55 protein-coding genes (1 of these 55 running past the window's edge) are annotated in these 56564 nt (G+C 70.0%); 27 read left to right on the top strand and 28 right to left on the bottom strand.

What is annotated here, in order from left to right:
• From uvrA to D8Y23_RS04180, 10 genes are all read left to right on the top strand, one after another.
• Positions 1-181, top strand: partial view of an excinuclease ABC subunit UvrA gene (uvrA, locus tag D8Y23_RS04225; RefSeq protein ID WP_128216920.1) — the 3' portion only. The gene continues 2759 nt to the left of window position 1, outside the view; the window shows 181 of its 2940 coding nt (coding positions 2760-2940); its start codon lies beyond the left edge, outside the window; it ends in the stop codon at positions 179-181.
• Between the two features lie 3 nt (positions 182-184).
• The gene (gene uvrC / locus D8Y23_RS04220; RefSeq protein ID WP_205796837.1) at positions 185-2128 is read left to right on the top strand and encodes an excinuclease ABC subunit UvrC; all 1944 of its coding nucleotides are present in this window, start codon (positions 185-187) and stop codon (positions 2126-2128) included.
• Positions 2129-2155: 27 nt separating this feature from the next.
• Entirely contained in the window at positions 2156-3034 is an 879-nt protein-coding gene (gene rapZ, locus D8Y23_RS04215) for an RNase adapter RapZ (protein ID WP_128216919.1), read from the top strand.
• An 83-nt stretch (positions 3035-3117) separates the two neighbouring features.
• Positions 3118-4095, top strand: a complete 978-nt coding sequence (whiA, locus tag D8Y23_RS04210) for a DNA-binding protein WhiA (RefSeq protein WP_128216918.1) — start codon at positions 3118-3120, stop codon at positions 4093-4095.
• Positions 4096-4265: 170 nt separating this feature from the next.
• A complete protein-coding gene (locus D8Y23_RS04205) occupies positions 4266-4892 on the top strand; it encodes a superoxide dismutase (RefSeq protein ID WP_076490619.1) in 627 nt (208 codons plus the stop codon).
• 104 nt (positions 4893-4996) lie between these two features.
• Positions 4997-6007, top strand: coding sequence for a type I glyceraldehyde-3-phosphate dehydrogenase (gene gap / locus D8Y23_RS04200; RefSeq protein ID WP_128216917.1), 1011 nt, complete (start codon positions 4997-4999; stop codon positions 6005-6007).
• A 6-nt stretch (positions 6008-6013) separates the two neighbouring features.
• The gene (locus D8Y23_RS04195; protein ID WP_128216916.1) at positions 6014-7228 is read left to right on the top strand and encodes a phosphoglycerate kinase; all 1215 of its coding nucleotides are present in this window, start codon (positions 6014-6016) and stop codon (positions 7226-7228) included.
• Positions 7219-8007, top strand: a complete 789-nt coding sequence (gene tpiA, locus D8Y23_RS04190; protein ID WP_128216915.1) for a triose-phosphate isomerase — start codon at positions 7219-7221, stop codon at positions 8005-8007. The genes D8Y23_RS04195 and tpiA overlap by 10 nt, the downstream gene beginning before the upstream one ends.
• Positions 8008-8120: 113 nt before the next feature.
• Positions 8121-8369 (top strand): preprotein translocase subunit SecG, encoded by a 249-nt coding sequence (gene secG / locus D8Y23_RS04185; RefSeq protein ID WP_128216914.1) that lies wholly within the window; start codon positions 8121-8123, stop codon positions 8367-8369.
• A gap of 1 nt (position 8370) precedes the next feature.
• A complete protein-coding gene (locus tag D8Y23_RS04180) occupies positions 8371-8724 on the top strand; it encodes an RNA polymerase-binding protein RbpA (RefSeq protein ID WP_128216913.1) in 354 nt (117 codons plus the stop codon).
• Positions 8725-8774: 50 nt separating this feature from the next.
• Here D8Y23_RS04180 and D8Y23_RS04175 read toward each other — a convergent pair whose 3' ends face one another.
• The 5 genes from D8Y23_RS04175 to D8Y23_RS04155 are packed head-to-tail and all read right to left on the bottom strand — an operon-like array spanning position 8775 to position 15199.
• A complete protein-coding gene (locus D8Y23_RS04175; protein WP_128216934.1) occupies positions 8775-9518 on the bottom strand; it encodes a hypothetical protein in 744 nt (247 codons plus the stop codon).
• The gene (locus D8Y23_RS04170) at positions 9515-10960 is read right to left on the bottom strand and encodes a polysaccharide deacetylase family protein (protein WP_164878137.1); all 1446 of its coding nucleotides are present in this window, start codon (positions 10958-10960) and stop codon (positions 9515-9517) included. The genes D8Y23_RS04175 and D8Y23_RS04170 overlap by 4 nt, the downstream gene beginning before the upstream one ends.
• A gap of 44 nt (positions 10961-11004) precedes the next feature.
• On the bottom strand, positions 11005-12807 hold the full coding sequence (gene glmS / locus D8Y23_RS04165) for a glutamine--fructose-6-phosphate transaminase (isomerizing) (protein ID WP_128216911.1): 1803 nt from the start codon (positions 12805-12807) through the stop codon (positions 11005-11007).
• Positions 12807-13871 carry an NAD-dependent epimerase/dehydratase family protein gene (locus tag D8Y23_RS04160; protein ID WP_240663769.1) on the bottom strand — a complete coding sequence of 355 codons (1065 nt, stop codon included), beginning with the start codon at positions 13869-13871 and terminating at the stop codon, positions 12807-12809. Before D8Y23_RS04160 ends, glmS begins: the two co-directional genes overlap by 1 nt.
• The gene (locus tag D8Y23_RS04155; protein ID WP_128216910.1) at positions 13868-15199 is read right to left on the bottom strand and encodes a nucleotide sugar dehydrogenase; all 1332 of its coding nucleotides are present in this window, start codon (positions 15197-15199) and stop codon (positions 13868-13870) included. The genes D8Y23_RS04160 and D8Y23_RS04155 overlap by 4 nt, the downstream gene beginning before the upstream one ends.
• A 286-nt stretch (positions 15200-15485) precedes the next feature.
• Between D8Y23_RS04155 and D8Y23_RS04150 the strand changes: the two genes are divergently transcribed.
• Positions 15486-16853, top strand: a complete 1368-nt coding sequence (locus D8Y23_RS04150) for a glycosyltransferase family 2 protein (protein ID WP_164878136.1) — start codon at positions 15486-15488, stop codon at positions 16851-16853.
• Here D8Y23_RS04150 and D8Y23_RS04145 read toward each other — a convergent pair.
• The 7 genes from D8Y23_RS04145 to tkt form a co-directional block, all read right to left on the bottom strand.
• Positions 16806-19334 (bottom strand): helix-turn-helix transcriptional regulator, encoded by a 2529-nt coding sequence (locus tag D8Y23_RS04145; protein ID WP_275087498.1) that lies wholly within the window; start codon positions 19332-19334, stop codon positions 16806-16808. The genes D8Y23_RS04150 and D8Y23_RS04145 overlap by 48 nt on opposite strands.
• A gap of 181 nt (positions 19335-19515) precedes the next feature.
• A complete protein-coding gene (gene pgl / locus D8Y23_RS04140) occupies positions 19516-20307 on the bottom strand; it encodes a 6-phosphogluconolactonase (protein WP_128216907.1) in 792 nt (263 codons plus the stop codon).
• On the bottom strand, positions 20304-21251 hold the full coding sequence (locus D8Y23_RS04135) for a glucose-6-phosphate dehydrogenase assembly protein OpcA (protein WP_128216906.1): 948 nt from the start codon (positions 21249-21251) through the stop codon (positions 20304-20306). The genes pgl and D8Y23_RS04135 overlap by 4 nt, the downstream gene beginning before the upstream one ends.
• A complete protein-coding gene (gene zwf, locus D8Y23_RS04130) occupies positions 21248-22798 on the bottom strand; it encodes a glucose-6-phosphate dehydrogenase (protein WP_128216905.1) in 1551 nt (516 codons plus the stop codon). The genes D8Y23_RS04135 and zwf overlap by 4 nt, the downstream gene beginning before the upstream one ends.
• Before the next feature lie 4 nt (positions 22799-22802).
• Positions 22803-24428 carry a glucose-6-phosphate isomerase gene (locus D8Y23_RS04125; protein WP_128216904.1) on the bottom strand — a complete coding sequence of 542 codons (1626 nt, stop codon included), beginning with the start codon at positions 24426-24428 and terminating at the stop codon, positions 22803-22805.
• Complete coding sequence (gene tal / locus D8Y23_RS04120) at positions 24425-25546, bottom strand: transaldolase (protein ID WP_128216903.1); 1122 nt, start codon at positions 25544-25546, stop codon at positions 24425-24427. Before tal ends, D8Y23_RS04125 begins: the two co-directional genes overlap by 4 nt.
• Before the next feature lie 18 nt (positions 25547-25564).
• Positions 25565-27664: a transketolase gene (gene tkt / locus D8Y23_RS04115; RefSeq protein ID WP_128216932.1), complete on the bottom strand. Its 2100-nt coding sequence runs from the start codon at positions 27662-27664 to the stop codon at positions 25565-25567.
• Between the two features lie 228 nt (positions 27665-27892).
• On the opposite strand from tkt, the gene D8Y23_RS04110 reads away from it, so the two are divergent.
• Positions 27893-28819: a heme o synthase gene (locus D8Y23_RS04110; RefSeq protein WP_128216902.1), complete on the top strand. Its 927-nt coding sequence runs from the start codon at positions 27893-27895 to the stop codon at positions 28817-28819.
• Between the two features lie 79 nt (positions 28820-28898).
• Here D8Y23_RS04110 and D8Y23_RS04105 read toward each other — a convergent pair whose 3' ends face one another.
• Positions 28899-29378: a dinucleotide-utilizing enzyme gene (locus D8Y23_RS04105; protein WP_128216901.1), complete on the bottom strand. Its 480-nt coding sequence runs from the start codon at positions 29376-29378 to the stop codon at positions 28899-28901.
• 112 nt (positions 29379-29490) lie between these two features.
• Positions 29491-30459 carry a COX15/CtaA family protein gene (locus D8Y23_RS04100; protein ID WP_128216900.1) on the bottom strand — a complete coding sequence of 323 codons (969 nt, stop codon included), beginning with the start codon at positions 30457-30459 and terminating at the stop codon, positions 29491-29493.
• Between the two features lie 256 nt (positions 30460-30715).
• Here D8Y23_RS04100 and sufB point away from each other — a divergent pair, with 256 nt between their 5' ends.
• The 7 genes from sufB to D8Y23_RS04065 all read left to right on the top strand — a co-directional run bounded on the left by sufB (position 30716) and on the right by D8Y23_RS04065 (position 37096).
• Entirely contained in the window at positions 30716-32134 is a 1419-nt protein-coding gene (sufB, locus tag D8Y23_RS04095; RefSeq protein WP_128216899.1) for a Fe-S cluster assembly protein SufB, read from the top strand.
• Positions 32135-33328, top strand: coding sequence for a Fe-S cluster assembly protein SufD (sufD, locus tag D8Y23_RS04090; RefSeq protein WP_128216898.1), 1194 nt, complete (start codon positions 32135-32137; stop codon positions 33326-33328).
• Positions 33325-33651, top strand: a complete 327-nt coding sequence (locus tag D8Y23_RS04085) for a non-heme iron oxygenase ferredoxin subunit (protein WP_128216897.1) — start codon at positions 33325-33327, stop codon at positions 33649-33651. The genes sufD and D8Y23_RS04085 overlap by 4 nt, the downstream gene beginning before the upstream one ends.
• A gap of 20 nt (positions 33652-33671) precedes the next feature.
• Positions 33672-34442, top strand: a complete 771-nt coding sequence (gene sufC / locus D8Y23_RS04080; protein ID WP_128216896.1) for a Fe-S cluster assembly ATPase SufC — start codon at positions 33672-33674, stop codon at positions 34440-34442.
• Between the two features lie 9 nt (positions 34443-34451).
• A complete protein-coding gene (locus tag D8Y23_RS04075; RefSeq protein ID WP_013586729.1) occupies positions 34452-34781 on the top strand; it encodes a metal-sulfur cluster assembly factor in 330 nt (109 codons plus the stop codon).
• Positions 34782-34942: 161 nt separating this feature from the next.
• On the top strand, positions 34943-36100 hold the full coding sequence (locus D8Y23_RS04070) for a MalY/PatB family protein (RefSeq protein WP_128216895.1): 1158 nt from the start codon (positions 34943-34945) through the stop codon (positions 36098-36100).
• A gap of 66 nt (positions 36101-36166) precedes the next feature.
• A complete protein-coding gene (locus tag D8Y23_RS04065) occupies positions 36167-37096 on the top strand; it encodes a siderophore-interacting protein (RefSeq protein WP_128216894.1) in 930 nt (309 codons plus the stop codon).
• 56 nt (positions 37097-37152) lie between these two features.
• Here D8Y23_RS04065 and D8Y23_RS04060 read toward each other — a convergent pair whose 3' ends face one another.
• The 4 genes from D8Y23_RS04060 to D8Y23_RS04045 are packed head-to-tail and all read right to left on the bottom strand — an operon-like array spanning position 37153 to position 41132.
• A complete protein-coding gene (locus D8Y23_RS04060) occupies positions 37153-37986 on the bottom strand; it encodes an ABC transporter ATP-binding protein (RefSeq protein ID WP_128216893.1) in 834 nt (277 codons plus the stop codon).
• Positions 37983-39029: a FecCD family ABC transporter permease gene (locus D8Y23_RS04055; RefSeq protein ID WP_128216892.1), complete on the bottom strand. Its 1047-nt coding sequence runs from the start codon at positions 39027-39029 to the stop codon at positions 37983-37985. The genes D8Y23_RS04060 and D8Y23_RS04055 overlap by 4 nt, the downstream gene beginning before the upstream one ends.
• Positions 39026-40072, bottom strand: a complete 1047-nt coding sequence (locus D8Y23_RS04050; RefSeq protein WP_128216891.1) for a FecCD family ABC transporter permease — start codon at positions 40070-40072, stop codon at positions 39026-39028. Before D8Y23_RS04050 ends, D8Y23_RS04055 begins: the two co-directional genes overlap by 4 nt.
• 25 nt (positions 40073-40097) lie before the next feature.
• Positions 40098-41132, bottom strand: coding sequence for an iron-siderophore ABC transporter substrate-binding protein (locus D8Y23_RS04045; protein ID WP_128216890.1), 1035 nt, complete (start codon positions 41130-41132; stop codon positions 40098-40100).
• Positions 41133-41319: 187 nt separating this feature from the next.
• Between D8Y23_RS04045 and D8Y23_RS04040 the strand changes: the two genes are divergently transcribed.
• Positions 41320-42918, top strand: coding sequence for an ABC-F family ATP-binding cassette domain-containing protein (locus D8Y23_RS04040; protein ID WP_128216889.1), 1599 nt, complete (start codon positions 41320-41322; stop codon positions 42916-42918).
• A 54-nt stretch (positions 42919-42972) separates the two neighbouring features.
• Here the strand turns inward: D8Y23_RS04040 and D8Y23_RS04035 are convergent, their stop codons facing one another.
• Genes D8Y23_RS04035 through D8Y23_RS17200 form a run of 4 tightly spaced genes read right to left on the bottom strand, consistent with a single transcriptional unit; the run spans position 42973 to position 45028 of the window.
• Entirely contained in the window at positions 42973-43851 is an 879-nt protein-coding gene (locus D8Y23_RS04035; protein WP_428844463.1) for an SURF1 family cytochrome oxidase biogenesis protein, read from the bottom strand.
• On the bottom strand, positions 43848-44054 hold the full coding sequence (locus D8Y23_RS04030; RefSeq protein WP_128216888.1) for a hypothetical protein: 207 nt from the start codon (positions 44052-44054) through the stop codon (positions 43848-43850). The genes D8Y23_RS04035 and D8Y23_RS04030 overlap by 4 nt, the downstream gene beginning before the upstream one ends.
• Positions 44051-44419 (bottom strand): DUF3099 domain-containing protein, encoded by a 369-nt coding sequence (locus tag D8Y23_RS04025; protein WP_128216887.1) that lies wholly within the window; start codon positions 44417-44419, stop codon positions 44051-44053. The genes D8Y23_RS04030 and D8Y23_RS04025 overlap by 4 nt, the downstream gene beginning before the upstream one ends.
• Positions 44420-44461: 42 nt before the next feature.
• Positions 44462-45028, bottom strand: coding sequence for a DUF4190 domain-containing protein (locus D8Y23_RS17200; protein ID WP_128216886.1), 567 nt, complete (start codon positions 45026-45028; stop codon positions 44462-44464).
• Positions 45029-45170: 142 nt separating this feature from the next.
• Here D8Y23_RS17200 and fabG point away from each other — a divergent pair, with 142 nt between their 5' ends.
• Entirely contained in the window at positions 45171-45881 is a 711-nt protein-coding gene (gene fabG / locus D8Y23_RS04015; RefSeq protein ID WP_128216885.1) for a 3-oxoacyl-ACP reductase FabG, read from the top strand.
• A gap of 18 nt (positions 45882-45899) precedes the next feature.
• On the opposite strand, the gene D8Y23_RS04010 is transcribed toward fabG, so the two are convergent.
• Entirely contained in the window at positions 45900-46571 is a 672-nt protein-coding gene (locus D8Y23_RS04010; RefSeq protein ID WP_128216884.1) for an alpha/beta fold hydrolase, read from the bottom strand.
• A gap of 49 nt (positions 46572-46620) precedes the next feature.
• Positions 46621-47262, bottom strand: a complete 642-nt coding sequence (gene serB, locus D8Y23_RS04005) for a phosphoserine phosphatase SerB (protein ID WP_128216883.1) — start codon at positions 47260-47262, stop codon at positions 46621-46623.
• A 102-nt stretch (positions 47263-47364) separates the two neighbouring features.
• Between serB and D8Y23_RS04000 the strand changes: the two genes are divergently transcribed.
• Entirely contained in the window at positions 47365-47838 is a 474-nt protein-coding gene (locus D8Y23_RS04000; RefSeq protein WP_128216882.1) for an S-ribosylhomocysteine lyase, read from the top strand.
• A gap of 63 nt (positions 47839-47901) precedes the next feature.
• Here D8Y23_RS04000 and glgC read toward each other — a convergent pair whose 3' ends face one another.
• Complete coding sequence (glgC, locus tag D8Y23_RS03995) at positions 47902-49146, bottom strand: glucose-1-phosphate adenylyltransferase (RefSeq protein ID WP_128216881.1); 1245 nt, start codon at positions 49144-49146, stop codon at positions 47902-47904.
• A gap of 76 nt (positions 49147-49222) precedes the next feature.
• Here glgC and glgA point away from each other — a divergent pair, with 76 nt between their 5' ends.
• The 3 genes from glgA to D8Y23_RS03980 all read left to right on the top strand — a co-directional run bounded on the left by glgA (position 49223) and on the right by D8Y23_RS03980 (position 51682).
• Complete coding sequence (glgA, locus tag D8Y23_RS03990; protein ID WP_128216880.1) at positions 49223-50413, top strand: glycogen synthase; 1191 nt, start codon at positions 49223-49225, stop codon at positions 50411-50413.
• Positions 50414-50522: 109 nt separating this feature from the next.
• Positions 50523-51308, top strand: coding sequence for an ABC transporter ATP-binding protein (locus D8Y23_RS03985; RefSeq protein ID WP_128216879.1), 786 nt, complete (start codon positions 50523-50525; stop codon positions 51306-51308).
• Positions 51309-51430: 122 nt separating this feature from the next.
• Positions 51431-51682 carry a type B 50S ribosomal protein L31 gene (locus D8Y23_RS03980; RefSeq protein WP_128216878.1) on the top strand — a complete coding sequence of 84 codons (252 nt, stop codon included), beginning with the start codon at positions 51431-51433 and terminating at the stop codon, positions 51680-51682.
• 273 nt (positions 51683-51955) lie between these two features.
• Here D8Y23_RS03980 and D8Y23_RS03975 read toward each other — a convergent pair whose 3' ends face one another.
• Together D8Y23_RS03975 and D8Y23_RS03970 are read right to left on the bottom strand one after the other, a co-directional pair.
• On the bottom strand, positions 51956-53464 hold the full coding sequence (locus D8Y23_RS03975) for an HNH endonuclease signature motif containing protein (RefSeq protein WP_128216877.1): 1509 nt from the start codon (positions 53462-53464) through the stop codon (positions 51956-51958).
• A gap of 79 nt (positions 53465-53543) precedes the next feature.
• Positions 53544-54278: an exonuclease domain-containing protein gene (locus D8Y23_RS03970; protein WP_128216876.1), complete on the bottom strand. Its 735-nt coding sequence runs from the start codon at positions 54276-54278 to the stop codon at positions 53544-53546.
• 193 nt (positions 54279-54471) lie between these two features.
• On the opposite strand from D8Y23_RS03970, the gene D8Y23_RS03965 reads away from it, so the two are divergent.
• Positions 54472-55356, top strand: a complete 885-nt coding sequence (locus D8Y23_RS03965) for an alpha/beta fold hydrolase (protein ID WP_128216875.1) — start codon at positions 54472-54474, stop codon at positions 55354-55356.
• On the opposite strand, the gene D8Y23_RS03960 is transcribed toward D8Y23_RS03965, so the two are convergent.
• Positions 55353-55913, bottom strand: a complete 561-nt coding sequence (locus D8Y23_RS03960; RefSeq protein ID WP_128216874.1) for a CGNR zinc finger domain-containing protein — start codon at positions 55911-55913, stop codon at positions 55353-55355. The two genes, D8Y23_RS03965 and D8Y23_RS03960, sit on opposite strands and share 4 nt — an antisense overlap.
• A gap of 71 nt (positions 55914-55984) precedes the next feature.
• Here D8Y23_RS03960 and D8Y23_RS03955 point away from each other — a divergent pair.
• On the top strand, positions 55985-56564 hold a 580-nt coding region (locus D8Y23_RS03955), incomplete at its 3' end, for an EamA family transporter (protein WP_164878134.1).

Genomic DNA, 56564 nt, shown 5'->3' with positions numbered 1-56564 from the left:
CGGCCCCGAGGGCGGTGCCGGCGGCGGCACGATCGTCGCGACCGGCACGCCCGAGCAGGTGGCGACGGTCGCCGAGAGCCACACCGGAGCCTTCCTGGCCGAACTCCTCGAGACGGGTCGCACCGGCACGCAGCGCAATACCACCGAGCGCGAGCCGGAACTGGCCCGCGCGGGGGCCTGAGCCGTGGCATCCCGGGAACGGGTGTCGCAGCTGCCGTACCGGCCGAAAGCGGGAGAGATTCCGACCAACCCGGGCGTGTACCGCTTCCGCGACGCGGAGGGGCGGGTGCTGTACGTCGGCAAGGCGAAGAATCTGCGGGCGCGTCTGTCGAACTACTTCGCACCGTTGTACTCGCTCCACGAGCGCACGAGGCGCATGGTCACGACGGCGGCGTCCGTGGAGTGGACCGTGGTGCCCAGCGACGTCGACTCGCTGCAGCTCGAATACATGTGGATCAAGGAGTTCGATCCGCCGTTCAACGTCCGCTATCGCGATGACAAGTCCTACCCGTTCATGGCGATCACGCTCGCCGATGAGGCACCGCGGGTCATCGTCACGCGGAATCCGAAGATCCGCGGGGCGAAGTACTTCGGCCCGTACCCGAAGGTCTGGGCCGTGCACGACACGATCGACCTGATGATCAAGGTCTTCCCGATCCGCACGTGCAGCGACGCGTCGTACAAGAAGGCGATGCAGTCGGGCCGGCCGTGCTTCCCGGGGCAGATCGGACGCTGCGGCGGACCGTGCTCGATGAAGGTGACGATCGAGGAGCACCGCGCGATCGTCGACGATTTCGTGGCGTTCATGTCCGGCGGCGACCAGAGGTTCACCAAAGCGCTCACGGCTCGCATGACGGAGGCCTCGGCCGCCATGGATTACGAAGCCGCGGCACGCTACCGCGACAAGCTGCAGGCGATCGACGCGGTCCTCGGCAAGAGCGCCCTCGTCCTCCCATCCGACACGGATGCCGATCTCTTCGGCATCGCCGAGGACGAGCTCGCCGCGACGGTGCAGCACTTCGTCGTGCGCGGGGGCCGCGTCCGCGGTGTCCGCGCGACCACCATCGAGAAAGAGATCGACATCTCCGGCGCCGACCTCGTGGACCAGGTCCTGCAGCGCACCTACGGCGACGCGACGGCCGCCGACATCCCACGACAGGTACTCGTGCCCGAGCTTCCGGACGACGCCGAGCAGCTCGAGGCGTGGCTGCGGGATCGTCGGAGCAGGCCGGTCTCCCTGCAGGTCGCACAGCGCGGACCGAAGGCCGATCTGCTCAGAACCGCGACGCTGAACGCGCAGCAGGCGCTCATGCTGCACAAGACCCGCCGGACGAGCGACTACGTCGCCCGCTCGCAGGCGCTCACCGATCTGCAGGAGGCCCTGGGCCTCGACGAGGCGCCGCTGCGCATCGAGTGCTACGACGTCTCGCATCTCGCGGGCACGAACGTCGTGGCATCCATGGTCGTCTTCGAGGACGGGCTGCCCCGCAAGGACCAGTACCGCACCTTCGGCGTCGCCGAGACCACCGACGACACCGACTCGATGTACCAGGTGCTCACGCGGCGTCTGGCCTATCTCGACCGACCCGAAGACGACGAACGCGAGACGCTCGGCGGCGCGATCGTCGCGGATGCCGAGAGCCCGGAGGCGACCGCCGACGGGGAGGTCGTGACGACGCGGAAGCGTCCGCGCTTCGCCTACCGCCCGCAGCTGCTGGTCGTCGACGGCGGCCAGCCTCAGGTCGCCGCGGCGGCTCGCGCGCTGGCCGACGCGGGCCACGAGGAGATCGCGCTGTGCGGCATCGCCAAGAGGCTCGAAGAGGTGTGGCTGCCGGGGGAGGACTACCCGGTGATCCTCCCGCGTACGTCCGAGGCGCTGTACCTGCTGCAGCGTCTGCGCGACGAGGCGCACCGTTTCGCGATCACCCACCAGCGCAAACGCCGCAGGCGCGACATCTCGAGCGTGCTCACCGAGGTGCCGGGGCTCGGGGATGCCAGGATCAAGGCCCTGCTCCGGCATTTCGGCTCGGTGACGGCGCTGAAGAACGCATCGCCCGACGAGATCATGGCGCTCCCGGGAATCGGTCCGACGCTCGCCGAGGCGATCCACGCCCGCCTGGCTCGCTAGGCTGGAATCCCGACGAAAGGGCGAATCATGCAGACGGCACGGGATGCGCCCGCCGAGGTGCTGATCGTCACGGGGATGTCGGGCGCCGGTCGATCCACCGTCGCGAACGCGCTGGAGGATCTCGACTGGTACGTGGTCGACAATCTCCCCCCGCGGATGCTGCGCCCTCTGCTCGATCTCACGGAGCGGGCGGGTGGGGCCGTGCCCCGGGTCGCGGTCGTCGTCGACGTCCGCGGGCGTTCGCTCTTCGGCGATCTCCCCGAGGCGATGCGTGCGCTGCAGGCCGACGGCCAGGTGCGCGTGGTGTTCCTGGATGCCTCGGACGCGGTGCTCGTGCGCCGGTTCGAGGCCGTGCGGCGACCGCACCCGCTGCAGGGGGACGGAACGATCCTCGACGGCATCCGACGCGAGCGGGAACGACTGACCCCGCTGCGCGAAGCCGCCGACGTCGTGATCGACACCTCGACCTACAACGTCCACCAGCTCTCGATCCGGACGGTCGAACTGTTCGGCGAGGAGGGGGCGGCACGGCACACCGTCACGCTCATGAGCTTCGGTTTCAAGTACGGCCTGCCCACCGACGTCGACCTCGTGGCCGACATGCGCTTCCTCCCGAATCCGTTCTGGAACGAGGAGCTGAGGTCACTCACCGGAGAAGACCCCACGGTCCGGGAGTACGTGCTCGCGCAGGAGGGCGCACGAGAGTTCCTCGATGCCTACGCGGCCGCCCTGCGGCCGGTCCTCGACGGATACCAGCGCGAGAACAAGCGCCACTCGGTCGTCGCGATCGGCTGCACCGGGGGGAAGCACAGGTCGGTCGTGATGAGCCGCGAGCTGGCCGCGCGCCTCGGCGATGTGCCGGGCGTCGCGGTCCGTGTGACTCACCGTGACCTCGGCCGCGAGTAGGCTGTACCCTCGTCCCCGCCGCCTCGACAGCCTCACCCGCGCCGTCGGGAGCGTTGCCCCATCGTCCTGAACCGAGGAGAACCGTGCCGCTGACCGCCGACGTGAAGGCCGAGCTGATCACCGTACGCGACCCGCGTCCGACGGCGCGCGTCGCCGAGCTCACGGCGATCCTGCGCTTCTCGGGTGGTCTGCACTCGATCGCGAACCGCGTCGCCGTCGAAGCCGAGTTGGACTCCGACGTCCTGGCCCGCCGCGTCGCTCGCGACCTCATGGAGCTCTACGGTGTCCGTCCCGAGCTGCACCACGTCCAGGGCTCCGGAGGTCGCACCGGTGGTCACTTCGCCGTCCGCGTCATCGAGGCGGGGGAGACGCTCGCGCGCCAGACCGGCCTCCTCGACCAGCGCCGTCGTCCCGTCCGCGGCCTTCCCAACAAGCTCACGACGGGTTCGCGTCCCGACCTCAGCGCCATCTGGCGCGGGGCGTTCCTGGCGAGCGGCTCGCTCAGCGACCCGGGTCGTTCGGCGGCACTGGAGATCTCGTGCCCCTCGTCCGAGGCAGCCATGGCTCTCGTGGGTGCCGGACACCGCATCGGCATCCCGGCCAAGGCCCGCGAGGTGCGCGGCGTTCCCCGCGTCGTCGTGCGTGATGGCGAAGCCATCCGCAGCGCGCTGTACGAGATGGGAGCTCGCCGCACCGCGGGGGAGTGGGACCAGATGCGTCAGCGTCGCGAGGTGCGCGCCGGCGTGAACCGCCTGGTCAACTTCGACGATGCGAACCTGCGCCGCTCCGCGCAGGCGGCGGTCGCCGCGTGCGCGCGCGTCGAGCGCGCTCTCGAGATCCTCGGCGACGAGGTGCCCGGCCATCTGCAGGAGGCGGGCGAGTTGCGTCTGGCGCACCGCGACGCGAGCCTCGACGAGCTCGGCCACCACGCCGACCCTCCGCTGACGAAGGACGCCGTCGCCGGTCGCATCCGCCGACTGCTCGCGATGGCCGACAAGAAGGCCGAGGCCGAAGGCATCCCTGGGACCGAGTCCGCGGTGCCGGTCGGCGCCGAAGACTGACCCTCCCACTCGCACACGAACGGATGCCAGGACCTCTGGCATCCGTTTTCGTTAACGGCCGTCATTCCGGGAAGCAACCCCGTGGTCGGTCTGTTGCGGCTCAGTAGGATGAACACGTCACCCTCGCTGCGCCGAGGTCTCGGTGCAGCGCCGATTCGGAAGTAGAGAACATGGCGAAGTACACGCTGCCCGAACTGCCCTACGACTACTCCGCGCTGGAGCCCCACATCAGCGCGACCATCATGGAGCTGCACCACAGCAAGCACCACCAGACGTACGTCAACGGCGCGAACACCACGCTGGACCTCCTCGCCGAGGCGCGCGAGAAGGGCGATTTCGCGAACATCAACCGCCTCCAGAAGGACCTCGCGTTCAACCTGGGCGGTCACACCAACCACTCCATCTTCTGGACGAACCTCTCGCCCAACGGGGGCGACAAGCCGACCGGCGACCTCGAGGCCGCGATCGACGACCAGTTCGGTTCCTTCGACGCCTTCCGCGGACAGTTCACCGCGGCGGCGCTCGGCGTCCAGGGCTCGGGCTGGGCGGGTCTGTTCTGGGACTCGATCGGTCAGAACCTGCTCATCCAGCAGTTCTTCGACCAGCAGGGCCAGATCGTCGCCGGCACGGTGCCGCTGCTCCTCCTCGACGTGTGGGAGCACGCGTACTACCTCGACTACAAGAACGTTCGCGCGGACTACGTGAAGGCGTTCTGGAACATCGCCAACTGGGCCGATGCGCAGGAGCGCTTCGCGGCCGCCCGTGAGAAGACCACGGGTCTGCTGGTACTGTCGTAAACGGCGTGGGCGTCCCGACGGGACACCTCGTCGGGACGCCGTTGTCCGCCAGCGAACACCGCAATCACGCGCTTCCCGCGCACAACTGATTCAGGAGATATTCCGTGACCGTCAAGATCGGAATCAACGGCTTCGGCCGAATCGGACGCAACTACCTCCGCGCGGCGCTCGCGCAGGGTGCCGACCTCGAAATCGTGGCGGTGAACGACCTCACCGACAACAAGACCCTGGCCCACCTCCTCAAGTACGACTCCGTCGGAGGCGTTCTGGCCGAAGAGGTCTCGTACACCGAAGACTCCATCACCGTCGGCGACAAGACCATCAAGGTCTTCGAAGAGCGCGACCCGGCCAACCTCCCGTGGGGCGAGCTCGGCGTGGACATCGTCATCGAGTCCACCGGCCGTTTCACCAAGGCCGAGGACGCCAAGAAGCACGTAGCCGGCGGCGCCAAGAAGGTCCTCATCTCGGCCCCCGCCACGGGTGACGACGCGACCATCGTCATGGGCGTCAACGAAGAGACGTACAACCCCGAGACCGACGTCATCATCTCGAACGCGTCGTGCACCACGAACTGCCTCGCCCCGCTGGCGAAAGTCTTCAACGACGCTTTCGGCATCGAGCGCGGTTTCATGATGACCGCTCACGCGTACACCGCCGACCAGAACCTGCAGGACGGCCCGCACGGCGACCTGCGCCGTGCGCGTGGCGCCGCGATCAACATCGTGCCCGCGTCGACCGGTGCCGCCAAGGCCATCGGCCTGGTCCTTCCGGAGCTCAACGGCAAGCTCAGCGGCTCGTCGTACCGCGTCCCGGTTCCCACCGGCTCGATCGTCGACCTCACGATCGTTACGCCCACCGAGGGTCTGACCGTCGACCAGGTCAACGAGGTCTACAAGAAGGCCGCGGCGGAGGGTCGCCTCAACGGCATCCTCCAGTACACCGAAGACCCGATCGTCTCGAGCGACATCCAGGGCAACCCGCACTCGTCGATCTTCGACGCGGAGCTGACCAATGTCTCGGGCAACCTCGTCAAGGTCTCGTCGTGGTACGACAACGAGTGGGGTTACTCGAACCGCCTCGTCGACCTGACCGAGTACGTCGCCGAGCGTCTCTGACACTCCATGGCTCTGCGTACCCTCGAATCGCTGGGGTCGCTCGCCGGCACGCGCGTCATCGTCCGTTGTGACCTGAACGTCCCCCTGAAGGACGGCGTCATCACGGACGATGGCCGCGTGCGCGCGTCGTTGCCGACTCTCAACGCCCTCATCAACGCCGGCGCCCGCGTCGTCGTGTGCTCGCACCTGGGGCGTCCCGACGGGTCGCCCGACCCGAAGTACTCGCTCGAGCCGGTCGCGCAGCGCCTGACCGAGCTCCTCGGACAGCCGGTCGCGTTCGCTCGCGACACGGTCGGCGAATCCGCGCGCGAGGCTGTCGCCTCGCTCGAGGACGGCGACGTCGCGGTCATCGAGAATCTCCGCTTCAACGCGGGAGAGACCTCGAAGGACGAGACCGAGCGCCAGGCATTCGCGCGAGAGCTCGCCGAGCTCGGCGACTCCCTCGTCTCGGACGGCTTCGGTGTCGTGCACCGGAAGCAGGCGAGCGTCTACGACCTCGCCCAGATCGTGCCGTCCGCGGCGGGTCTGTTGATCCAGAAGGAGCTCGAGGTCCTCGACCGTCTGACCGAGAATCCCGAACGGCCGTACACGGTGGTCCTCGGCGGCTCGAAGGTCAGCGACAAGCTCGGTGTCATCGAGCACCTCCTGCCGCGCGTGGACAAGCTGCTCGTCGGCGGCGGGATGATGTTCACGTTCCTGGCAGCCGCGGGCAGCAAGGTCGGCTCTAGCCTGCTGGAGCAGGACCAGATCGACACCGTGAAGGGCTACCTCGCGACGGCGAAGGAGCGCGGGGTCGAGATCGTCCTCCCCGTGGACGCCGTCGTTGCGGCGTCGTTCTCGGCCGACGCCGAGCACGTCGTGGCAGACGCCGTGGCGCTCGAGGACACCCCGTTCGGCGCCTCGGGTCTGGGTCTGGACATTGGACCGCGGACGGCGGACCTGTTCGCCGAAGCGATCCGCGACTCCCGGACGGTGTTCTGGAACGGCCCGATGGGCGTGTTCGAGATGGCAGCGTTCGCGGCCGGCACCAAGACCGTCGCGAAGGCGCTCACCGAGGTGCACGGGCTGAGCGTCGTCGGCGGGGGCGACTCGGCCGCGGCCGTGCGTCAGCTCGGTTTCACGGACGACCAGTTCGGCCACATCTCCACCGGTGGCGGCGCCAGCCTGGAGTTCCTCGAAGGCAAGAAGCTCCCCGGACTGGAGGTCCTCGGATGGTCCTGAACCGTACCCCCCTCATCGCCGGCAACTGGAAGATGAACCTCGACCACCTGCAGGCGGTCGCGTTCGTTCAGAAGCTGCACTGGACGCTGAAGGAAGCGAAGCACGAGTACGACAGCGTCGAGGTGGCGGTCTTCCCGCCGTTCACCGACCTGCGCACCGTGCAGACACTGCTCGACGCCGACAAGATCGAGTTCGCGCTCGGCGGGCAGGACCTGTCGACGCACGATTCCGGCGCGTACACGGGCGAGATCTCGGGGCAGTTCCTGGCGAAGCTCGACGCGCGTTACGTGATCATCGGGCACTCCGAGCGCCGGCAGTTCCACCACGAGACGGACGAGGTCATCGCGGCCAAGACCCAGGCGGCGCTGCGCCACGGACTCGTTCCCGTCATCTGCGTCGGCGAGACGTCGGAGGATCTCGAGAAATTCGGCGCGAGCGCCGTTCCCGCGGGACAGCTCGAGGTCGCGCTCGAGGGCGTGGCAGCCGATGCCGACATCGTGGTGGCGTACGAGCCGGTCTGGGCCATCGGCTCGGGCCAGGCGGCGACTCCCGACCAGGCGCAGGACGTGTGCGCGAAGCTCCGGTCCGTCATCGCCGACAAGCTCGGTGCCGACGCGGCTGCGCGCACGCGCATCCTCTACGGCGGCTCGGTGAAGTCCGGCAACATCGCCGGCTTCATGCGCGAGCCCGACGTGGACGGTGCTCTCGTGGGTGGTGCGAGCCTCGTCGTGGACGAGTTCGCGGCGATCATCCGCTACCAGAAGCACGTCGGCGTCTGACCGACTTCGGATGCCCGCGGCCCCGCGCCGCGGGCATCCGTGTGTCCGCTACGCCTCCCCGTATACTTGACGCTTGTGCGGTCGGTTCCGACCGCAGCGAAAGGCTTTCGACAGTGCAGATTCTCGAGTTCGTCCTGCAGGTTTTCCTGGGCGTGACCAGCCTCCTGCTGACTCTGCTCATCCTGCTCCACAAGGGGCGTGGTGGCGGCCTGTCCGACATGTTCGGCGGCGGCATGAGCTCGGCACTCGGCTCGTCCGGCCTGGCCGAGCGCAACCTCAACCGATTCACGATCGTGCTGGCGCTGGTGTGGTTCCTCACCATCGTCGGTCTCGGTCTCCTCACCAAGTTCGCGGAGCTCTGACATGGCCACTGGCGGCAACGCCATTCGCGGCACGCGCGTCGGCGCGGGCCCGATGGGGGAACAGGATCACGGATTCCACGCCGACCGCGTCGCGGTGTCGTACTGGGATGCGCTCGGCAATGAGACCGTCCGCTATTTCGCCGCTGGTATCCCCGACGCCGAGATCCCCGAGACCATCGACTCCCCGCACTCGGGCCTTCCCGCCGGTCGCGACAAGAACAACCCGCCGGCTCTCGCGAAGTCCGAGCCCTACAAGACTCACCTGGCCTACGTGAAGGAGCGCCGCACCGACGAGGAAGCGGCGTCCCTCCTCGACGACGCGCTGCAGCAGCTGCGCGAGCGCCGCGGCCAGTAGACCCCCGCACAGAAGAGACCGGATGCCACTGGCATCCGGTCTCTTCCGGTTCACCGTACGGGGCTGGTGGTCACGATCCTGGTCCACGGGCCGTCCGGGACGTCATCGTCGTCGACGAACGCCCAGTCGACGCGGTCGTCTTGGCCGTCGAGGTCGGTGAATCCCAGACAGCCGTTGAGCGCGGGGGAGACGTCCAGGCCCGCCCCGTTGAAGCGGGCGTTGTCCGGACGGCGATCGTCGGAGCCGAAGACGTACGCGGCGTCACGGTACTCGCCGGGACCGGCATCTTGGATCTGTCCGTAGCAGAGGCGAGCTCCTTTGCGCAGGACGACCCACCGGTTCTTCATGAGGCTCACCGTACGGTCGTCGACGTCGGCGGCGTACGGGTGCTCCGCGGCCCAGGGGATCACCTCACCGCGTTCCGCGAAGCCCACGGCATCGTTGACGTCGTCGTACGGCAGATCGAGGTAGAACGGATTCTCTCGCGGCGTCATCGCCGTGGGGAAGTAGTCGTCGGCCGCGGTGCGGGCTTCGGTGCGGCACTCGCCGTTCCGCACAATGCCGTCGCAGCCGCCGTAGGACTCCCACCAGTGGGAATCGTAGGTGGAGATGCGCTGGCTGCCGTCGGCGGCGTTCGGATCGAAGACTTCGCCGACCCAGAAGGTCGTGGCGACGATGTCGGTGTGCCACGGGTATCCGGTCTCGGGGAGCGGGGCGAGCGCGGGCGCGCACCCGGCGGCGACGGCGGCGACGACCAGCCCGAGGGCGCCCGCCACCGCCGTGCGCCGGATCATCCGGTGACGTCGCTCTCGGTCGGTCGGAAGACCTCGACGGGACCCTCGGGGAGGGGAATGGTGTCGGGAGCGACGCGGGTGACGCCGGTGACCGGCGCGAGGGGCGGCGCACCCTCGCTGTCGTAGAGAGCCAGGTCGTCGGTGCGCAGCGTCCCGTCGCCGAAGATCGTCAGGGCGAAGCTGATCCCGTTGTACCCGTCCGGGATGGCCGGGGTCGTCCAGTCCGCTTCCGTCCATTCCGGCGCGGAGGCGTACCAGGGACTCGATGTCCAGTACGACCATGCGCCCGAGGTGGAGCGGAGGTAGACGGCGAACTGGGTCACCCCGCTGGCGAGGTACCACTCGCGCAGCGTGTACGTCCGCCCGGGTGTCACGGTGGGCGAACACTGCCCGAGATCGAATTGGGGGAGGAGCTTGGCATCCCCGTCCCCGTACCCGGTCATCGTGATGCCGCTGGAGATGGCGCCCGTGTGCGCGGGAGAGCCGGTCTCGAACGCCGGGGTGTTCGTGCCCCATCCGCCGCGCATCCAGCAGTCCGGTGCGCCCTGCTCCATGCCGGCGTTCACGATGCCGTTGGTCGCACCGGTGGGGGCGGGCACCGACGGTCCGTCGACGACGGGTTTGGCCGTGCCGCCGACCACGCTGCCGATGGTCTTCACGACGGTCCCGGCGGCTTGTCGCGTCTTGAGCCAGGACAGGAAATCCGCGAAGAGCGCGGGAGAGACCGCGAGGTCGCTGCAGGCGTCGGCGCACACGTCGTGGAAGGTGTATTGCACCCACCCGCCGCCGTTGTTCTCGGCGTTCGTGACCCCCTGCTTCAGGTCGTCGAGCGTCCACGTGGCGTCGACCTGGTCCAGAGCCTTGAGCGCGAACCGGTCGGCGGGCTTGGTCGACTCCGCATAGGCGCATTCCGGGCATCCGAACCGACTGCGGATGTCGCCGAGCAGACGGGCGCTGCTGTAACCGCAGTCGGCGGCGGCCTTCTCGACGTCGGGGGTGCTCGAGGCGAACGGGTAGGCGAAACTGCGTACCGTGAAACCCCACGAGGCGAGGTTCTTGCGATCGATGCAGATCTGACGTTTCGCCTCGTCGACACTCACCTGGGCGAGGTCCGGATGGTTCACGGTGTGCCCGCCGATCTCGTGACCGGCTTTCGCGAGCGCGGTGAGGTCGGTCCGGGTCATGTGTCCCGCCGCTCCGATGAACCCGGACGGGATGTAGAAGGTCGCCTTCATGCCGTTGGCCTTCAGCGCCGGGAGCGCTGCGAGCTGGTTGGCGTTCGCGTCGTCGAACGTGAGGCTCACGACGGTGCGCGTGGCGGCTTCTGCGGGGGTGGACGGGAGGGCGAGACCGGCGACGGTGATCGCGCCCGCGGCGAGAGCGGCGACCACGCCGAGGAGGCGACGCCGTCGCCTCCGGGGACGGGGGAGCACGGGATTCATGGGCAGGACCTTTCTCGGGCGTGACGGGCGCGCCGCCGGTTCGGTCATGCGACGGTCACCGACTTGGCGAGGTTGCGCGGCTTGTCGACGTTGCGCTCGAGTCGCAGCGCGAGCTCTCGGGCGAACAGCTGCAGCGGGATCACGGACTCCAACGGTCCCCATGACGGGCCGCGTCGGGGCAGCTGAAGCTCCAGCCCTCCCACACGGAGCGAACGTTCGCCCACACGTATCACGCGACCAGCGCGGGCCTGGACCTCGGCGATGTCGACGTCGAGCCGCGGGTCGCCGTCGTCGACGACGAACACGGGGGTGCCGGCATCCACGAGGGCCAGCGGGCCGTGCTTGAGCTCGCCGGCGGCGTGAGGCTCGGCCCAGCGGTAGGACAGCTCCTTGAGCTTCAGGGCGCCCTCGGCCGCGTAGACCAGGCCCGCGCCGCGCCCGAGGAAGAGGAAGCCGGATGCCGTGACGAGATCGCCCGCCAGCTCCGCGGCGCGGTCCCGCCAGGCGTGCAGGGCACCGGACAGGGCGTCGGGCGTTCCCGCGAGGGCGGTGAAATCCGCTTCGAGCGTGGCCGCGTCCGCGCGCGGCGACGACCACAGCCCGGACAGGGCGACGCACGCACCCGTGAGAACCTGGGCGACGAATGTCTTCGTGGCCGCGACGCCGATCTCCGGGCCCGCGAGGCAGTCGATCACGGCATCGGCCCGGCGCGCGAGCGAGGACGCGGTGTTGTTCGTGAGAGCCAGGACCGTCGCGTGCCCGGAGGGCAGCCCGTCGAGCGCGCGCAGAACGTCGGCGGTCTCGCCGGACTGGCTCATCGCCACGACGAGGGTGCGCGGCTCCCACACCTCGTGCCCGGCCTCGCTCGCGGTCAGTGCGCGAGTGGGGAGGTGCCCCGCCCTCGCGAACACCCCGGCGAGTGCACGTCCGGCATGCAGCGACGTCCCGCAGCCGAGGACGGCGACGCGATCGACGTTCTCCAGGGGAGGAAGACCCAACCGATTCCAGAGCGCTCCGTCGCGGATGCCGGGGGAGAGGGCATCGAGCACGCGACGAGCGACGATCGGCTGCTCGTCGATCTCATTGCCCATGTGGTCGGTGTGCCGTCCGCTGCTGGCCAGGAGCGAGATCGCGGGAACCGGCCACAGTCCGCGCGGGCGACGGCTGCCACCCGCACGATGCCACCGGGTGCCCTCGGCGTCGATGTCGACCACGTCGTCGTCCTCGAGGACTCGGAAGGCGGACACGAACGGGGCCACCGCCCCGACATCGCTGGCGAGGTACACGCCGTCGCCCGTGTCGGCCAGGATCAGCGGTGAACCGTGGGCCGTGCCGGCGAGCGCACCGGTCCGGGTGTCCAACACGACGACGGCCCAGGAGCCCTCCATGAGGGCGGCGGTGTCGGCGAGCGCTCGACCGAGGTCCAAGCCGACGCTCACCGCTTCCTCGAGCAGGTGAACGACCACCTCGGTGTCGACGTCGGTCGCCAGGCGGTGGCCGGCCGAACGCAGCCGCTCCCGGAGGACGTCGGCGTTCTCGATGATGCCGTTGTGCACGACGTAGAGCCGCCCGCCGCAGTCCTCCAGCGGGTGAGCGTTGCGCTCGCTCACTCCGCCGTGCGTGGCCCACCGGGTGTGACCGATCGCCGCGGTCGTGGCATCCGGGTCCCTCTCCAGGCCCATCACGAGCGCGGCGACACCGCTGAGGGTGCGCACGTGGACGGCGGTTCCGTCGGACCGGCGGGCGGCGATCCCGGCGGAGTCGTAGCCCCGGTACTCCAACCGGGCCAGGGCCTCATGGGCGCGGGTCGCCGCCGACGGGCCGCGGAACGCCGTGATCCCGCACATCAGAGCACCCCGCGGAGGGCGCCCGTCCCGACCAGGGGCATGGCGTCGGAGGAGAGTCGCTCGCGGGCGAGCAGATCCGCGGCGACGCGCAGGATCGTCGTCGTGAGCGAGGTCTGCGGTTCGTATCCCACGAGCGCATTCGCCTTGCTGTTGTCGGGCACCCGGCGCCGCATGTCCTCGAAACCGGGCGCGTAGGCCTGGTCGTAGGGGATCAGCTCGATGTCGCTCCGGCTGTCGAGGGTGCGGATGATCTCCCGGGCGAGGTCGAGGATCGAGATCTCGCGGGCGCCGCCGAGGTTGTACGCCTGCCCTCGGGCACGCGGGTCGCGTTCGATCCGGACCATCGCCGGCACGACGTCCTCCACCGCCGAGAAGCACCGGGTCTGCTTCCCGTCGCCGAACACCGTGAGCGGGTGCCCGCGGAGCGCCTGTCCGACGAGGTTCGGGAAGACCATGCCGTAGCGCCCCGTCTGCCGCGGACCCACGGTGTTGAACAGCCGGACGATCGCGACGTCGAGACCCTCCTGGTCGCAGTAGGCCTTCGCGAAGGCCTCGTCGATTCCCTTCGCGCCGGCGTAGGTCCAGCGGGACAGGAGAGGGTCGCCGAGGATGCGGTCGGAGTCCTCGCGCAGACGATCGGCGGTGTTCTTTCCGTAGACCTCGCTGGTGGAGACCAGCAGCACCGAGGCCTGCCGCTCGATCGCGGCGGTGAGCACGTTCTCGGTACCGTGGATGTTGATGCGCAGGCCCCGCAGCGGCTGCTCCACGATGAGCTTCACCCCGACGGCGGCGGCGAGGTGGAACACACGGTCGCAGGACTCCATCGCCTGACCCACGGTCTTGGTGTTCAGGATCGATCCGTCCATCATCTGCAGACGCGGGTTCTCCGCGGCACCGGCGAGATTGCGCGCCGACCCGGTCGACAGATCGTCGAGAACGACGACCTCATCCCCCAGGGCCAGGAGGTGCTCGACGAGGTGGCTCCCGACGAACCCCGCTCCACCGGTGACGAGCGTGCGGTGGGTGGTGGTGTCGGCCGGCGGGTAGATCGGGACGCCGCTCACAGCAGCACCCGCCCGGCGATGTCGGAGCTGCGGTACGTGCCGTCCAGGACGACGGCGTCGCCGTCCAGCCAGCCGAGATCGCAGTCGTGGTGACGCGTGTGGACGAGGACGATGTCGGGGTGGAATGCCGCCGGATCCGCGAGGGAATCCCGTTCGCGGCCGGAATCGAGATGGATGTGCGGGGCGTGCGTGTCGACGTACTGGACCTCGGCGCCGGCGTCGATGAGGCCGTCGATGATCTCGAGGGCGGGCGATTCCCGGAGGTCGGCGACGTCGGGTTTGTACGTGACGCCGACGACGAGCACGCGGGCGCCGAGCGTCCCCTTCCCCGCGCGTCCCAGCACGTCGCGGACGCGGTCGACCACACGACGAGGTCGCGCGGCGATCCGCGTCATCGCCTCGGTGATCACTCCGGCATCCACGTGCAGGGCTTTCAGCTGCCACAGGAGGTAGTGCGGATCGCAGGGGATGCAGTGACCCCCCACCCCCGGGCCCGGGTAGAACGCCATGAACCCGTAGGGCTTGGTGCTGGCGGCCTCGATCACCTCGGTCACCGGAACGTCGAGAGCTCCGCAGATGTCGGCGAACTCGTTGGCCAGGGCGATGTTCACGGCGCGGAAGGTGTTCTCGAGCAGTTTCGTCATCTCCGCCGACGCCAGGCTCGACACCGGATGCACGCGGGCCGCGTACTGCGAGAGCAGCCGCACTCCCTGTTCCTGGCACTGCGGCGTGGCACCGCCCACGACACGGGGGACGGCCTCCTGCGCGAAGCCGACGTTGCCGGGGTCGATCCGTTCGGCGCTGAACGTGACGAACACGTCGCGCCCCACGTCGAACCCGCGCTCGCGAAGGGGCTGTTCGACGAGGTCATGGGTGCAGCCGACGTAGGTCGTGGACGTCAGCATGATGAGCTGGCCGGGGCGGGCCGCGGCGACGACGGTGGCGCACGCGGACCGCAACGGGGCGAGGTCCGGGACCTGCTGATGGTCGACCGGGGTGGGGACGCACACGACGATCGCCGCCGCGCGGGTGAGCTCCGACGCATCACTGGTGAGGCGGAAATCGCGCGGGCTGCGCAGAGCGGCCTCGAGGCGCTCGCGGTCCGAATCGATCAGGTCGGCTCCCCGCGCGGCGATGGTGCGGAGTCGGCGGGACGAGGCATCCAGAGCCAGGACACGGGAACCGCTGGCCCGATACGCCAGGGCGGTGGGAAGCCCGACGTAGCCGAGCCCCACGATCGCGATATCGAAGTCGAACAGCGCCGGAGCGACCGGCTTCGGCGCAGCTGCGACGGGCGGAGCAGCAACACGTAGATCGAGTGTGGACATCGTCATCCTCCTAGCGGGGGCCCCACGATCGTCGGCGCTCTGGGCCGCGGTCGCGGGACATTCGGGTGTTCCGGACGAGGCAGCCGATCGAGCGTCGCTGCTGATCCGCCGCCCACCCTCCGCCGCGCCACCGGGGCGGTCAAGCGCTCCCGGCCGATCCTGCGGGATGCCGCGTCCCGCAGGCCGATGTGCGGGAACCCGCACGCTCCCGTGCGGGTTCTGCGGCAGCCGCCGCGCGGAGGAGCGCGTACGGTCGTGCCAGCCCGCCGGTGGAGGAAGGGATGCCATGACCGCCGCGCTCGTCTTCGTCGTCGCTGTCTGCACGATCGGCGTGTCCACCCTGGTGTGGGGCACGGTGGCCGTCGCTCGTCTCCTCGCCGAGCGGCGGACCAGCCCCCGGCTCCTCTCGCCGTCGATGTACTTCCGCCCGGCGGAGGTGGCGATCCTCATCGCCGCGCACGACGAGGAGCTCGTCATCGCGGATGCGGTGGCCGCCGCCCGCGCCCTCGTGCCCGGCCAGAACGTCTTCGTCGTCTCGGACGGCTCGCACGACGCCACGGTCGAGCGCGCCCGGGATGCGGGCGCGACCGCGTGGGACCTGTCCCCGAACCGCGGCAAGGCCGGAGCCATCCGCGCGGGGCTGCAGCGGTTCCGCATCCCCGAGCGGTTCCCTCTCCTCCTCCTTCTGGATGCCGATTCCCGGCCGCGCCGGGACTACCTGCGCACGGGCCTGCCCCTGTTCACCGACCCGAGCGTGGTCGCCGTCGCGGGACGCGCGACGACGGCCGCGGACGTCCCCGCGACGCGCGGGGGACGCCTGCTGACGTCCTACAGGGAACGCACGTACATCTGCACCCAGTACCTCCACAAGTTCGGACAGGCGGCGCGCTCCGCCGACGCCGTCGCCATCGTCCCGGGCTTCGCCAGCCTGTATCGCACCGACGTGCTCGATCGCATCGACATCGATGCGCCCGGGCTGTCCATCGAGGACTTCAACATGACCTTCGAGGTGCACGCGAAGCGGCTGGGCCGTATCGCGTTCCATCCCGATTGCGCCATCGCCGAGACCCAGGACCCCGCCGTGTTCCGCGACTACTCGGCGCAGATGCGCCGGTGGAGCCTGGGCTTCTGGCAGACGGTGCGGCGCCACGGCATCCGTCCGGGGCTGTTCTGGACGTCGGTGGGCGTGTTCGCGACCGAGACCGTGGTGGCCAGCCTCGTGCTGGCGGCCGTCGTCCCTCTGCTGCTGCTGGCGGCGCTCGCCGCCATTGCGAGCCGGGTGCTGAGCGGACCCGCGGCCGATGTCGCCGAGGCGGTGGCCGCGGCCCTCCCCGCGGTGCCGTTCCTGGTCGGGCTCCTCTTCGTGGACACGATGATGACCGTGTTCTTCTGCGCGGTCGCCCCACGGCGTCCGCACCCCACCATGGTGTTGTTTCCGCTCCTGCGCGTCTGGGATGCGGTGCTGTGCCTGCGGGCGCTGTTGGCGGCGCTCGGACGACCGTCGGATGGCCGGTGGAAGAGTCCCGACCGTCGGTCGGTAGCTCAGATCGCCCGCGCCGATGACCACGACGGGGTGGAGACGGCCGCGTTCTCGCGCCGGTCGGGATCAGGCCGAGGCCGCACCGTGGAGGTGGGCCACGAGCTGAGCGCGTGAACCGACACCGAGCTTGCGGTAGATGCGCGTGAGACGCAGTTCCACCGAGCGCAACGAGATGAACAGCGTCGAGGCGATGTCGCGGTTGCGGAGCCCCTGCTCGACCAGGACGATGACGTCCTGCTCGTCGGTCGTGAAGTCTGTGCCCGCGAGCGCGTCGCGCTGGCTCGGCCCGGGGCCGCGAATGCCCTCGCGCGCGGGCAGGAACCGTTCCTGCGCGGAGCGCAGCCGCGCGTATTCGTAGGGGGAATCATCGCTGCGGTAGATGGCCTCTGCCTCGGCGAAGGCGCGTCGCCCGTCGCGACCGGACCGGCACACGGCGTGCGAACGCGCCACCGCGAGCGTCGTCCAGCGACGGGGGCGCGACGCCAGCGACAGCTCCAGGCGCGTCAGCTCGGCTCGGGCCTCGACGAAGCGCTCAGTGAGCCACAGCGCCTCGATCAGGTCCGCGGCGATGCGGAGGAACGCCGGATCGTCGCCCGGCGCCGCCTGTTGCGCGGCCCGCAGGCTGTTCACAGCGTCGTCGTAACGTCCCTCGGTCAGTGCGAGACTGCCCTCGACCGCGGCGAAGAACGGCAGAAGCGCGGGCGCGCCCTCCCGCCGGCTCAGGTCGCGTCCCTGCCGAACGAGGTCGGCGGTGGTCCGGTCGGCGGGGTCGATCGCCGCCGCCTGCGCGAGCAGCAGGGTGCGCGCCGCATCCGGTCCGCGTCCGGGCAGCCACTCCCGTCGCCATGCCGCCACCGCCTGGCGGGCGGCGACCGGATCGCCGCCGCGCACTTCCGCGCTGACGACGGTGCGCAGGAGTCGTTCCCGCCACATCGGGGCGGGGCGAGGGGCACGGTTCAGGAGCGCCTGCGCGACGCCGCGGACGTCGGCATACCGTTCGTGCAGGAGGAGGGCCGTCGCCGTCAGGGTCGCCACCTCGATCGACGTCTCCGGCGCCAGAGCCGCGGTGAGATCGGCGGCCGCCGCCAGATCTTCGGGCACCACCATCCCCATCTCCCGCAGGATCCGGGCCACCACCAGCGTTTCGTCGGTCGCTGCTTCCCGCTCCACGATCGCACGGACGCGCTCGACGGCGAGATCGAGTTCGCCGCGCGACATGTGGAGACCGGCGCTCTCGCAGAGCAGCCGTTCGGTCGCGATCGCATCGTCCTCCCACTCCACCGTCGCGGGGAGGGCGTCGCGGATGACGTGGTCGACCCGTGCGCCGGCGCGCACGGCGGCGATGGCCGCACGCACACGGACGTCCGCGGCGGCGGTGTCCACGGCCCGGCCGAGATAGTGCTGTCCGAGCAGGTCGTGTCCGCCGAGGACCAGCGCGTCGCTCAGCTCGACGAGGCCGCGATCCCGCTGGACCGCATCCACGTCGCCGGCCAGTGCCCGCTCCGCGAACTCGATCGCGGGGAGCGTGTCACCGTTCACGGCGAGGTCGACGGCGGCGGCGAGCAGACCGAGCCGATCCTCGGTGGGGCGGAGGAAGCTCTCGTGCCAGAGTCGCGATGCGGTCCCGGCAGCGTGATCGCAGGCCGCGCGGGCGTGCAGCCGGCGTCGGTCCTCCGGTGTCAACGCGGCGTGGTGGCGCAGGCGGGTCGCCGGATCGCTGATCCGAGTGAGACCCTCGCTGACGGTCACGAGCCCCGCGTCGATCAGCGCGTCGACCTGGACGTCGATCTCGGCACCGGCCGAACGCATCGCCTCGTACGCGTACACCGGTCCCACCGACAACAGGTCCAGGAGGGCGGACACCTGCGGGTCGGCCACGGGCCGCGACAGCCCTCTCGCGCGGCGCACCGGATCGTGGACGACGCGAAGGGGCAACGGCAGCGCCGCCTCGCCGGAGGCCTCCGCGGGGGTCAGGCGCACCCGCGAGATGAGTCCGGCGTCGCCGCCAGTGAACGCGGCGACCAGGTGCAGGACGGCGGGGCTGGTACCGGGGCCGATGACGTCGCGCGCGAGCGCCACCGACTCCTCGAACGAGAGCGCGTCGATCTGCGTGTGCATGACCCCCGCGAAATCGAGCCGCGCCTCCAGCGTGTGCACCGTCGCCAGCACGCGAACGCCCGTCCCGCGCAGCCGCGCACCGACGTAGGAGAGGACGGTCAGGCTCGCGCTGTCCATGGCATCCAGGTCGTCGATCACCAGGACGCACGGCTGTTCGCGCACGAGGTGCAGCGTGCGACTCACCTCCTCGGCGAGGACCTGCTCCGGCCAGTCCTTCCCGCGAGCGAGGACCGCGTCTACCGCCGTTCCGCGCGTGCCTCCGAGCCCCGCCGCGAACGCCGAAAGTCCCGACAGCGGCCACATCCGCTCAGTCGGGCTGACCGCGACGACCGCGGTGTCGCAGCGCCGAGCGATCTCCCGCGCGAGCGCGGACTTCCCGCTGCCCGTGTCTCCCACGAAGAGGCAGGCCGCCCCCTCCTGCATGCTGCAGAGGGCAGCGGCCACCTGTAATTCTCGTTCACGCCCATGGAATGACATCCGAACGCTCCCAACCGCGTCGGTCGACGAAGCGGCGGGCGAGTCGTCGGTCCGTCCTGGATGCCCCCAGACGCACACTGTAGACAGGTCCCCCCGCCGAAAACAAGGAGATGTTCCGGCCGGCGTGCAGAACGGGGCCGGATGCCGTGGCATCCGACCCCGGTCGAGAGGAAATCGTGCGTCAGTATTCGCGATCGATGAGCTGCGGAGGCACCTGATCGGCGGCCGCTTCGTCGACGAAGAAGGCGGTGCGTCGGCGCCCCTTGGCTCCGGCGGCCGGGACGCTCTGGTAGCTCGCACCGGCGAGGGCGAGCCCGAGGGCTGCGGCCTTGTCGGCACCGGCGATGACCATCCAGACGCGCTTCGACGAGTTGATGACCGGACGCGTGAGCGACACGCGCTCCGGCGGCGGCTTGGGGGAGTCGCGGACGGGCACGGTCGCCCGATCCGTCACCGAGATCTCGGGACGGTCGGGGAAGAGCGAGGCGATGTGCGCATCCGGTCCGACGCCCAGGAAGCAGATGTCGAACGACGGCCACGGTCCCGTCTCGCTGCGGTCGGACGGGGCGAACTGCGCGAGCTCGTCCGCGTAGGCGATCGCCGCGGCATCCAGATCGAGTCCGTCGTCGGTCGCGGCGACCGCGTGGATGTTCTCGGCGGGGACGTCGAGACCGTCCAACAGCGCGGCACGCGCCTGACGGTCGTTGCGGTCGTCGGAGTCGCGGCTCACGAACCGCTCGTCGCCGAACCAGAAGTGCACCAGCGACCAGTCGATCTCGGCCACACGAGGGTCGCGGGCGGCGGAGCGCAGGACCGCGCCGCCCATCGTCCCGCCGGTCAGGCAGATGTGCATCCGCTTGCCCTCGGCGACCCGCTTGACGATGCGGTTGACGAACCGCGTCGCGACGTAGTCGGCGAGGGTGTCGGCATCCTTCTTGATGATGACCTGCTTCGCAGCACCGTTCTCGGTCATCGGGCACTCGTCTCGTCGAGCGCGCTCAACAGTGCAGTGCACTGCGTCAGCACGCGGCCGTACAGGACGTCGGGGTCGAGGCGACGCAGTTCTTCCGCGAGGCACTCGCGGAGAGTCCGGCGCGGGAAGTCCAGCTCGTGCGTGGGCTGACCCGGTTGGGTGAGCACCGCGACGCCCGGCGTCGGCCGCTCGAGAAGCGTGTCGCCGCTCGCGCGGGTCAGTCGCACCGACTTGATGCCGCCGGCCCACTCGTCCTCCGGCAGATACGTGTACGCGACGGGCGCTTCCAGCTTCAGGCCGAGCCACGCCGCGAGCAGAGCCGTCGAGGGCGAGTCGCTCGCTCCCGCCACCTCGATCGAGGTGACCGGTTCGTACGGCGGCTGGTCGAGAACGGCCGCGAGCTGTTCGCGCCAGCGGGTGACGCGGGTCCAGGCGAAATCGGTGTCGCCGGGGGCGTAGTGCTCGCCGAGGTGGGCGACCCACGCCGTCGGGTCGGGCTGCGACGAGGCGTCGGTGATGCGACGCTGCGCGATACGCCCGATCGCGGACAGCGACGGGTCGGCGGGTGCTTCGGCGGGCCACCACGCCACCACGGGGGCGTCGGGGAGGAGCAGACCGGTCACGAGGCTCTCGGCGTTCGACGCGGCCGCACCGTGGGCGCGGAGCACGACGACCTCGCTGGCCCCCGCGTCGCCGCCGACGCGGATCTGGGCGTCGAGCCGGGGCTCCTCGTCCTCGTCGCCGAACAGGACGGCGATCACGCGCATCGGGTGCTCGCGTGAGGCGTCGTTCGCGGCCTCGATGACTTCCTCTTCAGCGCCGTGGCGGGTCACGATGATGAGCGTCAGGACGCGGCCGAGGGCGACCGCGCCGCCCTCCTCGCGAACGCTGACGAGCTTCTTCGAGATCGCGCTGACGGTGGTGTCGGGCAGATCGATGATCATGGGCGCCTCCACGTGCGGCCGTCGCGGGCGAGGAGCTCATCGGCGGATGCCGGCCCCCACGACCCGGGAGAGTACTGTTCGAGCGGTCCGCCCTGGGCGGTCCAGAACTCCTCGATGGGGTCGAGGATCTTCCAGCTGAGCTCGACCTCCTCGTGCCGCGGGAACAGCGGCGGGTCACCGAGCAGCACGTCGAGGATGAGGCGCTCGTAAGCCTCGGGGCTCGCCTCGGTGAAGGCGTGTCCGTACCCGAAGTCCATCGTGACGTCGCGCACCTGCGTGCCGTCGCCGGGGACCTTCGAACCGAAGCGGATCGTCACGCCCTCGTCGGGCTGAACCCGGATGACGAGCGCGTTCTGCCCGAGTTCCTGGGTCTGACTGCGCGAGAACAGCTGCTGCGGTGCACGCTTGAACACCACGGCCACCTCGGTGACACGGCGGCCGAGCCGCTTCCCGCTGCGCACGTAGAACGGCACGCCCGACCAGCGCCGGGTGTTGATCTCGAGCTTGATGGCGGCGAACGTTTCGGTGACCGACTCCGGATTCATGCCGTCTTCCTCGAGGAAGCCGAGCACCTTCTCACCGCCCTGCCAGCCGCCGGCGTACTGTCCGCGGGCCGTCGCTTCGGCGAGGTTCTCGGGCAGGCGAACGGCGGCCAGCACCTTCTCCTTCTCGGCGCGCAGGTCTGCGGCGTTGAAGCTGATCGGCTCTTCCATGGCGGTGAGCGCGAGCAACTGCAGGAGATGGTTCTGAATGACGTCGCGCGCCGCACCGATGCCGTCGTAGTAGCCGGCCCGGCCCCCGACACCGATGTCTTCGGCCATCGTGATCTGCACGTGGTCGACGTAGTTGCGGTTCCAGATGGGCTCGTACAGCTCGTTCGCGAAGCGCAGCGCGAGGATGTTCTGCACCGTCTCCTTGCCGAGGTAGTGATCGATCCGGAAGATCGAGTCGGCGGGGAACGCGCTCTCGACGACCTCGTTCAGTTCGCGAGCGGAGGCGAGGTCGTGTCCGAACGGCTTCTCGATCACGACGCGGCGCCAGCCCGTCGTGTCCTCCGCCGTCTCACCGACGAGCCCCGAGGCCTTCAACTGCGTCGTGACGAGCGGGAAGGCCTTCGGCGGGATCGAGAGGTAGTACGCGTGGTTGCCCATGGTCCCGCGTTCGACATCGAGCTTGTCGACGGTCTCACGCAGGCGCTGGAACGCCTCCGGGTCATCGAACTCGCCCTGGACGAACCGGATGCCCTCCAGCAGTTCCTGCCACGTCTCCTCGCGGAACTCGGTGCGGGCGTACTGCTTGACCGACTCGTGGACGACCTTCGCGAAGTCCTGATCCTCCCAGTCGCGGCGGGCGAAGCCCACGAGCGCGAATCCGGGCGGGAGCAGCCCGCGGTTGGCGAGGTCGTACACCGCCGGCATGAGCTTCTTGCGCGACAGATCGCCCGTCACGCCGAAGATCACCAACGCGCTGGGCCCGGCGATGCGATGGAGTCGACGATCCTCGGGATCGCGGAGGGGATTGTGACCGGGTGTGATCTCTACGACCATGCTTTTACTGCGCCGCCTCGAAGAGTGAGAGCACCTCGACCTGCGGGTCGGTGAGCGTGAGAGTGACGACGGGACGGCCATGGCCGTCCGCCAGCACGCTCGCGTCGCCCGCGGCCTGTGCGTGGATGAGCTGACCGAACGTGAACGGACGACCGGGGATCTCGAGGTCGACGTCGGTGCGTTCGGTGATCTGAAGGAAGACGCCGGTGGCGGGCCCGCCCTTGTGGTACTGACCGGTGGAGTGCAGGAATCGCGGTCCCCACCCGAACGTCGTCGGGCGACCGGAGTCGGCCGCGATCAGTTCGCGCAGACCCGCCAGCTGGGGCAGGTCGAGGCGGTTCACGTACGCCTGGATGCTGACGTAACCGTCGGCGGGCACGGACGCCCAGAGCGCATCGAGGACGCTTGCGAGCGTGTTGCCGGATGCCAGCGTGGGGTCGGACACCCGGACCTCGACGCCGTCGAACACGAGGTCCGGAGCCGTCGCTTCGGGCCGGGTGTCGAGCAGACCGCGCGCGGCGGCCTTGGCCGACTCCACGTCGGGTTGATCGAACGGGTTGATACCGAGGAGGCGTCCGGCGATCGCCGTGGCGTACTCCCAGACGACGAACTGCGCGCCCAGCGAGCCGCTGACGAGCACCTCGCCCTCATGGCGATCGAACAGGTGGAAGGCGTCCGCGTGATCGACGAACCGCACGACCTGCAGATCGTCGGGCTTCGAGTCGATCTCGGGCGAGACGGGCAGCAGGACGACGGGCAGGATGCCGGTTCCGTCCTTGCCCGTCGACTCGGCGACCAGTTGTTCGATCCAGTCCGGGAGCCCCGGGAGATGGCTGCCGTCGGTCACGAGGCCGAGCTTGTCGCGGCGCAGCGCACCACCGCCCGCGATGGCCGCGGCCAGCACCAGCGCCGGGTTCTCGGGCGCGTCGATCGCGACCTCGAGCAGCGTGGCATCCGCTTCGTCCAGGAGGTCGTCGATGTCGACGCCCGCGAGACCGGCCGGGACGAGCCCGAAGGCCGTCAGTGCCGAGTAGCGGCCGCCCACGGCGGGGTCGGCGGTGAACACGCGGTACCCGTCGGAGCGCGCCGACTGCTCGAGCGGCGAGCCCGGGTCGGTGACGACGACGATGCGCTCGGTCGGATCGATCCCGAGGTCGCGGAACGCCGCTTCGAACGCCCGTTTGGCCGAATCGGTCTCGATCGTGGAGCCGGACTTGCTCGAGACCACGAGCACGGTCTCGCGCAGCCCTCCCGATTCGGCGTCGCCGTCGATCGCGGCGAGCACCTGACCGGGAGCGGTGGAGTCGAGGATGACCAGCGGCACGCCCGCGGACCGTGCGATGACCTCGGGGGCGAGCGAGGAGCCGCCCATCCCGGCCAGCACGACGCGGGTCACGCCCTGCGCGACGAACTCGTCGCGCAGGGCCGTGATCTCCGGCACGAGCGGGCGCGAGACGGAGACCGCCTGCACCCACCCGAGCCGACGGGATGCCTCGTCCTCGGCCGCCGGACCCCACAGGGTGGGGTCTTCCGCCGTGATGCGGGACGCGACGAGGGAGCCGACCAGGCCGGGCAGCTCCGCGTCGACGACCGACTTGACGTGGCCGGTGACCTTGACGGCGAACGTCACTTCGCGGCCTGGGCGCTTCCGGCCTCGAGCGCCGTGGCGACGGTCTCCTGCAGCTCGTGCCACGAGGCGATGAACTTCTCCACGCCCTCGTCTTCGAGCACCTGGGTGACGTCGGCGAAGTCGACGCCGGCCGCGGCGAGCTGGTCGAAGACCTCGTGGGCCTCGGCGTACGCGCCGGTGATGGTGTCACCGGTGATCACGCCGTGGTCGAAGGTCGCTTCGAGCGTCTTCTCGGGCATGGTGTTGACCGTGCCGGGAGCGACGAGCTCGGTCACGTAGAGCGTGTCGGGCAGAGCGGGGTCCTTCACACCCGTGGAGGCCCACAGGGGACGCTGGACGGTGGCACCGGCGGCGAGCAATTCCTTCGCGCGGTCCTCGGCGAACTTCTGCTCGTAGAGCTCGTACGCCAGACGCGCGTTGGCGAGCCCCGCCTTGCCCTTCAGCGCGGTGGCCTCGTCGGTGCCGAGCGCGGCGAGGCGCTTGTCGACCTCGGTGTCCACGCGCGAGACGAAGAACGATGCGACCGACTGCAGCGTGGAGATGTCGTGCCCGGCCTCGCGAGCCTTCTCGACGCCTGCGAGGTAGGCGTCGATGACCTCGGCGTAGCGCTCGAGGCTGAAGATCAGCGTGACGTTGACGGAGATGCCCGCACCGATGACCTCGGTGATCGCGGGCAGGCCGGCCTTCGTGGCGGGGATCTTGATGAGGACGTTCGGGCGGTCGACGCGCGCCGAGAGGTCCTTCGCCTGGGCGACGGTCGCGTCGGTGTCGTGGGCGAGGTCGGGGGAGACCTCGATCGACACGCGGCCGTCGACGCCGCCGGTGGCCTCGAACACGGGCAGGAAGATGTCGCACGCGTCGCGCACGTCGTCGGTCGTGATCGAGAAGATCGCCTCGTCGACCCCGGCGCCCTGACCCGCCAGCTCGCGGACCTGACCCTCGTACGCCTCGCCCTTCGAGAGGGCTCCGGCGAAGATGGTCGGGTTGGTGGTGACGCCCGAGACGGTGCGCTTCTCGATCAGTTCGGCCAGGTTGCCGGACTGGATGCGCTGGCGCGAGAGGTCGTCGAGCCAGATGCTGACGCCCGCGGCGGAAAGCTGTTCGGTGGGAGTGCTCATGTCTGTTCTCTCCTGGTCTTACTTCGCGGCGGCGGCGATCGACTCGCGCGCGGCCGACACGACGGCCTCGGCGGTGATGCCGAACTTCTGGAAGAGGGTCTTGTAGTCGGCGGAGGCGCCGAAGTGGTCGATCGCGACCGAGCGGCCGGCGTCGCCCACGATGCCCTGCCACGTCAGGGCCGAACCGGCCTCGACGGACACGCGTGCCTTCACCGAGGAGGGCAGGACCGACTCGCGGTACGCCTCGTCCTGCTCGGCGAACCATTCCAGCGACGGGGCCGACACCACGCGGGCGTGGATGCCGTCGGCGGCGAGGGTCTCGCGGGCCTGGACCGCCAGCTGCACCTCGGAGCCCGTGGCGATAAGGATGACGTCGGGCTCGCCGTTGGCGGCCTCGGCCAGGACGTAGGCGCCCTTGACCGCGTTCGCGGCGGAGGCGAACTGGTCGCCCGAGGCCTCGCCCTCGCCGCGCTCGAACACCGGGATGTTCTGACGCGTGAGCGCGATTCCTGCGGGGCCCGCGGTGCGGCGCAGCATCTCGAGCCACACGACCGAGGTCTCGTTGGCATCCGCGGGACGGACGACGGCGAAGTTCGGGATGGCGCGAAGGGTGGCGAGCTGCTCGACCGGCTGGTGCGTCGGGCCGTCCTCGCCGAGGGCGACGGAGTCGTGCGTCCAGACGAAGATCGTCGGGATGTTCATCAGCGCGGCCAGACGCACCGGCGGGCGCATGTAGTCGCTGAAGATGAGGAACGTGCCGCCGAACGGACGCGTCGGGCCGTGAAGGACGATGCCGTTGAGGATCGCGCCCATCGCGTGCTCGCGGATGCCGAAGTGCAGCACGCGGCCGTAGGGGTCGCCGGACCACTCGTGCGTCGACCACGACGCCGGGATGAAGGACTTGGCATCCTTGATCGTCGTGAGGTTCGACTCGGCCAGGTCGGCCGATCCGCCCCACAGTTCGGGAAGCTTCGCCGCCAGGGCGTTGATCACGGTGCCGGAGGCGGCGCGGGTCGAGACGTCCTTACCGGCCTCGAACGCGGGCAGGGCATCGGCGATGTCGGCGGGGAGCTCGCGCGCCTGGAGGCGGTCCCACAGCTGCTTACGCTCGGGGTGCGCGGCGGCCCAGGCGTCGAAGCTCTCCTGCCAAGCGGCCTTCTCGGCTTCCCCGCGCTTCACAAGCTCACGGGTGCGCGCGAGCACGTCGTCGGAGACGGCGAAGTGCTGCTCGGGGTCGAAGCCGAGCACCTCCTTCGTCGCGCGCAGTTCGTCTGCGCCCAGGGCCGAGCCGTGGATCTTGCCGGAGTTCTGCTTGCCGGGGGAGGGCCAGCCGATGATGGTCTTGAGGATGATGAGCGACGGCTTGCTCGTCTCGCCCTTCGCGGCCTGGATCGCGGCGTTCAGCTCGGCGACGTCCTCGACGTACTGGCCGGTCTTCTTCCAGTCCACGGTCTGGACGTGCCAGCCGTAGGCCTCGTAGCGCTTCTGCACGTCCTCGGTGAAGGCGACGTTCGTGTCGTCCTCGATCGAGATCTGGTTGGAATCGTAGATCGCGATGAGGTTGCCGAGTTCCTGGTGGCCGGCGAGCGAGGAGGCCTCGCTGGTCACGCCCTCCTGGAGGTCGCCGTCACCCGCGATGACGTAGACGTAGTGGTCGAAGGGGCTTTCGCCGGCGGGGGACTCCGGGTCGAAGAGGCCGCGCTCGTAGCGGGCGGCGTAGGCGAAACCGACCGACGAGGCCAGTCCCTGGCCGAGCGGCCCGGTCGTGATCTCGACACCGTCGGTGTGTCCGAACTCGGGGTGCCCGGGGGTCAGCGAGCCCCAGGTGCGCAGCGCCTCGAGGTCTTTCAGCTCGAGACCGAAGCCGCCGAGGTACAGCTGGACGTACTGCGTGAGCGACGAGTGTCCCGCCGAGAGGATGAAGCGGTCGCGGCCGGGCCAGTGGGTGTCGGCCGGGTCGTGGCGCAGGACGCGCTGGTACAGGAGGTAAGCGGCCGGGGCGAGAGACATCGCGGTTCCGGGGTGTCCGTTCCCCACCTTCTCAACGGCATCCGCCGCCAGAATGCGGGCGGTGTCCACCGCGCGCCGATCGATGTCATCCCATTCGAAGTCCGACAACACAGTGCCTTTCTCGATACTTTGCGCCCGGGTCACATTCCGACTCCGCACTCGACGCCGTAGGAGCGGGAGTGGGGTGGGGTGGTCGGCGCGGGGCGCGCGTTCCTCGCCAGCATAGCGAGAACGTCCGACGGCCCGGGACTGTTCCCGAGGGGGTCGACAGGCGGCCGGTCCTCTGCATGGGATGCCATAGAATCGGGGGATACGCACGCTCTACCCCGGGGGACGATGGACATCTCGACGACGTCGCACGTCACTGCGACGACCGATCGCCGATCTCTCGGACGCACTGTTCGGGCTTACGTCGCGCTGACGAAGCCGCGTGTGCTGGAGCTGCTGCTGGTCACGACCGTCCCGGTCATGATCCTGGCGGCGCGCGGACTGCCCGACCTCTGGTTGATCTTCGCCACCGTCATCGGCGGATCGCTCAGCGCCGGTTCCGCGGCGGCGTTCAACATGTACCTCGACCGCGACATCGACGCGCACATGCAGCGCACCGAGAACCGGCCGCTGGTCACCGGCGAAGTGTCGCCGCGCGGTGCGCTCACGTTCGCGTGGACCCTCGCCGCCGTCTCGACCGTGTGGCTGTGGGTCTTCACGAATCCGCTCGCCGCGGCCCTGTCGGCCGGCGCGATCTTCTTCTACGTCGTGATCTACACGATGATCCTCAAGCGCCGCACCGAGCAGAACATCGTGTGGGGCGGCATCGCGGGCTGCTTCCCGGTGCTCATCGGCTGGTCGGCCGTGACGGGTTCGCTCTCGTGGACACCCTTCATCCTGTTCGCGCTGGTGTTCCTGTGGACCCCGCCGCACTACTGGCCGCTGTCGATGAAGTACGCCGACCAGTACGACGAGGTCGACGTCCCGATGCTCGGCGCGACGCGCAGCGGCTCGCAGGTCGGACTCCAGGTCATCCTCTACGCGTGGGCCACGGTGGCGTGCTCGCTGCTGCTGATCCCCGTGGCATCCATGGGGGTCGTGTACAGCGTGTCGGCGCTCGTGTTCGGCGGCTGGTTCGTCTACGAGTCGCACCGGCTCTACTCCCGTGCGGTACAGGGTGGCGAGCCGCGGCCGATGCGCGTGTTCCATGCGTCTATCACGTACCTGACGCTGCTGTTCGTCGCGATCGCGGTGGATCCGCTGCTGCCGTTCTGACGAGCTGATCCGCACGAAGAACGCCCGCCCCCCGATTCGGGGAGGCGGGCGTTCTTCGTGACGCGCGGAGACCGTGCGATCAGCCGCGCGCGGGGTCTTCGTCGGCATCCTCGCGTGCGACGGTGGCTGCCTTCGCGGGAGCCGGGGTGTCGGACGACGTCTCGACATCGGCATCCTCGAGGACGAGGGGAGCCGCGGGGGCCGTCGTCGCGGCGGCGGCCACGGTGGGGGCGGCGGAGAACGGGAAGCCCTCGTCGTCGCTCGCCCCGTCGAGCGTCTCGACGGACGTGTCCGGACGCGGGCGCGTCGACACCACGGCGGCGACGGCGAGCGTTGCGACCAGGCCGAGGGCGCCGGCCCCGAGAAGCGCAGCGCCCACGATGGCCCACGACTGGGCGACGTAGACGGTGACGACGGTGGCGTTCGGGTCGTTCAGCACCGCTTGCATCGCGTCGATCTGCTGGAAGACGATGACGAGTCCGCCGATCACGGAAGCCAGGGAGAGGACCAGGAGCACCCAGAACGGGATGCTGGTCACCAGGCGGGGGCGGGTCTGCATGGAATGAACTCCTTCGATTCCGGGCACGGTCGGCACCGGAGGGTCCACAGTCTCGCACGCCCCGGTGCGTGGGCTCTGGGCGCTCGATGAATCGCCTATGAAGGCGCTACGGTCAGCGCCGGACCGCGTCCACCGCGTCGACGACGTCGGCGGGGGCCACCGCGACGGGGGCTTTGAGGCGCAGGATTACGACGGTCATGGCAGCGGCGGTCAGGGCAGCCAGCACCATGTGGATGCCGACGGCGAGTTCGGGCAGCCCGTTCCGCGCCTGGTACAGGCCCACCGCGATCTGGACCAGTTCCACCGCCAGCAGCGCCGTCGCCCACCGGCGCACGGTCAGCCGCCGGCGCCAGGCGATCACCGCGATGACGAGCGTCAACGCGAACAGGGCGTAGCCGGGCCAGGCGTGCACGTGCTCGAGGACCTCGGCGTCGAAGCCGTTGCGCTGCACCGCGGCGGCATCGCCAGAGTGGGGTCCGGCTCCCGTGGTGAGGACGCCGAAGACGATGGTGAGGGCGAGCACGGCCGTCGTGGCGTGAACGAGACCCGCGAACCACGGCTGGACCACGCGCTCACGCCGCCCGGCCGGCAGGTACATCAGCGTCAGGAACGCCGCGCACACCGTGACGAGGATCACCGAGGCGATGTAGTGGAAGCCCACGATGAAGGGGTTCAGGCCGGTCAGCACCGTGATCCCGCCGACGATGGCCTGCGCGACGATCCCGCCGAGCACGACGAGGGAGAGCACGAACATGCCGCGGCGCTCTTTCCGCATGCGCCACATGAGCACGACGACGGCCAGGGCCAGGATGCCGACGACCCCCGTCAGCGTGCGGTTGCCGAACTCGATGATCCCGTGAATGCCCATCTCGGGCGTGTTGACGAGCGAGTCGGGGGTGCACCGGGGCCATGTCGGGCAGCCAAGGCCCGAGCCGGTCAGGCGCACGGCACCGCCGGTGCCGATGATGAGCACCTCGGCCACGAACGACAACCAGGCGAACACGCGCAGGCGACGATCGACACGGGTCGGCAGCCAGTCGACGATGCGACCCAGGACGCGGGGGGACGAAGCGGTGGACATGCGCGCAGCCTCCTGGCGGCGGTGCGCTCGGGCCGGTGCGAAGGGTGCGCGTGCCGTGCCGGGAGCGGGCGTTGCCTGTAGAATCAAAGGGTCTTCCGGTGCGGCGCTCTGGCGTCTCGCACCACTGACAGTCTAGGCGCGCAGCCAGCGCCTTCGAGCGGGCCCACCAGCGATGTTCCTGAGACTCCAACCGGAGTCTCGAGCGGAATGTCGGGGCGGATGACACCGTTGAGGCCCGAGAAGGAGAGTGACCACCATGTCCGATGTACTCATCGACCGACCTGAGCTCGACAGCCTGGGGCAATACGAATTCGGCTGGCACGACACGGATGCCGCGGGCGCGATCGCGCAGCGCGGGATCAACGAAGACGTCGTGCGCGGCATCTCCGCACTGAAGTCGGAACCCGAGTGGATGCTCAAGACGCGTCTGAAGGGGTACGACCTCTTCGGTCGCAAGCCCATGCCCACGTGGGGTGCCGACCTGTCGGAGATCGACTTCGACAACATCAAGTACTTCGTGCGCTCGACCGAGAAGCAGGCGCAGACGTGGGAGGACCTCCCGGAGGAGATCCGCAACACGTACGAGAAGCTCGGCATCCCCGAGGCGGAGCGCCAGCGCCTCGTCGCCGGTGTCGCCGCCCAGTACGAGTCCGAGGTCGTGTACCACCAGATCCGCGAGGACCTCGAGCAGCAGGGTGTCATCTTCATGGACACCGACACGGCGCTGCGCGAGCACCCCGAGTTCTTCGAGGAGTACTTCGGCACCGTCATCCCGGCCGGCGACAACAAGTTCGCGGCGCTGAACACGGCCGTGTGGTCGGGCGGCTCGTTCGTCTACGTTCCCAAGGGCGTGCACGTCGAGATCCCGCTGCAGGCGTATTTCCGCATCAACACCGAGAACATGGGTCAGTTCGAGCGGACCCTGATCATCGCGGACGAAGACAGCTACGTGCACTACATCGAGGGCTGCACCGCGCCGATCTACAAGAGCGACTCGCTGCACTCGGCCGTGGTCGAGATCATCGTGAAGAAGAACGCCCGCGTGCGCTACACGACGATCCAGAACTGGTCGAACAACGTCTACAACCTCGTGACGAAGCGTGCGGTCGCCCACGAGGGCGCGACCATGGAATGGGTCGACGGCAACATCGGCTCCAAGGTGACGATGAAGTACCCGTCGATCTACCTCATGGGCGAGCACGCCAAGGGCGAGACGCTCTCGGTCGCTTTCGCGGGCCCCGGTCAGCACCAGGACGCCGGCGCGAAGATGATCCACATGGCGCCCTACACGCAGTCGTCGATCGTGTCGAAGTCGATCGCCCGCGGCGGCGGTCGTGCCGGTTACCGCGGAGAAGTACGAGTGGATGCCAACGCCCACCACTCCGCGAACACGGTGCGCTGCGACGCGCTGTTGGTCGACACGATCTCGCGCTCCGACACGTACCCCGCGATCGACATCCGCGTCGACGACGTGCAGCTCGGTCACGAGGCCACCGTCTCGAAGGTCAGCGAGGAGCAGCTGTTCTACCTGCAGTCCCGCGGACTTCCCGAGGACGAGGCCATGGCCATGATCGTGCGCGGCTTCATCGAGCCGATCGCCCGCGAGCTGCCGATGGAGTACGCCCTCGAACTCAACAAGCTCATCGAGATGGGCATGGAAGGATCCGTCGGTTAAATGACGACTGCGACCCAGACCCCTGCCGGTGCGGCGGAGGGTCATATCGACCCTGCCGCGCTGGTGGCATCCGTCGTCCCCGTCCAGACGCGGTCGGAGCGTCCGACCTCGTTCGACCCGAACGATTTCGGTACCCCCACCGGCCGCGAGGTCAACTGGAAGCTGAGCCCGATCGATCGGCTCCGCCCGCTGTTCGCGGACGAAGCCGGCCCCGAGGGGATCATGCGCGTCGAGGTCACCGCGCCCGACGCCGTGGAGCAGCTCCGTCTCGGCGCCGGTCAGGCGCCTCGCGGCGAGCACTTCCGACCCGAAGACCGGACGGCCGCGCTCGCATGGACGCACGAGCCCGAGGCTCCGCTGCTGCGCATCCCGGCGAACGTCGAGCTCGACGAGCCGATCGTCGTGCGGCTGACCGGCACGGGCGGCCTCGCGCACGCGCACGTGGTCATCGAGGCGCAGCCGAACTCGCGCGGCACCGTGGTGCTGCGGCACGAGGGCACCGCCCACCACGCGCAGAACGTCGAGATCCTCGTGCGCGACGGCGCCGAACTGACCGTCGTGTCGGTGCAGCGGTGGGACGACGACGCCGTGCACGCTTCGTCGCACCAGGCGCGCGTCGACCGCGACGCCAAGCTGACGCACGTCGTGGTGAGCTTCGGCGGGGGAGTGGTACGCGTCAACCCGTCGGTCGAACTCGCGGGCGCGGGTGCCGAGGGTCGCCTCTACGGCCTGTCGTTCGCCGACGCCGGCCAGCACCTGGAGTCGCAGGTCTACCTCCACCACAAGGGTCCGCACACCGTCGGCGATGTGCTCTACAAGGGGGCACTGCAGGGCGAGAGTGCCCGAAGCGTCTGGATCGGCGACGTGCTCATCGGACCGGATGCCACGGGCACCGACTCGTACGAGGCGAACCGCAACCTCGTGCTCACCGACGGCGCGCGCGCCGACTCCATCCCGAACCTCGAGATCGAGACCGGCGATATCCAGGGTGCCGGGCACGCCAGTGCGACGGGTCGGTTCGATGACGAGCAGCTGTTCTATCTGCAGGCGCGCGGTATCGCCGAAGACGAGGCGCGACGCCTCGTCGTGCTCGGGTTCCTGAGCGAGATCGTTCAGCGCATCGGCATCCCCGAGCTCGAGACCGAGCTCATCGAGGCGATCGAGCGCGAGCTCGCCGACGGAGCCGCGGCGTGAGCGCCACGCGCGTCTGCGGGCTCAGCGAGCTCGTTCAGGACGAGGCCCGCCGCGTCGAGGTCGGCGGTGTCGCCATGGCCGTCGTTCTCGATGGCAACGGCGACGTCCACGCGATCGGCGACGTCTGCACCCACGGCGACATCTCGCTCTCGGACGGTTTCGTCGAGGGCGAGACGCTGGAATGCTGGGCCCACGGCTCGGCGTTCTCGCTGACCACGGGTCGCCCCCTGAACCTGCCGGCGTACGAGCCGGTCCCCGTGTACGAGGTCGTGATCGATGGAGACGACGTGCTCATCGACCCCGCCGTCACGAAATCTCTCTGAACTACCGAGTTAGGAACACCATGTCTGTCCTCGAGATCCGCGACCTCCACGTGACGGTCGAGACGGATGCCGGCACGGCCCCGATCCTCAACGGCGTGACGCTGACGCTGCGCACCGGTGAGACCCACGCGATCATGGGCCCCAACGGCTCCGGCAAGTCGACCCTGGCGTACACGATCGCCGGTCACCCCAAGTACACCGTGACGAGCGGTTCCATCACCCTGGACGGTGAGGACGTGCTCGAGATGAGCGTCGACGAGCGTGCGCGCGCGGGCCTGTTCCTCGCGATGCAGTACCCGGTCGAGATCCCGGGCGTCACCGTGACGAACTTCCTTCGGACCGCGAAGACCGCGATCGACGGCGAGGCTCCGGCCATCCGGTCCTGGACCAAGGACGTCAAGGGCGCCATGGCGAACCTTCGCATGGATGCCGTCTTCGCGCAGCGCAACGTCAACGAGGGCTTCTCGGGCGGCGAGAAGAAGCGTCACGAGATCCTTCAGCTGGAGCTGCTCAAGCCGAAGATCGCGGTCCTCGACGAGACCGACTCGGGCCTGGACGTCGACGCGCTCAAGATCGTGTCGGAGGGCGTGAACCGAGCGAAGGAGCAGACCGACCTCGGCGTCCTCCTCATCACGCACTACACCCGCATCCTCCGCTACATCCGCCCCGACTTCGTGCACGTCGTCGTGAAGGGCCGGATCGTCGAAGAGGGTGGCCCCGAGCTCGCCGACCGACTCGAGGAAGAGGGTTACGACCGCTTCCTCGAAGCCGGCAGCCCGGTCGACGCGTAAGATCGTTACATGACCGCAACGCTCGCTCCCGAGAAATACGACGAGGTCACCGAGGCCCTGAAGGACGTCATGGACCCCGAACTGGGGATCAACGTCGTCGACCTGGGGCTGATCTACGACCTCGCGTGGGACGACGAGAACGACGCCCTCGTCATCCACATGACGCTGACGTCGGCGGGGTGCCCCCTCACCGACGTGCTCGAGGAGCAGACCGCTCAGGCCCTCGACAACGTCGTGGATCGCTTCCGCATCAACTGGGTGTGGATGCCGCCGTGGGGACCCGAGCGGATCACCGACGACGGCCGCGACATGATGCGCGCCCTCGGCTTCGCGATCTGAACGCAGCGCACGACGCGGATCCGCCTCCGGCTCTGCGCCATCGGCTCCGCGACTCGAATTCCCGAGTTCTCCGAACGCCCACCCCTCCCGGGGTGGGCGTTCGTGTTTCCCCGTCTGACGCGCGACTCCCTCGGGGCGGTCCCGCTGATTAGGCTCGCAGGATGAGCGTTACTCCTCTGGAAGCCCTTCCGCTGGAGCGCCTGCGGGAGCGGAGCAGCTCGAAGTGGCGGACATACCCCGTCGACGTGCTGCCCCTGTTCGTCGCCGAGACCGACTTCCCGCTCGCCCCCGCGATCACGCGCGAACTGGCCGCTCTCATCGAGCGGGGCGATACCGGGTACACCCCGCCCGACCCGGGTCTGGCCCGCGCCTACGCCGCGTTCGCGGAGCGGCGGTTCGGATGGACCCTCGACCCGGCGCGGGTGCGCAGCACGTGCGATGTGATGATGGGCGTCGTCGAGATCCTGCGCGGCACGATCGCGCCGGGTGATCGGGTCGTGGTGACCCCGCCGGTGTATCCGCCGTTCTACGACTGCGTCCCCGAGGCCGGGGGTGTGGTGGAGCGCGTGCCGCTTCGCGATACGGGGGAGGTGTGGGAGCTCGACCTCGACCAGATCGCGGGGGCGCTGGCATCCGGTGCCCGTGCGGTGCTGCTCTGCAACCCGCACAATCCGACCGGGACGGCGCACTCCCGGGAGTCTCTGGTGCGTCTCGCCGAGATCGCCGAGGAGCACGGGGCCGTCGTCGTGAGCGACGAGATCCACGCGCCGCTGATTCACCCGGGTGCGGAGTTCACGCCGTTCCTGGCGGCCTCCGATGCCGCCCGGCGCGTCGGCTTCGCGCTCGTGAGCGCGAGCAAGGCGTTCAATCTGGCGGGGCTGAAATGCGCGCTGATGGTCACGGCCGCCGACGACAGGACCGCCGTGGTCGCCGGGCTGCCCGCCGAGGTCGAGTGGCGCACCGGGCTGTTCGGGGCGCGCGCCGCCGTGGCGGCCTTCGCGCCCGAGAGCGACGGGTGGCTCGATGGTCTGCGCGCGGCGCTCGACGGCAACCGACGTCTGCTCGCCGAGCTGCTCGCGGAGCACCTGCCGCTCGCACGGTATCGGATCCCGGATGCCGGCTTCCTGGCGTGGGTCGACTTGTCGGCGTACGGCTGGGGCGACAACCCCGCGGGCAAGATCCGACGCGAGGCGAAGGTCGCGTTCCACCTCGGCCCCTACTTCGGCGCCGAGGGTGCGGGGCACGTGCGCATCAACTTCGGCTGTTCCCCGGACGTGCTGCGCGAGGCGATCACGCGCACGGCGACTCTCGTGGAGTAGTTCGGTCCCGGGGTTTCCGAGGTCCGCCGCCTGGCATCGAAGGATAGGTAAGGATATCCTTATCGGGTGAAGACAGCCACGCGTCCCGCCTACCGCCCGTACGTCGCCGTGGTGAAGCACGCCCGCCGGTTGTCTCCGCACTTCGCGCGCATCACCTTCACGTCGCCCGACTTCGAGGTCTTCGGCACCGACCGCCGCGACCAGCGCGTGAAGATCGTGCTCCCCGGACCCGACGGCACGCTGTGCGACATCGGGCAGACCGACCCGGCGGCGATCAACAACGGCGAGTGGTACACGCGCTGGCGCGACCTCCCGGACGAGGAACGGATGCCGTTCCGCACCTACACGGTGCGACGGGTCGACCCCGAGGCGCTCGAGCTCGACATCGACTTCGTGCTGCACCACGATGCCGGCCCCGCCGGGGCCTGGGCCGAGGGCGCCACCACCGGCGACAGCATCCTCGTCGTCGGCCCGGATGCGCGCAGCCCCGAGTCGGCGCAGGGCATCGACTTCCATCCCGGAACCGCGCAGCGTCTGCTCCTGGCCGGCGACGAGACGGCCGCGCCCGCGATCTGCGCGATCCTCGAGGGTCTCGGCCCGGGGTTCGTCGTGGATGCCTTCATCGAGGTGCCGAGCGTCGACGACGCGCTGCCCGTCTCCGCCGGGGCGGGCCGTGTGCGCTGGCTCGCGCGTGACGATCGCCCCCACGGCGAGGCGCTGATCGAAGCCGTCGAGGCCTGGACCATGGCATCCCGTGAAGTCCTGGCTCGAGCGGCGGCCCCCCGCCCGCAGGAGCTCGAGGACATCGATGTCGACGTCGACCTGCTGTGGGACAGCCCCGCCGACACCGAGGGCGAGTTCTACGCGTGGATCGCGGGGGAGTCGCAGACCGTCAAGGTGCTGCGGCGCCTGCTGGTGCAGGGGTGCGGCGTCGACCGCAAGCGCGTCGCCTTCATGGGCTACTGGCGCGCCGGACAGGTCGAGCGCACGGCCTGATCACGGGCGTGTGCGCACCGTAAGCCCGCGCCGCGTCACCGCGCGGCCCGTCGGGCCTAGACCCGTTCGGCGTCGATCTGCTCCGGCTCGACGATCGTGTGGTGCCGACCGATCGGGATCACCATCGGGCGGCCGGTCAGAGGGTCGGGCACGACGCGGGAGTCGAGGCCGAACACCTCGCGCACGATCGGCTCGGTGATGACATCGCCCGGGTCTCCCGCGGCGATGACGCGGCCGCCCGCCATCGCGACGAGGTGGTCGGCGTACCGCGCGGCGAGGTTGAGATCGTGCAGGACCATCGCCACGGTCGTGCCGCGCTGCCGATTGAGGTCGGTCAAGAGGTCGAGCACGTCGATCTGGTGACTGATGTCGAGGAACGTGGTCGGCTCGTCGAGCAGCAGGACGTCGGTCTCCTGGGCGAGCGCCATCGCGATCCACACGCGCTGGCGCTGGCCGCCGCTGAGCTCGTCGACGTGTCGATCGGCGAGATGCGCGGTGTCGGTGGCCTCGAGGGCACGGGCGACCGCGTCATCGTCGGAGCGCGTCCACCGCGCCAGCGCGCCCTGGTGAGGATGGCGTCCGCGGCTGACGAGATCGGACACGGCGATGCCGTCGGGGGCCACCGGCGACTGCGGGAGGAGTCCGAGGACCCGCGCGACCTGTTTCGTCGGCATCCGGTGGATCGCTTTGCCGTCCAGCAGGACCTGACCGCCGGCCGGGGCGAGGAGGCGGGCCATCGCCTTCAGCAGCGTCGACTTGCCGCACGCGTTGGCCCCCACGATGGTGGTGACGCGGCCCGGGGGCAGTCGCAGGTCGAGGGCGTCGACGATCGTGCGGTCGCCGTAGCCGAGGGTCACGGCTTCGGCCTGCAGGGTGCGCTGGGTCGTCATAGCGTGGTGCCTCCGGATCGACTGCTGCGGACGAGCAGGTAGATGAGATAGGGCGCGCCGAGCACGCCGGTGATGACACCCACCGGCAGGCGCGTGCCGAACGCGTACTGCGCGCAGAAGTCCGCGACGAGCACGAGGAGTGCGCCCACGAGTCCCGCGGGAAGCACGGGCGAGCCGACCGGACCGAGGATGCGGACGGCGATCGGTCCGGCCAGGAACGACACGAACGCGATGGGTCCGGCGGCCGCCGTGCCGAAGGCGAGCAGTCCCACCGCGGCGACGATGAGCAGCAGGCGGCTGCGTTCGACGGGGAGCCCCAGGGCGGCGGCGGTGTCGTCGCCCACCCGGAGGATCTCCAACCGGCGGGCCAGGGCCAGCAGCACCGGACCGAGGATGACGACGGCACCGACGACGGGCAGGGCGCGGTCCCACGTGGCGTCGTTGAGGTTGCCGGTGATCCACCGCATCGCGGCGGGGAGATCGTACTCGGCGGCGCGGGCGATGACGTACGACACCACGGCCTGGCACATTGCTGCGACGCCGATGCCGACGAGGATGAGCCGGGCCCCCGACCCGCCGTCGCGGTAGGCCAGGAGGTAGATCGTCAGTGCGGCGGCGAGCGCGGCGGCCATCGCGAGAAAGGACACGGTCGTCTCGCCCAGCCCGAGAACCACGATGCCGATGACGGCGGCGGCGCTCGCCCCGGTGTTGATTCCGATGACGTCGGGGCTGGCGAGGGCGTTGCGCAGCATCGTCTGGAACACGACGCCGCCCATGCCGAAGCAGAGTCCCGTGAACAGCGCGGTCGTCGCGCGGGGGAGGCGCAGCTCACCGACGGTGAACGACGCGCCGGGCACGGACTGGCCGGTGAGGACGCCCCACACCGCGGCGGGGGAGTAGAAGGTCTGGCCGAGCATGAGCGACAGCATGAACGCGACCAGGATGAGAAGGGCCAGGATGCCGGTGACCACGGTCCAGCGCCGACGTCGGCGCAGCCGCCCCGCGGTGACGGCGGAGAGCGCGGGGAGGGTTGTCGCGCTCACAGGGCACGCATTCTCTGTCGGCGCACGAGGGCGATGAAGAGGGGCGCGCCGACGAGGGCCGTCACGATGCCGACCTCGATCTCTTCCGGACGGGCCACGACGCGGCCGATGACGTCGGCGAGGGTGAGGAGCGCGGCTCCGCCGAGCGCGGAGAGGGGGAGGAGCCACCGGTGGTCGACGCCGACGACGAGACGGATCATGTGCGGAACGATCAGCCCGACGAAGCCGATGGGGCCGGCGACCGCGGTGGCGGCGCCGCACAGGATGACGGCGCCCGCGGTCGAGACTAGCCGGGCCGTGCGCACGCGGGCGCCGAGGCCGGCGGCCAGTTCGTCGCCGAGAGCGAGGGTGTTCAGCGCCGTGGCGCTCGCGAGGCAGACGACGAGTCCCACGGCCAGGAATGGCAGCACCTGGAGGATCGCGTCGACTGTCGCGCCGCCGACGCCGCCGATCTGCCAGAAACGGAACTCGTTCATGACGTTGATCCGGGGGAGCAGGATCGCGCTCGTGACCGAGCTGAAGGCCACGGCGGTCACCGCACCGGCGAGCGCCAGCCGCAGGGGAGTCGCACCGCCGCGACCGAGCGAGCCGACGGCGTAGACCATGACGGCGGCCGCTCCCGCTCCGATCATCCCGACCCAGATGTAGGAGGTCGCCGACCCGAGGCCGAAGAAAGCGATGCCGATGACGATCGCCAGGCCCGCTCCACCGTTGATCCCCAGGATCTGCGGGTCGGCGAGCGGATTGCGGGTGGCTCCCTGCAGCACCGCCCCCGACATCGCGAGTGCGGCTCCGACCAGGATCGCCAGGAGTGTCCGCGGGACGCGCTTGGCGACGGCGGCGGCGGACGCGGTGTCAATCGAGCCGGACAGGCCGGCCCACACGTCCGCGGCGCTGACGTCGCGCGCCCCGAAGGTCACCGACAGCACGGCGGCGGCAGCGAGCACCGCGACCAGGACCATGAGGCCGACGACTCGGCGCCGCCCCCGGCGACGCGGTCGCGCGTCACCGGGGGCGGTCGGGGTCGGAGCGAGAAGGGTCATCGCGCCGCGACGTCGAGGGCGTGCATCAGGACGAGGCCTGGGATGCCGCGGCCCCGACCAGCCCGATGTACTCGTCGCCGTAGCTCGTGCCGATGTTGAGGGGAGTCGGGGTGATGGCGGAGGACAGTGTGGAGCCGCCCGTGACGATGGCGACCGCCCCGCTGGCGACGGCGGGGATCTTCGACAGCAGCGGGTCGGCCTGCATGGCCGCCAGCGTGCTGTCGTCGCCGTAGGCGACGATCATGTCGACGTCGGCGAAGTTCTCGATCTGCTCGGTGCTGGGCGTGAACCAGAACGTATCGGAGCCTTCCGACTGCGAGGCGACGTAGGACGAGGGGACGAGCCCTAGCTCCTGGAGGTAGCCCACGCGCGGGTCGAGCGTGCTGTAGAAGCCGAGCGTCGACAGGTCCGTCGGGTCGAAGTAGGTCAGCAGTGACTTCTTCCCCGCGAGGGCCGGGTACTTTGCCGCCTCGTCCGCGATGTGCTGCTCCTTGTCGGCGACGAGCTTCTCGGCCTCGTCCTTCAACCCGAGGGCCGTGCCGTCGAGCAGGGTCATGTCCTGCCAGGTGGTGCCCCAGGCGACATCCTGGTACGTCACGACCGGCGCAATCTTGCTGAGGGTGTCGAACTGCTCTTGGGTCATGCCGGAGTAGGCGGCGAGGATGACATCGGGCTGCGCGTCGGCGATCGCCTCGTAGTCGTAGCCGTTGGTCTCGTCCATGAGAACGGGCGTCTCCGCGCCGAGTTCGGCGAGCTTGTCCTTCGTCCAGGGCAGCAGCCCGTCGCCGTCCTCGTCGCCGTAGGTAACCTTGGGCATCGCCACCGGGACGACGCCCAGAGCCAGCGCGACGTCCTGGTTGCCCCAGTCGACTGTGACGACGCGCTCGGGCTTGGTCTCGAGCGTGGTGTCGCCGAAGACGTTGGTGAGCGTGAGCGGGAAGGTTCCGTCCGCGGTCGTGGAACCCTCCGATGCGCCGGGGGCGGCGGAGGTGCCGGCACAGCCGGTCAGGACGAGGGCCGTGGCGGCGGCGAGAGCAGCCAGCGCGCGGAAACGGGACACAGAGGACCTCCTGCGGGTTAGGTAAGGATAGGCTTAGTTTAGATCACGGCTCGTCGTCCACCGCAAACCCGGATGCCATTCGCCCCGTCGAACCGTTCGACGGTGAGGTAATCCCCGCTCGCCGTATACTGGGTGGCTGGCCATCCTCGGCCGCCCCTCCCTTTCCTCTAGCGAACGGACGTCTGCTGTGCTCGCCGTGCACGATCTCGAGATCCGCGTCGGCGCGCGCGTGCTGATGTCGGAGGTGTCGTTCCGCGTCTCGGACGGCGACAAGATCGGCCTCGTGGGCCGCAACGGTGCCGGGAAGACGACGCTGACCAAGGTTCTCGCCGGTGATCTGCTCCCCGCGGCGGGAGGCGTCGACCGCAGCGGCGAGCTCGGGTACCTTCCGCAGGACCCGCGCTCCGGTGACCCGGAGATGCTCGCGCGCACGCGCATCCTCGACGCCCGCGGGCTCGGCACGCTCGCGCTCGGAATGCACGACGCCTCGCTCGCGATGGGCAGCGACGACCCCGCGGTCGCCGCGAAGGCGATGAAGAAGTACGCCAATCTCACCGAGCGATTCGAAGCCCAGGGCGGGTATGCGGCGGAGGCCGAGGCGGCATCCATCGCCCACAACCTCTCGCTGCCGGACCGCATCCTCGACCAGCCGCTGAAGACCCTCTCGGGCGGTCAGCGCCGCCGCATCGAGCTCGCGCGCATCCTGTTCTCGGACGCGCAGACGATGATCCTCGACGAGCCGACGAACCACCTCGACGCCGACAGCGTCGTGTGGCTGCGCGAGTTCCTCAAGGGGTACAAGGGCGGGCTGATCGTGATCTCGCACGACGTGGAACTCGTCGGCGAGACGGTGAACCGCGTGTTCTACCTGGATGCCAACCGCCAGGTCATCGACGTCTACAACATGAACTGGAAGAACTACCTGCGCCAGCGGGTGGCCGACGAGGAGCGCCGCAAGAAGGAACGCGCCAACGTCGAGAAGAAGGCCACGGCCCTGCAGCAGCAAGCCGCCCGTTTCGGCGCGAAGGCGTCGAAGGCGGCCGCCGCGCACCAGATGGTGGCCCGAGCCGAGAAGATGCTCAAGGGCCTCGACGACGTACGTCAGGACGAGCGCGTCGCCAAGCTCCGCTTCCCCAAGCCGGCCCCGTGCGGCAAGACCCCGCTCATGGCATCCGGTCTGTCCAAGTCGTACGGGTCGCTGGAGATCTTCACAGACGTCGACCTCGCGATCGACCGGGGGTCGCGCGTCGTGATCCTCGGGCTCAACGGTGCGGGGAAGACCACGCTGCTGCGCATTCTCGCGGGTGTCGACCAGCCCGACACCGGCCAACTCGAGCCCGGGCACGGCTTGAAGATCGGCTACTACGCGCAGGAGCACGAGAACCTCGACGTCACGAGGTCGGTGCTGGACAACATGATGTCCGCCGCGCCCGACATCACGGCGACCGAGGCGCGCAAGGTGCTCGGATCGTTCCTGTTCGTCGGCGACGACGTGCTCAAGCCCGCCGGCGTGCTCTCCGGCGGGGAGAAGACGCGTCTGTCGCTCGCGACGCTGGTCGTGTCGTCGGCGAACATGCTGTTGCTCGACGAGCCGACCAACAACCTCGACCCCGCCTCCCGCGAGGAGATCCTGGGCGCGCTCGCGCACTACGAGGGTGCGGTCGTGCTGGTCTCGCACGACGAGGGCGCGGTCGAGGCGCTGAACCCCGAGCGCGTCCTCATCCTCCCCGACGGCGTCGAAGACATCTGGGGCCGCGACTACGCCGACCTGGTGACGCTGGCGTAGGTCGGTCGGGTCGGCCGAACGCCCGACACCAGGATGCCGCGCCGCGGCGCGGCGTCAGTGCGCGTCGAGCAGGGCGTCCTCGTCGGCGGCATCCCGGTCGCGCGGGCGCTTGCGTCCGCGGTGCGCGGCCAGCGGATCGAGCTTCGCGTGGGTGGGAGCAGGCGGTTCCTCGCCGCGTTCGCGCGCTTCCTCGATCTCCTCCCGGCGGATCCGGCGCTCGCTCACGATGACGTAGCCGATGAATCCGAAGCCCATGATGGCGAAGAGGATCCATTGGATCGCGTACGACAGATGCGGACCGGGGTCGTCGTCGGGCGGGTCGATCGGCAGCGGTGCCTCGGCGGGCGCGGGGCTCTCCGAGACCAGCAGACCGTACGCTCCCTGTTCCAGGGGTCCCGTCTGCTCCGCGACCAGCCCCAGGTTGATGGTCGGCACCTGTCCTGCCTCGGCGGTGCGACCGGACGCGGGGACGGGCTCGCCGGGACGCAGGCGCACGACGACCTCGACCTGTCCGCTCGGCGGTGCGGGGATGGCATCCGGTTCTGGTTGACGGGAGCCTGGCGGCAACCAGCCGCGGTCGACGAGGAGCACACGCCCCTCGTCGAGCCGGAGCGGGACGAGAACCTCGTACGCCGCGGACCCGCCGTGGGCGCGGTTGCGGACGAGAAGCTCGTCGTCGGTCTGGTATTGGCCGGTGAGACGCACGGGACGCCACTCGTCGCCCGGTGACAGCTCATCGCCCGGCGGGAGCAGGTCTCCCAGGGCGACGGGGGCTGCGTCGTAGTTGTCGGCGACCAGACGGAGCTGCTCGTTGCGCTCGGCGTTGCGCAGGAACTGCCAGTTCGAGAGGAACGCGCACGCGATGGCGAAGAGGATCGCGACGCCGACGTACATCGCCCAGCGACCGGCCGCGGGCATCGTGCGGGCGCTCACGCCGGGTCTCCGGCGAGGGCGGAGACTTCGACCGGGAAGTCGCGCGCCCTCAGGAACTCCCGCAGGTAACCGACGTGTTCCGGGCACGCGACCCATGTCTTGCGACGGTCGACGGAGTGGATCCGGGGGTTGCGCCACCGGATGGCCCACTCGGCCGGTGCGCGGCAGCCGGCGCGGGAGCAGTCGACGGGGGCGTCGCTCACGACCGGTCGTCGCGCGGCTGCTCGAGCCGCGGGGTCTCGGTGATGCGGATGACGTTCGGCGCCTCCGCCGCCGGGGCGACGGGCGCGGACGGCGCCGCTTCGATCATGCGCTCCGGGTTGACAGCGGCGGACACCTCGGCGTCCTGTCCCACGTTCGCCACGATGACCGCGAGGTAGGGGAGGAAGATCGCTCCGGCGGCGAACACGAACGTGTACCAGCCGTAGGGGGTCACGACCGCCATCGCGACGAAGCACGCGATGCGGATTCCCATCATCACCATGTATTTGGTGAATCGGGATCCGGCGTCCTCCCGCGGGGCCTGCGGGAGCGACGTCGCTGACTGGGCATGGGGCGATGTCTTCACGGTGAACCCAGGGTACGCCCGTCCCACGGGGACGGGACGCGTTTAGGCGCCGTATCGAGATGAGTTGCTCGCCGCGATCGAGAGGCCCACGATGAGGGTGACAGCGAGGAGCACGAGCACCCCGATACCCACCCACCCCACGATGGTGCCCGCGAGCGCCATGCCGTGCCCCTTCTCGCCGGTGCGCTTGATCTGCGCGAGCGAGATGTGCCCGGTGATGACACCGGCGATCGGGCCGACGACCGGGACGATCCACAGGAACCCGGCGATGGATGCCACGAGCGAGATGATCGCGAGGGCGTTGGTGCGGACGGTCGAGCCGTAACCGTAGCCGCCGGGCGCGGCTCCGTACGGCGCGGCTCCGTACGGCGCGGCGCCGGGGGCCGGGGCGCCGTACGCGGGGGCAGCGGGCTGTCCATACGCCGCGGCGTCGTACGAGGGCGCGGCGGGAGTCTCGTGCGGAGACGGAGCGGGGATGGGTGCGGGCGGCACGTCGGGGCTCGCGGACGGCGGGACGGGCGGTGCCGGCGGAGCGGGGTATCCGCCCGCCTCCGGGGACGCGGGCGTGTCGTCTGCGCTGCGCGGGGAGGGGTTCTGGTCGTCGCTCACGGTCGTCCCTTTCGTCGTGCTGCCCCCAGGCTTCCAGCGCGGTGCAGGCCGTGTCAAACGGCCCGCGCCGCGACAGCGGCGGGCGGGTGGGGAGCCTGGGTAGGCTGGGCCGGTTCCGTCCCTCGCACCGCAGGAGTCTCACATGTCCCAGGACCGCGTCGTCGTCGTCACCGGAGGAAACCGCGGCATCGGACGAGCCATCGCCGAGCGCTTCGTGGCCGAGGGGTGGCGCGTGGCGGTCACCGCGCGTTCGGGCGAGGGGCCGGAGGGCACGCTCACCGTGCGCGCCGACGTCACGGACGCCGCCGCCGTGGATACCGCGTTCACGCAGATCGAGGCCGAGCTCGGACCCATCGCCGTCGTCGTCGCCAACGCGGGTATCACCAAGGACACGCTGCTGCTGCGGATGAGCGAGGACGACTTCGACAGCGTCGTCTCGACGAACCTGGGTGGAGCCTTCCGCGTGGTCAAGCGCGCGTCCAAAGGCATGCTGAAGGCGCGCTGGGGGCGCGTCATCCTGATTTCGAGCGTCGTCGGCCTGTACGGCTCGGCGGGACAGATCAACTACGCCGCGTCGAAGAGCGCGCTCGTCGGATTCGCGCGCTCGCTCACCCGTGAGCTCGGCGGGCGAGGGATCACCGCGAACGTGGTCGCCCCCGGTTTCATCGAGACCGACATGACCGCCGAGCTCCCCGCCGACACCCAGGCCGAGTACAAGAAGAACATCCCCGCCGGGCGCTTCGCCTCGCCGGACGAGGTCGCCGGCGTGGTCACGTGGCTCGCCGGCGACGACGCCGCGTACATCTCCGGCGCCGTCATCCCGGTCGACGGGGGCCTCGGGATGGGGCACTGAGGGCCCGACGACCCCCGCTCAGCGCTCGGCCGCGCTCAGCTTCTCGGCGAAGGACCGAGGCTGTGAGAACTGCGGCCAGTGCCCCGAACCGAGCGTGACCACCTCGACATCGCGGAGCGCGTCGAATTCGTCGGCGAACGCGCCCCAGTCGGCCAGCGTTTCCCGGATGCCATCGGCGTCGAGCCGGCCCGACAGCACCGTGACGGGGATGCCCCAGCGCCGATCGTCCGACAGGGGGACCGGGTCTGTCGGCACCGCGCCGGGTACGTCGATCGCGGCCGCGGCGACACGGCGGCGGGTTTCCGCGTCGAGATCGGCGATGTCGGGCTCGTCGAAGAACTCCCACCCCGGGAACGGCACGACGCCGCCGTGAACGGGGAACTCGGAGATCATCGCGCCCGGTGGTGGCGGGAGGGTGTCGACGAACACCACCCGCGAGACCCGATCGGGCCGGGCATCGGCGGCACCCCAGACGACGTTGCCGCCGCCGGAGTGTCCGACCAGGACCACGGGTTCCGCCGCGGCGTCGATCCGCTCGACGACCGCGTCGATCCAGTCCTGGATGCGGGCGTCGGGCTGCGTCGGGAGGGTCAGCGGGTGCACACGGTGCGCCGCCTCGGTGAGCGCGGGGACCACGGCATCCCACGACGAAGAATCGAGCCACAGGCCCGGTACCAGAATGACGTCCATGGCGCGACCATACGCGGGACCCCCGACATCGCGGCAGGAACCTTCGTCCTCAGCGCGGCAGGAGCGCGATGACCTCGGCGAGGTCGACGGGACCGATCACGAGGTCGGCCGTGGCTCGCACGGCGGGCTTGGCGTTGAAGGCCAGGCCGAGGCCCGCCTCCTCCATCATGCGCAGGTCGTTGGCGCCGTCACCGATCGCGAACGTGAGGTGCATCGGCACGCCGTGGGCGGAGGCCCACTCGCGCAGCGTGTCGGCTTTGGCCGTGGCATCCACGATCGGTCCCTCGACGTGGCCGGTGAGGGTCCCGTCGGCGACGGCGAGCCGATTGGCCCGCCACACGTCGACGCCGAGGTCGGGCGCGACGGTGTCGAGCACCTCGTGGAACCCGCCCGAGACGACACCGACGACACCTCCGCGGGCGTGGACCGCGGCGGTCAGCTCGCGGACGCCCGGGGTCGGCTCGATGCGGGCGATCGCGCGCGAGAACGCCGCCACGGGCACGCCCGCGAGCGCGGCGACGCGCGAGCGCAGACTGTCGGCGAAGTCGACCTCGCCGCGCATCGCCGCCTCGGTCGCTGCGGCCACCTCTTCTCCACGACCGGCTTCGTCGGCGAGGAGCTCGATCACCTCGTTGCGGATGAGGGTGGAATCGGCATCCAGGACGACGAGGAAGCGAGCGGTGTCGGGCACGGCCTCGACCCTATCCGGTCACGCGACGACCCACGCCGCCCCGGCCGCGAGCACCGTGCGTAGGCTCGATGAGCACGTGCCCGCCGCTGAAAGGATTCCCCGATGGCCGATGTCGAAAGCTTCACGCTCGATCACACCGCCGTTCTCGCCCCCTACATCCGCTTGATCGGCACCGAGTCGGGTCCGCGCGGCGACGTCATCTCGAACTTCGACGTGCGGCTCGTGCAGCCGAACGAGGGCGAGATCCCGACCGCCGGCATCCACACGATCGAGCACCTGCTCGCCAGCCTCCTGCGCGACCGGATCGACGGCGTGATCGACATCTCGCCCTTCGGCTGCCGCACCGGCTTCCATCTCATCATGTGGGGCGAGCCGGATCTCGGCGACGTCGTCACGGCCGTGGCAGATTCGCTCCGTGCGATCGCGGAGGACGTCGAGTGGGACGACGTTCCCGGTACCGACGCGTTCAGCTGCGGCAACTACCGCGACCACAGTCTCCACTCCGCGCGCGAATGGTCGAAGCGCGTCCTGTCGCAGGGCATCAGCCGCGACGCGTTCGCTCGCGTCGGCGTCTGACGCGCGCTCTCATACGGAAGGGGCGGTGGACCATCGCGGTCACCGCCCCTTCCGGCATCCTGATCAGCCGTCGACGCGGACGTCCTTGCCGACGACGGTGATGCCCGTCTCAGTGACGGTGAAGCCGCGCGCGAGGTCGCGCTCGCGATCGACGCCGATCGTCGCGCCCGGGGCGAGGGAGACGTTCTTGTCGAGGATCGCGCGGTGGATACGGGCACCCGCACCGACCTGGACGCCGTCGAACAGCACCGAGTCGGTGATCGTCGACCCACCCCCGGCGAGCGCCCAGGGACCCACGACGCTGCGCTCGAGATGCGTGCCCGACAGCACCGATCCGAGCGACACGATCGAATCGATCGCGTTGCCGATGCGGCCCACCGAGTCGCGCACGAACTTCGCCGGGGGAGCGTTGAAGGTCTGCGAGAAGATCGGCCAGTCGTCGTTGTAGAGGTTGAAGATGGGCAGGGTCGAGATCAGGTCCATGTGCGCGTCATAGAACGACTCGATCGTGCCCACGTCCCGCCAGTACGACCGGTCGCGCGGCGTGGATCCGGGAACGTCGTTGCGCTGGAAGTCGTACACGGCCGCCTCGCCGCGGTTGACGAAGTAGGGCACGATGTCGCCGCCCATGTCGTGCGCGGACGTGGGGAGTTCACCGTCGTGCGTGACGGCCTCGACGAGGGCATCGGCGTCGAAGATGTAGTTGCCCATCGACGCGAGCACCTCGTGAGGCGCATCGGCGAGGCCCTCGGGGTTCTGGGGCTTCTCGAGGAACTCTCGGATCTTCGTGGGGTCGCTCGGGTCGGTGTCGATGACACCGAACTGGTTCGCCAGCGAGATGGGCTGACGGATGCCGGCGATCGTGGCCCGCGCGTCCGAGGCGATGTGCGCGTCGAGCATCTGCGCGAAGTCCATGCGGTACACGTGATCGGCGCCGATGACGACGACGATGTCGGGCTTCTCGTCACGGATGAGGTTCATGGACTGCAGGATCGCGTCGGCCGAGCCGGAGAACCAGCGCTTGCCGAGGCGCTGCTGGGCCGGGACGGATGCCACGTACGAGCCGAGCATCGGCGACATGCGCCACGTCTGCGAGATGTGGCGATCGAGGCTGTGCGACTTGTACTGCGTCAGGACGACGAGCTGGCGGAGCCCCGAATTGATGAGGTTCGAGATCGCGAAGTCGATCAGGCGGTACTGGCCGCCGAAGGGCACGGCCGGTTTCGCGCGGTCGGCCGTGAGGGGCATGAGTCGCTTTCCCTCGCCGCCGGCGAGGATGATTCCGAAGACCTTCGGCGCTGCAGGCATGGCACCACCCTAGGGGTCCGGTGCGATCCCGGGAACCGGCGCGCACGGGGGGTTGCGCTGCGCTACGGTTCGTCTCATGCGCGTCGATGTCGTCACCAAGGAGTACCCGCCGGAGATCTACGGGGGAGCGGGCGTCCACGCGACCGAGCTGGTCCGGGCGCTGCGCGCGGAGGGCACCGAGGTGCAGGTGCGGGCGTTCGGCGCCCCGCGCGACGAGGCCGACACGACCTCGTACGCGGTGCCGGCGGAACTCGCCTCCGCCAACGGGGCGATCCAGACGCTCGGCACGGATCTCGAGATCGTCTCGGACGTCGCCGGAGCCGATGTCGTGCACTCCCACACCTGGTACGCGAACTTCGCCGGTCACCTCGCCTCTCTGCTGCACGGCATCCCCCACGTGGTCACCGCGCACAGCCTGGAGCCGCTGCGCCCCTGGAAGGCCGAGCAGCTCGGCGGCGGCTACGCCGTGTCCAGCTACATCGAGAAGACCGCCTACGAGGGGGCGGCCGCGGTCGTCGCCGTGAGCGAGGGCATGCGCCAGGACATCCTGCGCAGCTACCCGTCGCTCGACCCCGGCAAGGTGCGCGTCATCTATAACGGCATCGACACCGAGGCGTGGCATCCCGTGTCCGACGACGCGTTCCTCGCCTCCGCCGGCATCGATCCCACGCGGCCCTCGGTGGTGTTCGTGGGGCGCATCACGCGCCAGAAGGGGCTTCCCTACCTGCTGCGGGCGGCCGAGCAGCTGCCTCCCGACGTGCAGCTCGTGCTGTGCGCGGGCGCGCCCGACACCCCGCAGATCCTGGCCGAGGTCGAGGAGCTCGTCCGCGGTCTCCAGGCGACGCGCGAGGGCGTCGTGTGGATCGACCGGCTGTTGCCCCGCCACGAGCTGTGCGCCATCCTCACCGCGGCGACGACCTTCGTGTGTCCGTCCGTCTACGAGCCCCTCGGCATCGTGAACCTCGAGGCCATGGCCTGCGGCGCGGCCGTCGTGGGCACCGCGACCGGTGGCATCCCCGAGGTCGTCGTCGACGGGGTCACCGGGCGTCTCGTTCCGATCGAGCAGGTGCAGGACGGCACCGGAACGCCCGTCGACCCCGAGCGCTTCGTCGACGACCTCGCCCGTGTGCTCACCGAGGTCGTGATGGATGCCGAGCGCGCCGGGGCGTACGGCGAGGCCGGACGCCGGCGCGCGATCGAGGACTTCAGTTGGGCCGCGATCGCGCAGACGACGGCGGCGCTGTACGCGGAGGTCGCGGGGCGGTAGGCGGCCGTCGGCCGCGGGGCGCTTCGGTACGGGGGCAGCGTTTCCTGCGGCTCTCCCCAGGCGGGGTGGCGCGCTCTGATCGGACCGTCCCGCCCGTTAGGCTGGACGCATGCCGCAGGTTCTGGAGTTCTCCGACGTCGTCGTCCGCCGGAACGCCCGGGACATCGTTTCCCACCTCGACTGGACCGTCTCCGACGATGAACGCTGGGTGGTGCTGGGCCCGAACGGTGCCGGCAAGACCACGGTGCTCCAGCTGGCAGACACGCTCATCCACCCCACGTCGGGCACGGTGACGATCCTCGGCGAGCGTCTCGGGCGCACGGACGTGTTCGAGCTGCGTCCGCGCATCGGGTTCGCGTCGTCGGCGATGGCGCGTCGCGTACCGCCGGAGGAGACGGTGCTCGACGTCGTGCTGACCGCCGCGTATTCGGTGACCGGTCGCTGGCGCGAGCAGTACGACGACATCGACGAGCGCCGCGCGCTGCGCGTCCTCGCCGAATGGCGCCTCGACCACCTGGCCGACCGCACCTTCGGGACGCTGTCCGACGGTGAGCAGAAGCGCGTGCAGATCGCGCGGGCCGTCATGACCGACCCCGAGCTGCTGCTCCTCGACGAGCCGACCGCGAGCCTCGACCTCGGCGCGCGCGAGGAGCTCCTCGCCCTCCTCTCCGGCTACGCGCAGGCCCCGACGACTCCGGCGATGATCATGGTCACGCACCACGTCGAGGAGATCCCCGTCGGCTTCACGCACGTGCTGCTCCTGCGTGACGGCGAGGTCGTGGCATCCGGGCCCCTGTCCGAGGCGCTCACGGCCGAGAACCTGACCGCCACCTTCGGGGTCGAAATCACCCTCAGCCAGGATGCCGGCCGCTACGCGGCGCGCGCCTCGGCCTGACCCCCGCGGCCGGCGTCGTGATCGGGCGTCCGGCCTGGTAGACTCGTCCTTTGGTGCCTCCGGCGCCGCAGACTTTGACCGTCCTGGCAGAATCCAGGGCACCACTTCTCAAAGGACTTCCCATGAAGACTGACATCCACCCCACGTACAAGGCTGTCGTGTTCCGCGACCTCGGCTCGGGCGATACCTTCCTCACCCGTTCGACGGTCACGAGCGACAAGACGATCGAGCTCGACGGCGTCGAGTACCCCGTCATCGACGTGGAGATCTCGTCGGCTTCGCACCCCTTCTACACGGGTAAGCAGCGCATCATGGACTCGGCCGGTCGCGTCGAGAAGTTCAACCAGCGCTTCAAGAACTTCGGCGGTCGTTGAGTCTCAGCGATCTTCGGCGGAAGCCCTCGTCCTTCGGGATGGGGGCTTCCGTGGTTTCCGGGGGAGGTGCGCTCGCACGGAACCTCCCGTGGCCGTGGCAGACCGGCGTGCAGGGTGCAGGGGCGCCGTCGGGCAACGGGGTGCGCGGCGCGCCAGCGAACGCGGCGGCGGCGGTGGTTATGCGCGGTCGGCGTGGGGGAGCCGGCATCACGGAAGACCAGAGCTGGCACCCCGCACATGGCCCGCTGGTCCGGCGGGCGAGACGTGCTGCACCTAGAACGGCGGCGGGTCGGCGTCGATCCGCGCGCCGAGCGGCGTCGTCCACGCGAGGTCGCCCGTGTCAGGGTCGCGGCTCGCGGCCCAGCGCGTCTCATGGCGCATGCGGTGGTGGTGACGGCACTCGGGGTCGAGGTTGTCGTCGGCGGTCGTGCCGCCGTCGCTGAACGCGTGCAGGTGGTCGAGGTCGCAATCCCTCGCCGGGCGCCCGCACCCGGGGAACGCGCACGTCGGTGAGCTGATCCCAAGCCAGCGCCGCAGGGCCGCCGGTACGCGGTAGGTCGTCCGGTCGAGGGCAAGGGGGACCCCGGTGACGGGGTGGGTGAGTACGCGGATCCACGACGGCGCTTCGCCTGCGAGGCGACGGGCGGTGTCGAGGTCGATGGGGCCGTAGCCATCGAGGGTCGCCGGCGCGTCGTCGGCGTCCAGCAGGGTGAGGGCCGGGATCGTCACGACGACGCTGGGGCGTGCGGGTGCAGTCGGGGTGCCCGCGGCGCGGAGCGTCGGCCGCGGGGTCGCCAGTTGGGGGGAGTCTTGGCCCGCGGCATCCACCGTGGCCGGTGGCGCGTCGGCTGCGGCATCCGAGGGTTGCCCGGCTCCCACGAGCAGATCGGCGAACACGTCGGCGCGGAGCTGCGCGAGCGTGCGGTCATCGCCCTCGGCCGTGGCCAGATGGCGTGCGGTCCGGTCGAGGTGGTTCATCGCGGCGGCGGCGCGATCGGCGGGAAGGAACGCGGTGAGCGTCGCCATGCCGTCGAGTTCAGCGGTCATCCACACGCCCCGGTCGGTGCGAGCGCGACAATGGCGGGTCTCGAGGGACTCGGCGTGCACCCGCTCGCGCAGAGCCCGCGCCGAGGTGGCGAAGCGCGCGGGGGAGAGTCGCAATGCGCGCTCGATCGCGCCGGTGTCGAACGCCTCCCACGACGCCGGTTCGGTGGGCAGCGTGGCGGCGAGTCGGGCGGTCTCGACGGCGTGACGTTCGGACACGAGCCCCTCGGTGAACGCCGCCCAGATGCGAGCACAGCGCTCGCGAAGGACCGCCGCCTGCGCGCCGCGCGTGCGTACCGTTTGCTCGGCGAGGCGCAGACGCACCGCGATCTCGGCGACAGCGGCTCGTTCGGCCAGGTCGAGGCGGTCACGCCGGACGGCCGCGATCGTACGACCGCGCGGGTCGTGCCAGAGGCCGTCGAGTGTGGGGTCGGGGCCGACCCACGTGTCGGGGTCGTCTGCCGCATCCTGCAGGATGCGGAAGATCAGGTCGTACTCGGCGGCGGTCACCCGGTGTCGAGCGGCGCATGACTCCTCCAGGCGATCGAGCAACGCGGCCGGGCCGTGGGATGACGCGCACCCTGAGTCGGTTTCCGGATCGTCATCGTCGAGGAGTCCGAGCGCGATCGCCCATGCGGTGTCGGCGTCCGACTGGAGCACGCCGTCGCCGGGCCGCGGCATCCCGGACCATGCGTCGGTGGAGTGCGACCGCTCGCTCGGGGGTGCCGGAAACTCCATGATCGAACACTAATGAGGGGGTCCGACATCGCCGCCGGCGGCGAAGGCCGGGCGCAGAACCGGTGAGCGGAACCGCGTCTCAGCGGATCGGCCAGGCCCCGTCGAGCGGGGGAGCCGTGGCATCCAGACGCCCGATCCTCACGAAGTACTCCGTGAGGCTCGCCGCCTGCGCGCGCGCCCACGCTATCTGGCGCGTATGCAGCTCGTCGACGGTCGGCGGGAGCCACGCGGCGTAGCGTTCGGCGAGCGCGAGCGCGAGGCGCCCGGCGGCCACCGCATCGGCGCACGCCTCGTGCGCGGCGTCGAGCGGCACCGCGTAGTGCGCCGCGACCTGGGTGAGCGTGCGCTTACCGCGGCGGTAGCGGTCGTAGGTCTTGTCGACGACGAGCGGATCGATCACCGGTGACGGCGCCTCGATCGGAGGGATGCCATGGCGCAGCGCCTCGTACTTGAGCATGGAGAAGTCGAACGGGGCGTTGTACGCGACGACGGGGATACCGGCGTCGAGCAGCGCCCGTACGGCTTCGACGACCTCGGCGACCACCGTCGTCGCCGGGGCGCCCTCCGCGCGAGCCCGCTCGGTCGTGACACCGTGGATCGCCGCCGCGCCGGCCGGGATCTCGATACCGGGGTCGGCTAGCCAGTCGCGTGCGTCGATCACGTGCCCGCTGCCGTCGAGGACCCCGACGTGCGCCGTGACGATGCGGTCGTTCACCACGTCGACGCCGGTCGTCTCGAGGTCGAACACCCCGACGACGCGCGCCCACTCCGGGGTCTGGAACATCGGGAGCGGCTCGGCCTGCCACGTGGTCATGCGCTCACCGTAGAGGGGGTCACCGACACGACCCCCGAGGCGCACCGAATCGGGTGGTGAAGGCGCGCGGAACAGGTGATGGGCCGGGAACAGGCGGATTCCGGCCAAATCGCCCTGTTTCTGTCGCGCCGCCTGTTCTCGCGCCCCCGAGCCGCACCGCGGCGCGTCCACCCGCCCCGCCTAGAATCGACGGATGCCGAACCCCTACGCCCCGCTCCTGGCGGCGATCCCGGTCGCCCGGCGCGAGGCCGAGATCCTCGGCTCGACGACGGCCTACTGGATCTACGGTGACGACGCCGCGGCCACCACGGTCGTCGCGGTGCACGGGTTCCGCGGCGAGCACCACGGACTCGAGCCCGTGGTGGCGCACCTTCCCGGCATCCGGGTGATCTCTCCGGACCTCCCCGGCTTCGGCGAGACGGCCCCGCTCCCCGGGCGCACCCACGACCTCGACGCGTATGCGGAGTGGCTGCGCGCGTTCGTCGAGTCCGAGGCTCCGGGCGCGATCGTGCTGGGACATTCGTTCGGCTCGATCGTCGCCTCGGCGGCCGTCGCGGGCGGGCTCGCGACGCCGCGGCTGATCCTCGTCAACCCGATCGGCGCGCCCGCGCTGGAGGGGCCCCGCGGGGTGCTCACGCGTCTCGCGGTGTTCTACTACCTCGCCGGAGCGCGCCTGCCCCGTCCGCTCGGTGACGCGCTGCTGCGCAATGGGGTGATCGTCCGTGTCATGAGCATCGCCATGGCCAAGACGCGCGACCCCGACCTGCGCCGGTTCGTGCACGAGCAGCACGACACGTACTTCTCCCGCTTCGCCGACCGCGACGTTCTCCACGACGCGTTCGTGACGAGCGTGTCGCACGACGTGCGGGAGTTCGCCCCCCGCATCGCGCAGCGCACGCTCCTGATCGCGGCCGACAAGGACGACATCACCCCGATCGAAGCCGAACGTCATCTCGCGACGCTGTTCCCGGACGCCGAGCTGGTGGAGATCCCGAACGTCGGACACCTGATCCACTACGAGACGCCGGCCGCGGCGGCATCCGCGATCCGCACGTTCCTCGACGACGCGAACGTCTAGACCGGCTGGTCCGCCTTGCGTCGGCGATACGCGTTGACGTTCATGCGGTTCCCGCAGTTGCCCGCATCGCAGTAGCGCTTCGAGCCGTTCTTCGAGAAGTCGACGTAGACACCGCTGCAGTCATCGGCGTCGCAGACGCGGACGCGCGCGTACTCGTCGGCGCGGATGACGTCGACGAACGCCATCGCCGTCTCCACCAGCATGCGCTGGGCCAGGGCATCGGACGGGTCGGACGCGTGGATGTGCCAGTCGAAGTCGTCGTGGCGCACGAGCTGGGGGAGCGCCTTCCCGTCGCGGAGCATCGCGTTCACCAGCGGCACGGCCTCGTCGCGGCCGACGGTCCACAGTTCGTAGATGCGAGACCGGATGCCACGTACCGCCGCCAGCTCGCGGTCGTCGCGCGTGCGCGAGCCGGTGTAGGCGTGACGGGTCGCGAAGTCGTCGAGCTGGTCCATCGACACCAGTGCGTCGCTCCCCGTCGTCTCGGTGCGGGGGAGCGTGTTGACCAGCTCGACCGTGGCGCGGAGGACGAGCTCGGTGTCACGAATGAAGACCATGTTGACTCCTGACAGGCGAAGGCTCTACTGTCACGAGTGTAAACGTAATTGACTCATGACAGCGGGCTCGCATGACTTCTTCCTCCGCCACCCTCCCACGTCCGACCCACCGCGCATCCGGTGCCGTCACCGGACTCGCGATCGCGGTCGGCTCGGCGCTGGCGTTCTCCTCGAGCGGCCCGTTCGTCAAGCCGCTCCTCGAGGGCGGATGGTCGCTCGGCGCGGTCCTGCTCGTGCGGATGGGATTGGCATCCCTCCTGTTGTCCCCCGCGCTCATCCGCGCACTGCGCCGCCAGCCGGGGTTCCTGCGCCGCCACGGCCTGCTCATCGTCGCGTTCGGTCTGACGGCGGTCGCCGGATGCCAGGTCTTCTACTTCGCCGCGATGCAGCGCATGCCCGTCGCCGTCGCCCTGCTCATCCAGTACATCGCGCCGGTGCTCCTCGTCGTGGCGGTGTGGGTGCGGACACGGCGCGCGCCGTCGACGCTCGTGATCGTCGGGTCGATCGTGGCGATGGTCGGACTCGTGCTCGTCGTCGACATCAGCGGTGCACGGTTCGATCTGCTCGGGACCGTCTTCGCCCTGTGCGCGGCGGTCTGCGCGGCGGCGTACTTCGTGATCGCCGCGCGAGCCGGCGACCAGCTGCCGCCGC

It is taken from the genome of Microbacterium enclense, from assembly GCF_004022425.1.
GTDB classification, from domain to species: Bacteria; Actinomycetota; Actinomycetes; order Actinomycetales; family Microbacteriaceae; genus Microbacterium; species Microbacterium enclense_A.
The sequence above is the reverse complement of the archived record's forward strand: the minus strand, read 5'-3'. Positions and strand labels throughout refer to the sequence as shown.

Bases quoted from the DNA above. Each gene is read 5' to 3' on its own strand.
- D8Y23_RS04110 (WP_128216902.1), top strand. From the start codon at position 27,893: ATGGACATCTCGACGACGTCGCACGTCACTGCGACGACCGATCGCCGA.
- fabG (WP_128216885.1), top strand. From the start codon at position 45,171: ATGTCCCAGGACCGCGTCGTCGTCGTCACCGGAGGAAACCGCGGCATC.
- sufB (WP_128216899.1), top strand. From the start codon at position 30,716: ATGTCCGATGTACTCATCGACCGACCTGAGCTCGACAGCCTGGGGCAA.
- zwf (WP_128216905.1), bottom strand. From the start codon at position 22,798: ATGGTCGTAGAGATCACACCCGGTCACAATCCCCTCCGCGATCCCGAG.
- D8Y23_RS03980 (WP_128216878.1), top strand. From the start codon at position 51,431: ATGAAGACTGACATCCACCCCACGTACAAGGCTGTCGTGTTCCGCGAC.
- tpiA (WP_128216915.1), top strand. From the start codon at position 7,219: ATGGTCCTGAACCGTACCCCCCTCATCGCCGGCAACTGGAAGATGAAC.
- D8Y23_RS04175 (WP_128216934.1), bottom strand. From the start codon at position 9,518: ATGATCCGGCGCACGGCGGTGGCGGGCGCCCTCGGGCTGGTCGTCGCC.
- D8Y23_RS04070 (WP_128216895.1), top strand. From the start codon at position 34,943: ATGAGCGTTACTCCTCTGGAAGCCCTTCCGCTGGAGCGCCTGCGGGAG.
- D8Y23_RS04050 (WP_128216891.1), bottom strand. From the start codon at position 40,072: ATGACCCTTCTCGCTCCGACCCCGACCGCCCCCGGTGACGCGCGACCG.
- D8Y23_RS04075 (WP_013586729.1), top strand. From the start codon at position 34,452: ATGACCGCAACGCTCGCTCCCGAGAAATACGACGAGGTCACCGAGGCC.
- D8Y23_RS04100 (WP_128216900.1), bottom strand. From the start codon at position 30,459: ATGTCCACCGCTTCGTCCCCCCGCGTCCTGGGTCGCATCGTCGACTGG.
- D8Y23_RS04195 (WP_128216916.1), top strand. From the start codon at position 6,014: ATGGCTCTGCGTACCCTCGAATCGCTGGGGTCGCTCGCCGGCACGCGC.
- tal (WP_128216903.1), bottom strand. From the start codon at position 25,546: ATGAGCACTCCCACCGAACAGCTTTCCGCCGCGGGCGTCAGCATCTGG.
- D8Y23_RS04060 (WP_128216893.1), bottom strand. From the start codon at position 37,986: ATGACGACCCAGCGCACCCTGCAGGCCGAAGCCGTGACCCTCGGCTAC.
- glgA (WP_128216880.1), top strand. From the start codon at position 49,223: ATGCGCGTCGATGTCGTCACCAAGGAGTACCCGCCGGAGATCTACGGG.
- pgl (WP_128216907.1), bottom strand. From the start codon at position 20,307: ATGACCGAGAACGGTGCTGCGAAGCAGGTCATCATCAAGAAGGATGCC.
- D8Y23_RS04145 (WP_275087498.1), bottom strand. From the start codon at position 19,334: ATGTCATTCCATGGGCGTGAACGAGAATTACAGGTGGCCGCTGCCCTC.
- D8Y23_RS03975 (WP_128216877.1), bottom strand. From the start codon at position 53,464: ATGGAGTTTCCGGCACCCCCGAGCGAGCGGTCGCACTCCACCGACGCA.
- D8Y23_RS04150 (WP_164878136.1), top strand. From the start codon at position 15,486: ATGACCGCCGCGCTCGTCTTCGTCGTCGCTGTCTGCACGATCGGCGTG.
- D8Y23_RS04155 (WP_128216910.1), bottom strand. From the start codon at position 15,199: ATGTCCACACTCGATCTACGTGTTGCTGCTCCGCCCGTCGCAGCTGCG.
- D8Y23_RS04105 (WP_128216901.1), bottom strand. From the start codon at position 29,378: ATGCAGACCCGCCCCCGCCTGGTGACCAGCATCCCGTTCTGGGTGCTC.
- glmS (WP_128216911.1), bottom strand. From the start codon at position 12,807: ATGTGCGGGATCACGGCGTTCCGCGGCCCGTCGGCGGCGACCCGCGCC.
- D8Y23_RS04205 (WP_076490619.1), top strand. From the start codon at position 4,266: ATGGCGAAGTACACGCTGCCCGAACTGCCCTACGACTACTCCGCGCTG.
- D8Y23_RS03970 (WP_128216876.1), bottom strand. From the start codon at position 54,278: ATGACCACGTGGCAGGCCGAGCCGCTCCCGATGTTCCAGACCCCGGAG.
- D8Y23_RS04000 (WP_128216882.1), top strand. From the start codon at position 47,365: ATGGCCGATGTCGAAAGCTTCACGCTCGATCACACCGCCGTTCTCGCC.
- sufD (WP_128216898.1), top strand. From the start codon at position 32,135: ATGACGACTGCGACCCAGACCCCTGCCGGTGCGGCGGAGGGTCATATC.
- rapZ (WP_128216919.1), top strand. From the start codon at position 2,156: ATGCAGACGGCACGGGATGCGCCCGCCGAGGTGCTGATCGTCACGGGG.
- glgC (WP_128216881.1), bottom strand. From the start codon at position 49,146: ATGCCTGCAGCGCCGAAGGTCTTCGGAATCATCCTCGCCGGCGGCGAG.
- D8Y23_RS03960 (WP_128216874.1), bottom strand. From the start codon at position 55,913: ATGGTCTTCATTCGTGACACCGAGCTCGTCCTCCGCGCCACGGTCGAG.
- D8Y23_RS03985 (WP_128216879.1), top strand. From the start codon at position 50,523: ATGCCGCAGGTTCTGGAGTTCTCCGACGTCGTCGTCCGCCGGAACGCC.
- D8Y23_RS04170 (WP_164878137.1), bottom strand. From the start codon at position 10,960: ATGAATCCCGTGCTCCCCCGTCCCCGGAGGCGACGGCGTCGCCTCCTC.
- sufC (WP_128216896.1), top strand. From the start codon at position 33,672: ATGTCTGTCCTCGAGATCCGCGACCTCCACGTGACGGTCGAGACGGAT.
- D8Y23_RS04180 (WP_128216913.1), top strand. From the start codon at position 8,371: ATGGCCACTGGCGGCAACGCCATTCGCGGCACGCGCGTCGGCGCGGGC.
- D8Y23_RS03965 (WP_128216875.1), top strand. From the start codon at position 54,472: ATGCCGAACCCCTACGCCCCGCTCCTGGCGGCGATCCCGGTCGCCCGG.
- D8Y23_RS04135 (WP_128216906.1), bottom strand. From the start codon at position 21,251: ATGATCATCGATCTGCCCGACACCACCGTCAGCGCGATCTCGAAGAAG.
- D8Y23_RS04010 (WP_128216884.1), bottom strand. From the start codon at position 46,571: ATGGACGTCATTCTGGTACCGGGCCTGTGGCTCGATTCTTCGTCGTGG.